Source organism: Paenibacillus sp. J5C2022, assembly GCF_025567625.1.
GTDB lineage: Bacteria > Bacillota > Bacilli > Paenibacillales > Paenibacillaceae > Pristimantibacillus.
Map to the genome: position 1 here is coordinate 1 of NZ_JAOQJC010000057.1, position 42,814 is coordinate 42,814.

The window sequence follows — 42,814 nt, forward strand, 5'->3', positions numbered from 1 at the left end:
CGGAAGTTTGTTTTCATCACGCGAATCATCGGGCACCTCCCGTAGCAATATATGTTCTCTCTCATTTTACCAAACATATGTTCCTAAGACAAGTGTGAGAGACCCCTTTCCTAGTGACGACACGAATGAGAATCCGCTTCAATGCTGTGCAAGTACGTTCACGGAGGTCGTCGATTCATCCCCCGCCTACACTCTCACTTGGTGAGCAATGTTGTTTAGAGGCGGGGGACTTCTCGTCGTTTCAGGTTAAATCCATTTGTTAGCGATAAAGAGCGGATCTATCGGTCCGCTCCCTCCCATCCGCCCAGCCTATCGCTCATTTTGCTCACATAGACCCCGACCGAGGTTTTTTTCGAACGCTATCGCTCATTTTAGTTACATAGCTGCCTTCTATCGAGCAACCGACCTCCCATACGCCAGCCTATCGCTCATTTTGCTCACATGGACCCCGACCGTGGGCTTTTTTCGAGCGCTATCGCTCATTTTGTTTACATAGCTGCCTTCTATCGAGCAACCGACCTCCCATACGCCAGCCTATCGCTCATTTTGCTCACATGGACCCCGACCGTGGGCTTTTTTCGAGCGCTATCGCTCATTTTAGTTACATAGCTACCTTCAACCGAGCAACCGACCTCCCTTACGCCAGCCTATCGCTCATTTTGCTCACATGGACGCCGACTGCGGGCTTTTTTCGAGCGCTATCGCTCATTTTCGTTACATAGCTACCTTCTACCGAGCAACCGACCTCTCTTACGCCAGCCTATCGCTCATTTTTCTCACATGGACGCCGACTGCGGGCTTTTTTCGAGCGCTATCGCTCATTTTCGTTACATAGCTACTTTCAACCATACAGCTGACCACCATTCGCCAACCCTCCTCTCATTTCACGCATTCGTCGTACCGCTCCATGATTTCCTCAGGACTGGCGTGGCCGACTCCGCCCAGCTTCTTGACAGATACGGCGGCGCCAAGATGAGCGAATGCGACCGCTTCCGCTCCCGATGCACCTACTCCGAGCGCAGACATCAAGGATGCGCCGAAGCAATCACCCGCTCCCACCACATCCAGCGGCGGCTTCACCGGCAATGTAGGGACGGCCGTCGCCGTGCCTTCCTCTATCCAGATCGCTCCCCTGCTTCCCATCGTCAGGCAGCAAGGGGCGCTTACTTGAGAAGACAATCGCCGGCCGATCTCCATCCACTCCTCGAGTGGCGCATTCTCATCCGGCATAACCATGCCTACGCTTCTCGGAGCTTCAACCTCGTTCGGCTTCACAATGCAGCCGGAGAAGGAGCCGATATGCTCCCTGCTGTCGGCTACAACCAGCTTGCCCCGCTCCGCCCAATGCGACAACCGCCTGCGAACGGCATCGCCGACGACGCCGCCGACCAGTTGATCCGTCACTCCGATGACGTCCACTTGCGCAGCCATCGCATCCACCGCATCGATGACTTGACCGACAATCGACTCCGGCCAACTGCTCGCATGGATAAAGTCGATGCGAGGCGCTTCCTGAACCGTATCCTGCAAGCCATGCAGAATAGGCTTGCAGTATGCCGGAGTGCTGCCCTCCTTGCTTAGCACGACGTGTTCGCATGAGATGCCGCTCTCCTCCAGCTTCTCCCGCAAAATCCTTCCCCGCCAGTCATCGGCAATAATACTGCATAATTTCACTTCCGAGCAACCAAGCTTCTTCAAGTTGACTGCCGTATTGGCCGCAGCCCCGGGAGTAAAGGATTCTCCTACGACGGGCAGCGTGTAATGCGGCGTCTCTCTCGACAGTTCGCTGCGGGTCATATCGATCTGCCAATAAATATCCAGGCAGCTGTCACCGATAATGCCCGCTTTCAGCCCTTGGATGCCCGCCAATATCGCCATGACCTTCTCCCGGGAAAGCGGGCCGGCCTCTATGCTGCCGCCAATCTCTTTGTTAGTCTCTATCACAAGCATTACTCCTTCCTCATTGGGACAAACTGCTGCCGCTAACGCCAACCGACTTTGAACGTCTTCACTTCGTACGGGCCGAACAGAGCCTGGAATTCCTTCTCCGCGAACGCCATCTCCGCCCCGTTGCGCTCAAGCATGTTAACCTCCTGCAGCGAGCCGATCGGGAACCAGCTGCCGAAGGACGCTATGCCCTTCTGTCCCGCCGCTTCGTAACAGCGCAGAATCCAATGCTCATCGTCCTCCGACTTCTTGAACGTATCGATGACAATATTGGGGCTGGCGCAATGGATGAAGCTTGCTTCACGCTGCAGCCCATCCGCCGCCGCTTCATCCGGCAGCTTGACAGCGGCAACCGGCGCATTCAGCCGTTGCGCTTGCTGCAGCGTACCGCCCTCGAACCAGTCGCCCCCGTGCGACATGATGGAATACGTGAACATATGCTCACCCAGATCCGCATAGGGATCGGGCGCGATACCGGACTTGATCAGCGTAATGCGCATCACATTGTCCAACACATCGTGTCCGTATTTGCAATCGTTCATCAGACTGACGCCGAAGCCCCGCTCCGACAAATCCACCCAGCTCTGTGCACACGTCTCGAACCGAGCATAATCCCAGCTCGTATTCCAGTGGGTAGGCCGCTTCACATTGCCGAACTGGATCTCGTACGTCGCCTCCGCAGCACGTACATCTACCGGAAAAGCAACCTTCAGCAGTTGCTGGCGCTCCCGCCAGTTCACATGAGTCGCGAAGTCGATTCGGGGCAAATTCGCATACAGCGTCATATCCTGCTTCAACGCCGTCTCCCCGTAGCGCCATTGGAATCGGACGACTGCGCGTTGCCGATTGCGCTCGATTACCTCGACCGATTGCAAATCGTCGATATGAACGACCTTTTCCTTATAGAACAGGTCGATCTCCCATACTTCATGCTCTGCCGGTTTATCCTCATGCACATCGAACCGATTGGCCGCACAGCCTTCGGCGATGACCTCCCGCTTCCGGAGCTTGTCGTATAGCCGCGTCAATTGGCCTGCCTCATTCCAGCGAATGTCATAGAACGGTGTGGATGCTCCTCCCTCGGTCAGCACAATCGCTCCATCCCCTTCTAATCCTCCATCATCATCCTCCTCGGAAGCATAGCTGACCGTTGCATACCCGTTAGCCGGTATGCCTCGTACATGGAGCAGCAAGCTATCGCCCCCCTCCCGGCTAATCCGCTCCGCCTCCAGTAGCCGGCCGCGGCCATCTCTCCACCGCTTGCCCGCGTACTCCTTCGACCATGGCAGCTCGATCGACTCGTCTCTCTCCCAGCCAAGCGAATTGAAGAGAAGCCAGCCCGGCTCCGCCCCCTTGATGACAGAAGAGGCGAGCAAGCTCAATCCTTCCTCCAGCACTCCCTTAACCAGCGCTTCCGCTTCGGCATATTCCTGCCGGCAATCGTCGTACACCTCCGTGATGGACGAGCCAGGCAGGATGTCGTGGAATTGATTGCGGAGGACGATCGTCCATGCCTCGTGCAGCCTGCTCTGCGGGTAGGATGCGGCCGTGACGGCGGAGCAGCCCACCGATGCAATCATCTCCGCGCTGCGCAGCGATTGCTCCAGCCGCCGGTTCATTCGCTTGTTGTATGCTTGCGATGTGTAGGTGCCGCGATGAAGCTCCAAATACAGCTCGCCTTCCCAGCGATGCACGTATCGATCGGTCTCGTTGACCGTATGGATCAGCTCCTCGAAGTATTCATCCGCTCTGCCGGTCGTCACCGTCGGCAGTCCCGGCATATGCTCCAGTCTTCTGCGCATTTCCAGCATATCGCGGGTCGGTCCGCCGCCTCCGTCTCCCCAGCCGTATGCCAACAGCAGATCGTCGTTGATTTCTTTGTCTCGATAAGCATTCCATATGCCGGTCACCGTCTCAGGCAGCACCTCGCCGTTGTAGGTGTAGAAATTTTTGAACACATTGTCCGCTTTGAAGTTATGGGCGTCCGGCGTCGTAATGAAGTGCGTCAGCACCTCGCTGCCGTCTATCCCGCGCCATATGAACGTGTCATGGGGCATTTTATTGTACACATTCCAGCTGATTTTGGTCGTCATGAACGTATCGATCTCGCACTTCTTCAAAATTTGCGGCAGCGCCCAGCTGTAGCCGAACACATCCGGCAGCCACAAATAACGGCAGGCCGCGCCGAACTTTGCTTCGAAATAGCGGGTGCCGTACAGCAACTGGCGGACCAGCGATTCGCCCGACGGAACGTTGCAATCGGACTCCAGCCACATCGCTCCTCCCGCTTCCCAGCGCCCTTCCTGCACGCGCTGCCTGATTCCTTCGAAGATGTCCGGGTAGTCCCGCTCCAGATCGGCATACAGCTGCGGCTGCGACTGCAGGAACACATATTCCGGGAACTGCTCCATTAACCGGAGAACGGTGGAGAATGTGCGCGCAGCCTTCTCGCGTGTATGCCGAAGCCGCCACAGCCAGGCCACGTCGATATGGCTATGGCCGATGCAGCGCACCTTCACGGCATGATGCTTCGGGAGCTTGCCCAGCTCTTCCTTCAGCTGGCTGCACGCTTGCCCGACACTACAATAGAAGGCCTCGTCGCCCGGCTTCCTCCAGTTCAACAGCAGGAAAGCGCGGTCAAGCGCTTTCAATATTTGCTGGCGCTCCCAGCTGTTCTTGTCGAGCACAAGCACCGTACGATATGCCGCCTCCGCCGTAAAATACAGATCATCCGCCGCTTCGTGAACCACAGTCAATTCCGAACGCTTCAACTGCTGGACAAGGGGAATTCTGTCGTTCGTCCAGCCGTAAATGCCGCTCCACACTTTAAATAGAAGATTCACCCTCCGCCCCGTCAGCTCCTGCGGCAGCAGCACCTCCTGATGATTGCTGTCCACTCCCTGGTAAGGCTGGCCGTTCAAATAGAGCAGGGACTCGAATCCCGTCGTGTTCCCGCCGCCCGTCTTACCGATATCGAACAGCCCGACCGCCTTCCTGCCCGCCCATGCTTCGGGAATTGCGCATTCCGCTTGCAGCCACACCGTCTTGTCCCAGCCCTCCCATCGGTCTCCAACCGAGATATTCGACCATATCGCATCGGCTGGCGGCATTGCCCCGATATCCGCCTCTTCATCCTCCCAGAAGCGATAAGTGTCAATCGGAATGGAATAAGTCCGGTCATAGCGGTATCGTCTCAGCTCATCGATGCGCTTCCTCAATTTCTCCTCGGTCAAAAACATAACTACTCTCCTCCCTTATTGAACACCAAGACGGTCTCAAATGCTTTAATGGCCAAAGAAATGCTGCTCCACCACCACGCATAACGTATGGTAGACAGGCAGATGGCGCTCCTGTACATCCGGTGTGGAATCCCATGGCACCCTGATCGCGATATCGCACAGCTCCGCCATTCTCCCTCCGCTTCTGCCCGTCAGGCCAATCGTCGTCAAACCCTGCACCTTCGCCGTCTGCAGAGCGCGAATGACATTGGCAGAGTTGCCCGACGTGCTGATCCCGAGCAGCACATCCCCTTTCCCGCCGTAGCCGAACACTTGCTGCGCATAGATCATGTCCGGCGCTACATCGTTGCCGAATGCGCTTGTGAGAGAGGCCGATCCGGACAACGATATGGCGGGCAGCGCCCCCTGCAAATGTTCCGCCAAATACTCACCCTCATCCGGATACATGGCTGCGAATCGTTCCCGCGCTTCGGACGACAGAGGCCGCCGGCTCATAAAGCCCTTCATTAATTCTCCCACGATATGGTCGCTGTCCGCCGAGCTGCCGCCATTGCCGCACGCCAGCAGCTTGCCGCCGCCGCTGTAGCATGCGATAAGCGCCTCAGCCGCACGCTCGATATCCCCTTTGCAGACGGCGAGCTCGGGATATTTGTCAATCAATCGTTTCACAATATCGTTCTCTTTCATCTGGCAGTCCCGCCTTTCCCAGCATAATAAAGCTCTTGCCGGTTAAATTTATTTATTCATTAAGTAATATAAACAAGGCATTCCCCTATAGAGGAAAATGCCGCCCGTCGCCCGATAAGGCGATCAGCTGTTTATGCTCCTTCATTGGAGCGGAGCCCTTCCAGCACGTCAAGCGGACGCTCCATCAAGCTTCCGAATACTAGCGAAGCTGCGCCCACTGCGCTCTGCGAGGCGCCGAAGGAAGCCGACTCGATGCGTACCCGGTGCTGGAAGAACGGATATACGCTTGCTTTGACATGATTTTGGATGCGGGGCAGATAGCCCTGCAGATAAGGATACAGCTTGCCGCCCAATATGAGGAGATCGGGATCGTACACATTGAACAAGGTGGTCAATGTGGACTCCATCACTTTAAGCGTCGACTCCAGGCAGCGCTCCGCTCTCGGCTCGCCTTCCTTCACCGCAGTGAAGAAGTCGTCAATCGTCTTATGCTCTGCACCAGCTCCATGCGCCCAGCGGCGCAATATGCCGGGAATGGAGCCTACCGTCTCCCAACAGCCCGTATTGCCGCATTCGCACAACTCACCGTCAGGCATCACCGTAATATGGCCCACCTGCCCGTACAATCCGTTGGAGCCCTGCAGCACCTCTCCATCCGAGACAATGCCGCCGCCAATGCCTTGCCCCATCGTCACGTATACGAAGTTCGGCTCCTTCCGGCCATAACCGAACCATCTCTCCGCCAGCGCCGACGTGCGGGCGTCGTCATTCATAAGAATGTCCATACCCAGCCGTGCTTCCAGCTCACGCTTGACGGGGTAGTACTCCCAGCTTGCGAAGTTGGGGGGGACGAGCAGCGTACCTTCCTGCAGGTTCATCGGTCCCGGTATGCTTAGTCCCGCCCCCAGTATATCCGATTGCTGCAATCCCATGTCCGCTGTCATCCCTTTAAGGGAGGCCGATACGGCGAATAATACCTGCTCCGGCGTATCCGATGCGGAGAGGGGATGCTCAGTCGAGCGCAGCGTCTGGCCGGTCAGATCGGTGATAACCACTTCATAAGACGTCCTGCCGATATCGATTCCGATCATTTTCAAACGTTGCGGGTTCAGCCTCAGATTGACCCTTCTGCGTCCGACATGGCCTGTAGAGAGCTCCTCTTCCCGCAGCAGCCCCACCTTGATGAGATCTTGGGTAAGGTTGGTGATCGTCCCCGACGTCAGTCCCGTCTTCTCGACCAGTTCGATTCGCGACACCGGCTCCATGCTCCATATGCACTTCAACACTTGCGATAAATTGCTTTGCTTCACTTGTCTCAAATAACCTGATTTCGCGTTCATATTCACTCCATATTCCTTTATCCGTATTTACCAACCATCATACTATAACTATCGGCTATTTACTATGATCATTAAGAAAACCTTTATCGAAAGCCATTTAATGCTGATTGCCCGCGTTTTTATCAAAGCCATTCAATGATGATCGTCCGCTTTTTTATCAAAGCTATTCAATGATGAGTGGTCGAATGTTTTGCAAAGCACACTAATTTCGCAAGCATATAGCAGGAATTGTTGGAATAAATCACCCTGACGGTAGACAGGCTTACCGTTTGTTCTTCGGAAGTTTTCGTTCAACGCTTCCCTTCGACGTTCTGTTCGACGTTCAACGCTTTCCTTCGACGTTTCCGTTCGACGTTCAACGCTTCCCTTCGACGTTTCTGTTCGACGTTCAACGCTTCCCTTCGACGTTTTTGTTCGACGTTCAACGCTTCCCTTCGACGTTTTTGTTCGACGTTCAACGCTTCCCTTCGACGTTTTTGTTCGACGTTCAACGCTTCCATTCAACGCTCTTACGGTTGCCATCGAGCTTATTGCGTCCCCAAATCCCACTTTTTTGCTGTAACGGTCGCTATGGAGCTTATTTCATGTAATGACGTCCGATACCTCACTTTCCCGGCTCCATAAGCGCCAGGACGACCGTAAGCCTGCAAATTTGCCCTGTCTGAGCCAATTAAGCTCCGTCGCAACCGTTACAGACAGACATACCAACCGTCCAATCCTTATATCCGCTGCTTCACCATAAGGGTGACAAGTAAGAAAGACAAGTACGAAAGACAAGTAAGAAAGACAAGTACGAAAGACAAGTAAGAAAGACAAGTACGAAAGACAAGTAAAAAAGCAGAAGAATGCAGAAAATGTTTGACCAATCCGACGCCGCGCCTTATAATCAAATTCAAATTGGCAGAGTTAATTTTCTTAATGATTATATTTATTCAACGACGATCTGGCTCATTCCTGTTCGATCATTCATTCCAAGGAGGAGATGACATGGCATCCATCCCGATGGACAACGGACATGGCAAGGATGATATGGTGCATGTACAGACCAATATCGACGACATGAACCCCGAGCTGTGCCCCTATGTGGCGGAGAAGCTGATGGCTGCGGGCGCCCACGATGTCTACTGGATTCCCATTATTATGAAGAAGGGGCGTCCGGGTCTGCTATTGAACGTTCTGGTCCGCAACAGCCTTCTCGAAGCCATTGAAACCGTCATTTTCGAGGAAACGACGACATTGGGACTTCGATACATGAAGACGGATTGCAAGGGACTTGAACGTTACTTCGAGCAAGTCGACACACCTTGGGGGGCCATCACGGTCAAGATCGCCATGCATAACGGCAAAGTGGTGCAGTTCTCCCCGGAATATGCGGACTGTGAAGCGGCCGCGCGCAGAAGCGGCATCCCGTTGAAGGACGTCTACGAAGCCGCCCGCAGGGGCTACGTCGCGGAATAAGCCTGTAGTGCCCCGAACCCCGGACATGCCCCGTGCTACGGATTTAGCATGCGCCCGAGCGCGGCGATCGTCTCCCTGTGCAGCCCTTCAAAGTGATAACCCTTCCCGCCCAGGCTTGTCGGGCGGTGAATAATATTTTTCCTGGGCCGGTAATAGTAATCCCAATCCTCGTAGCCTACCTTCGCATGGTAGTCTCCCAGACGCACAATATCGAAGTTCGCCGTCATAATGCGGCTGACGGTATGCCCCAGATTCCTGGAGATGGACAACGCCTTCAGGAACACCTCCGGCCCGGTGACGGTGGAGCCGAAGTTAAGGAATGCTCCGCCGTCCAGACCGGACACGGTATGTGCATAGATGCGGAAATCCCTGCCGCTTGCGCCGCCCTGAATGCCGTAATCGACATCGGGATGCTGCTGTATAGCGTCGGTTCCCAGCGTAATGTGGACCGTACATGGGATGCCCTGCTCCAGGCAAGCGAAGATCAGACTATACGCCTTATACGGATACAGCTCTCCCCTGTCCTCCATGTCCTTCATCAAGCTCTCGCCATAGCCCAGTCCCTGCGCGTAACCCCGCTTCAGGCAATCGTGCATTCGCTCCCCCGGCTCCTTCCACATGCCCAGCCGGCCACGCTGCAGCGAGTCGGAATCGTCCTCCTCCGTATGCCCGAACGCAGCCAGCTCGTAGTCCTGGAAAGCGGCCGCGCCGTTCAGCGCGAGATGGGTAATATAACCGCGCCGTATGAGAGAGATCAGCGCCGAATTCATACCGCTGCCTACGACATTGCCGCCCAGATTGACGAGTATGGAACGTCCCTCTTGCCTGGACCGCTCCAATGCGGACAGGCATTCTCGAAAGGCCGGATCGGCCTCGCCGCTCCAGCCCTTCTCCTGCAGCTCGTCAAGCTTCCCGATTCCGCTCGCATGCAGACGGTCGGGCCTTGACGATACGGGATACAGCAGGTGCTCGTTCCTGTGAGGCGGCAGGGGCTTGCCGGGCGGTACGAATTCGGCTTCGAGCTCTTGCTTCCGCTGCAGCACCCGCCTGAACAGCTGCGGGATCGTCCGGTCGTGCAGCCCGTGGAACAGCAGCCCTTCCCCACCCAGCTTCTGCAGACGATCGATCATATTGCGGCGCGGCCGATAATAATATTCCGATTGTTCCTCGCTTGGCGCCGTATCCGCCCATACCGGCACGATATCGAAGTTGGCCGCCGTAATGTCTCGCATGGGCAATCCCTTGTTGCGGCACAGACTCAATGCCTTCAGGAAAATTTCCGGCCCGGATATCGCGGAACCGAAGTTGAGGAAGACGCCGCCGTCCGCTAACCCCGCAATGGAGCTGCACATCGAATCGAAATCACGGCCGCTTGTGGCGCCGAGCGCTTCGAAATCAACGATGGGGTGCTGGTGGATAATATCCGTGCCGATGGAGATATGGCAAGTGTACGGAACGCCCGCCAGCTGGCATTGCACGAACACGCAGTCTTCGTAATGGGGGAAGCGCTGCGGATTCCGTTCCAGATAGCGGTATAGGCTCTCCCCATAGCCCCACCCTCGAGTCACCCCGTGCTGCACCGCTTCGTTCATGTACTTCCCCGTCTCCTCCCACATGCCGAAGGAGCCGTCTTCGATGGAAGCCGCCACATCCTCCGACGTCTCCCCCAGGAAGGCCAGCTCGAAATCGTGAATGCTCGTAGCCCCGTTGCCGGAGACATGCGTCAAGATGCCGTGCCTCACCATCTCGATGACGTAACGCGACATCCCGTTCTTGATGACATGCGCCCCCATTGACCAGATGACAGGCTTTCCTGCCGCTCTCGCTTCCACAATCCGGTCGACCAGCCCGGCGAAAGCCGACTCTTCATTGCCTTGCACCGGCCAGGGTGAAATCTCATCCGTGTATGGCTGAGCCATATTGGCGATCGTCACCAAATTTTTGCGCGTGAACACAGAGTTCGTCTTCACACTCTGGAAAGAAAGCCTGGCATGCGTTTTCATGACTGTGCCTCCTTCACTTGAATTTCCAGCCAGGAGCTTATGGCGCCGTGCGGCTCCAGTTGCAGTGCCTGACCGCTCGCCGCCGCCTCCGCCAGCGTAAGCTTCGGGAGCACGTTGAACATTTCCAGCCCGATATTGTATTCGCATGCGAAGAAAGGCGCATCCCGGTCGGCGGCGAAGTTCTGCCAGTACCATACGTAAGGCCATACAGCGTTATCCCAGCGTACTTCAAGTCCCAGTCCGCTCTGTTCCCTCTGATGGACGCTGTATCGCCCCTCCGGCGCGCGAATCGCAAGCAGCTCGCGCTTCGTACCGGCAGGTGCCATCCGCGACAGGTCAACGAATTCCCCGTCTTGCTCCGCCTCGGGCCACGGCCATCGGCTGCCTGTAACGGGATGGATCACCTCGGCTCCCGGCGGGAAAGCGACTTCGGCTCCCGGCTGCAAGAAGGGGGCGCCGTAGGCGAGATGATATCCCCAGTTCGTCTCCAAGGCGACAGGCGCTTCATTGGTTACAGTCTCGTCTATTCTGACCGTCGCCTCGCCGCTTCGGAGCGCAATCACCTTGCGAATATGCAGCGGAAGCGAGCGCAGCTGATGTGTAAGCGCGATCCGCACTTCCTCCGCCTCGTCCTGAATAACGCTCATCTCCCAAGGTGCGACAGCCGCCTCGCCCCGATGAACGAGCGCACCGCGATACTCATGCGTATAGCTGACTTCCGGAATCATCTCCTGCCAGCCGCCGGGATAGGTCATCTGATAATCGGGATACAGCGCATGCGGGGGCTGGAAGCCAAGCCTCGACTGCCAGATGAAGTCCGTATCGCTAGGCTTGTGCAGCCATCTTGCCGGCTCGCCTCCGCGATCAAGAAGGAGCCATATTTGAAGCTTCTCATTCTCCAGTACCACTGCCCGATGCCGCTTGAACGTCATATCCGAGACGATGCGACAGCCGTAATTCCTCTCTCTCAACTGGCTCACCTCTCCCTCTTTACAGCTCCAGCCTGCCCAGCCACTCCTCCATATTCTGAAAATCGCCCGCTATCCAATCCGCGCCGGCCGCTTGCAGCCGGGTCAGCTTAACGGGATTGACGCCTTCCCGCCGCCTCTCGTCACTGGCCAGTCCCAGCGCCAGCGCTCCCCGCTGCCGGGCAAGCCCGATCTCCACCTTGCCGTCGCCGATAACGGCCAGCTGTCGTGCAGACAGTCCACTATTGTCCATCAGCTCCGCCAGCACCTTCTCCTTGGAGCACTCCGCCTTGCCTACCGGCGCTCCCGCGATCGTTCGAAAGAAGCCCGCAACGCCAAGCGCTTCGGCTTCCCTCAGCACATCGGGATGATCGGTGCCGCTGGCGATCAGCATCGCGACGCCCCGCTCCTGAAGCGCTTTCAGAAAGGGCAGCGCCCCTTTCATCAAATAGTTCTCGCGCCGCTCCGCACCCTTCTCTATCAAATTAAGCCGCTTCTCCACCCTCTCCAGCAGCCGTCGATTGTACTCCGCTTTATAGGACCACTCGTCCAGCACCTTCCCGTTCCATCCTTTGCGGCGCACCGTCTCCGACAGCCAGCGCATCTGATAGACCGTCTGAATGCCGGCGGACTCATTGATGTAGTCCTCAATTTCACGATCAAGGGCAGCATCTTCTTCCGGCTCCAGCTGCGCGGCTCCCCTAATGCACTCCTTCATGAAAGGGGCCATTACTTCCTCCCAGCCGGATCGCAGCGTAGACAGTGTTCCATCAAAGTCGAACAACACGCTCGTTAGCTCCTTCATTTTGCCCTCCTTATTATCTTATTGATTAAATTTATTTCAGTATAGCTGCAATCTCCGTACTTGTAAAGATTATAATCGCGGCGAAAACCGGAAATCATTCTGCCGATTTCATTTGACAACTTGGAAATTCCTGCTACTATGGAGTTATTAATCTTACTGATTGAGATAATAACTGCCAACATCTTTCAAAATCGTGCGGCGGACTGCTAAATGGATTTTTTGTCATGAAATAAAGCTGAAACCGTCGTTGCATTCGCTCCAAATGGAATTCGTGCAGTTAAATCAGGCCAAATCGCACAATATTCCCATTATCGGCCGAATTAACAGCATGGAATCCAGTTATTTGCGACAAGCAGGGGCAGATCGAGCACAGTAATGACATGGAATCCAGTTATTTGCGACAAGCAGGGGCAGATCGAGCACAGTAATGACATGGAATCCAGTTATTTACGGCAAGCAGGAGCAACTCGAGCACGATAATGACATGGAATCCAGTTATTGGCAGTCAGACAAGTTGAATCTACGAATGCTGCTTCGGGTCATACGCCACGCTCTGCCATCCGGAAATTAGTCATACGTCACGCTCTATCGTTCCGGAAATTAGAGGAATTATGCTACTAAGACCAATAGGAGGCTGATATGCAATGGATACAATTATCGGCGGCATTGACATTGGGGGAACCAAATGCGCTGTCGTAATCGGAAAGGTGCGACAGGGCGAAGTGAGCATTATCGACAAAGTTATGTACCCCACTATGCCGTCGCCCGAAGATGCGGTTGCCGACTTCATTCGGCGCCTGCGCCTGATCATGGAGCGCCATCGCATAACGAAGCTGGATGCGGTGGGCATCAGCTGCGGCGGGCCGCTGGACAGCAAGCGCGGCTTAGTCCTCTCCCCTCCCAACCTGCCGCATTGGGACCGCATCGATGTCATCTCCCCGATCAGCAGCGCCTTCGGAGCTCCCGTCGCCCTGCAGAACGATGCCAACGCTTGCGCGCTCGCAGAATGGAAGTGGGGAGCCGGCCGCGGCGCGGACAATATGATATTCCTTACGTTCGGAACCGGCATGGGGGCGGGCCTTATTCTAGGCGGGCAGCTCTATTCCGGCACGAATGATATGGCCGGCGAAGTGGGGCATATCCGCCTTGCTCCCGACGGACCTATAGGCTATGGGAAGAACGGCTCCTTCGAAGGCTTCTGCAGCGGGGGCGGCATCGCCAATCTGGCGCGGACGATGGCCCGGGACAGGCTGGCGGCGGGAGAGGCTCCGCTATTCTGCCCTCATCTCGGTCAGCTCGATGGCATCACCGCGAAGTCGGTAAGCGAAGCCGCACAGCAAGGCGATCCGCTCGCACTCGACATTTATCGTATTGTGGGGACGAAGCTGGGCAACGGGCTGGCTATGCTGATCGATCTGCTGAATCCGGAGATCATCGTCATCGGCAGCATCTATGCCAGACAGCGCGCTCTGCTGGAGCCGCTCGTCATGGAGCAGCTGCGGCGGGAGGCGCTGCCGCAAGCCTTGGCCAGCTGCAGAATTGTGCCGGCCGGGCTGGGAGAGCAAGTCGGCGACTATGCCAGCTTATCCGTAGCACACCCATAATCCTCCAGTTTTACGGTTGACAGCGCTTGTCTATGGCTATATACTGTCCATATTCGCGTCACTGCAGTTCTATCGCTCGTTTAATTTACTTAATCTTTAAACAAAAGAAAAAGGGGGCTTTCTTATCACAATTGCTGTCGTTGCCACTGTATCATCCAGTTTAATTGTAAGCGCTGTCAGTAGGGAGTCATTATTTCAAGCTTGCGAGGTGATCCTTTGAACACACAAGTTTCCTTGAAGCCTAACCCGAAGTACAAGCCAAGCCCTGTGAAGTCCATTATCAAAAATCGCTGGCTGTATTTTATGCTGTTGCCCGGTGTTTTATTTTTTATCGTATTCAAGTACATTCCCATGTACGGCATCATCATCGCTTTCCAGAACTATCAGCCGTTTCTCGGGATTGGCGGCAGCGAGTGGGTAGGATTATACCATTTCGAAAGATTGTTCACAGAGCCTTCCTTCTTCCAGCTCTTCCGCAACACACTCATCTTGGCCGTGTACCAGCTTGTCTTCTTCTTCCCGCTGCCGATCGTCATGGCGCTTATGCTGAATGAGATACGGATTGCCGCTTACAAGCGAATCATGCAGACGATGATCTATGTGCCCCATTTCATCTCCTGGGTCGTTATCATCGGTATTGTCTACGTGCTGTTCGGCACGCAGAACGGCGTCATTAACGGAATCATTGGCGAATTGGGCGGCGAGAAGATCAACTTCCTGCTAAGCACCGACTGGCTAAGACCGCTTCTGGTCATGCAGTGGATATGGAAGGAGGCGGGCTGGGGCACGATCATTTATTTGGCGGCGCTTGCCGGCGTCGATCAGCAGCAATACGAATCCGCCGTTATCGACGGCGCGAACCGCTTCCGACAGATGTGGCATATTACCTTGCCGTCCATACGCAGCACCATCGTCATACTGCTCATTCTCCATATGGGAAGCTTCCTGGATAACGGCTTCGAGCAAATCTTCCTTATGCTGAACGATTTGAACCGCGAAGTCGGGGAAGTATTCGATACCTACGTCTACACTTCGGGAATAGCCAAGGGCGCCTACAGCTACGGAACGGCTGTTGGACTATTCAAATCAGTCGTCGGTCTCATTCTCGTCGGCATTTCCAATCATTTGGCCAAAAAATTTGGAGAAGAAGGCATTTTCTAAATTGGGAGGTGTGAATCCATGAGATACAAATACCGTGCTTCACTGCTGGAGAAGCTTTTCGATGGCTCCAATTATCTGTTTCTTACCGTCTTTTCCATCATGACCGTACTCCCCTTTCTCTACGTCGTCGCCGCATCGTTCACGGCACCCGAGGAAGTGCTGTCCCGCGACTTTATTCTTATCCCTCATTCCTTTTCGATAGACGCCTACAAATATATTTTGTCTGCCGACACAGTGCTGAAGAGCATCTTCGTCACGATATACGTCACCATCGTCGGGACATTGTGCAATCTGGTGTTCACGACTCTGATGGCGTATCCTCTCGCAAGGAAGGATCTGCTGGGGCGGCGCACCATGATGTTCCTGATCCTGTTCACGATGCTGTTCAGCGGCGGAATGATTCCGACCTTCCTGATCGTGAAGGAAGTCGGATTGCTCAACTCGCTTTGGTCGCTAATTATTCCTGGCGCCATCAGCGCTTTCAACTTGATCGTCATGAAGAACTTCTTTCAGAATCTTCCCGAGGGCATTGAGGAATCTGCGAAGATAGACGGCTGCAACGATCTGCTTATTCTGATTCGCATCGTGCTTCCCTTGTCCATGCCGGCCATCGCCACCTTCGGCCTGTTCTACGCAGTCGGGCATTGGAACAGTTACTTCGGCGCCGTCCTCTACTTGAGCGATCCCGATAAATGGCCGCTGCAAGTACTGCTCAGGAAGGTCGTTATATTAGCGCAAGGAGGTGTGGGAGATTCCGATTTGTTCAACGAAAGCTTCGTGCCGCCGTCGTTAACCGTCAAGTATGCCATTATCGTCATCTCGACGGTGCCGATTCTTCTCGTTTATCCGTTCTTGCAGAAGCACTTTACGAAAGGGGTACTGCTTGGTTCTGTCAAAGGATAAGGCAGGGTGCAAGCGGCAAAGCAAAGAAAAGGGAGGCAATCCAATGAATCTTCGGAACAAAAAGTGGAAGCTCGTATCCACTCTATTATCGGGAGCGTTATTGTTGTCCGTCGTCTCAGGCTGCTCGGGCGACGGGAAAGACGGATCGAATGCCGGCAAGAAGGTATCCATCACGGTGTCCAATTACGATATTGAGACACTGAAGGACGACAGTCCCTACATTAAGAGGCTGCGCGAGCTCTCCGGATACGATATCGACTTCACATGGGTACCGGTGGACAAGTACAAGGAGCGTCTCTCCACCTCGATCGCCGGCGAAAACCTGACGGACATCGTCGTCGGCAGCTCGACGGACGGTCCCATCTATAACGCCATCAAGTCGGGATTGTTCTGGGAGGTCGGTCCTTACTTGAAGGAATTCCCCAACCTGGCCGGCTTGAACGAGCAGGTATTGAACAATACCAAGGTCGACGGCAAAATCTACGGCGTCTACCGGGCTCGTCCGCTATCGCGCGAAGGCATCATATTCCGCAAGGACTGGCTCGACAATCTGGGATTGGAAGCGCCGGACACGTACGATGAGTTCATCGATCTGCTTTACGCATTCACCAACGACGATCCCGACGGGAACGGCAAGGACGATACGTACGGCATCTTCGCCGGGGGCGGCAACGTCAGAGCGTTCTTAACGATGCATGGCGTCGCGCAAAAATGGCATCTGGAAGAGGACGGAACGATTAATGTCTGGTTCTTGACAGAGCCGTTCAAAGATGTCGTCCGGCTGTTCAAGAAGATGTACGACGACGGTGTCATCCCTACCGATTATCTGCTGCTGAAGGAACCCGAGGAGATGAACAAGAGCCATATCGGCATTAAAACCGGAGCGCTTGACGATGTGGACAAGCTGTTCAAGGAGCTGCCGAAGCTGACCCCGACTGCGGTGCTCGATGTGATGCAATATCCGAAAGGTCCGGACGGCGTGCGCCGAGCGAAGGGAACGAGCGGGTTCAACGGCATGTACATGATTCCGAAGACGAGTGTCAAAACCGAAGAACGCTTGAAGGAAGTGCTGGGCTTCCTCGATATGCTGTGGAGTCCGGACGGACAGAACCTGTTCAATTGGGGGCTGGAGGACGTCAACTATAAAGTGGAAGACGGAAAGGCTATCGTCACGAATCCCGACTTCGGGAAAAATGCGCAGGATATATTCCAGATCAGAAGCGACGATGGAAAAAAAGCGCTGCCAGGCGCCGAGGATGCCGTAAATTCCAAAGTGAAGAAGCTGCAAACGGAAAGCGAATCGTTCGCAATCTTCGATCCGACGACGAATATCGATTCGGAGACATATAATGAGAGAGGCAAGCAATTGGAAAAAGACGTGGAAGCGGCCATGAACAAATACATTACCGGAGAAATTGCGGAAGACGAGCTGGACAAAGCGATTCAAAGCTGGAAAGAGCTGGGCGGCGATCAAATTCTGAAGGAATTCAACGAAGCTTATCAAAAACAAAATAGCAACTGAATAGCCGAAGGCAAGCGGAAAGCGGCGGAGTAGAGCATCGGCTCTGCTCCCCGTTTTCCTGCTTCTATTATGTATCGGAAGGGTGGGACGACTATGGCAGAGAGAAGGCTTCGCCTAACGGAGAAATATATGCACTTCCCGATCGAGGAAGGCCAACCGGAAGTGCAGATGACAATGAAGGGTGAGAACATGCTTCGCCAGTTCACGATTAGGCTCGCTGACGGAGCCGCGGATTACTGGATGTCCGTAGACATCGGCTCCTTACGGAACCAGGAGGTAACCGTATCGGTCAATGAATGCAAGCAGGAGCAGCTGGGGGCATTGGAGCAAGGCGGCAGTATAAAACATGCCGAACAGTTGTATCGGGAGCATTCCCGTCCGCAGCTTCATTTCAGCGCGAGACGCGGATGGTTGAACGATCCGAACGGTCTGGTCTATGCTGACGGACTCTATCATTTATTCTACCAGCATAATCCCTATGACCGGAATTGGGGCAACATGCATTGGGGGCATGCGGTGAGCAGAGATCTGCTGCATTGGCAAGAGCAAGAGATTGCTCTCTATCCCGATAAGATGGGGACGATGTTCTCCGGATCGGCGGTAGTGGATTGGCATAATACGAGCGGCTTGCAGGAGGGAGAAGCTTCTCCTCTTGTTATGCTTTATACGGCTGCCGGCGGAACATCTGCCTTATCAGAGGGCAAGCAGCATACGCAATGCCTCGCCTATCGCAATGCGCAAGGCGGGTGGAGCAAATACGAGGGCAATCCCGTTGTGCCGCACATGGCGGATGGCAATCGCGACCCCAAGGTCATATGGCATGAACCTACCCGCCGCTGGGTCATGGCGCTTTATCTGGAAGGGAACGATTACGGCATCCTCGTCTCGCCGGATTTGAAGCAATGGCATATGACCTGCAGATTGACGATGCCCGGCATGGATGAATGCCCGGATCTGTTCCCGCTGCCTGTCGATGGCGATGCAGCTCGCGCCAAGTGGGTGTTCTGGGCATGCAAGAGGGGCGGCTACCAACTAGGCGACTTCGACGGCGAGATATTCACCCCGGAGAGCGACGTGATGTACACTGTGCCGGAAGGGGCGAACAGCTATGCCGCACAGACCTGGAGCGATATTCCCGCTTCCGACGGAAGAGTCATACAGACGTCTTGGGCGCGCGGAACCTCCTGGCCCGGAATGCCGTTCACCGGCTACATGACGTTCCCATGCGAGCTGGCACTCGTGACGACTGACGATGGGATTCGGATGGCACTCACTCCTATCCGAGAGATTCGCCTCATCAGGCAAGGCGTAACCAGCTTCGGTCCCCGAAGATTGACCGGCTCCCACGCTCCTCTCGAGCATGGAATGGAGCTGCTGGACATTGAGCTGGAATGGAAGCCGGATGAGCGCAGCAAGCTGACGATTGAATCCAACGGCTCCTCCATCGTATACGATGCGGATGCGGAACAAGTGACTTGCGGTCAGGCCGTGTCGCCGCTTCGCAAGAGACCGGATGGCACAGTTAAGCTGCGCATCATTGCCGACCGCACTTCTCTGGAGACATTCGGCAACGACGGCCTGCTCTATATGCCGGTAAGCATTCCTCCCAAGCCGGAAGCGCAAGGACTGCGTATATTCGCCGGCGAGGGAGCCGGAGAGCTGTTGTCGCTCGAGATTCATGAACTGGAGAGCATCTGGGCTGCTCCATAGCATATGGAGAATCGGCAGGCAACCGTCACTTCTCCCGCATACTGGGGTTGAACCGCAAGCTCTGCAGATGCCTCCCGGCAACTGCAGAGCTTCTCTCGATCTGAAAGCCGAATGCAGGCTTCAATCTCTCGGCTGGACCGCTTCCCACTCCAGCATATTCGTCTCCACCACCGGAAGCTGCTCATCGTACGGAATGCGGAACGTCTTAATTTCGCAGGGACGGAAGTCCGCTTCAATTGTTCTGTTCCACTTCGGCAGCTTGATCACAGCCCTGCACGCTTCCTTAATGGTCTCGCAGCAGCGAAGAATCCAGGCCTCCCCTTCCTCCGCTTTCTTCCATGCGATGACCACGATGTTGCTCCGGTCTACCGCAATATAAGAATTCTCCTGGGGCAGCGAGCCGATATGGTAAGTCTCCGTCACCGTTGCCGGCGGCTGATTCAGCTCCATCGCCCGTCTAACCGTCTCTGAGCTTTCCCATTCTCCTTCATGCGGCAGCAGCGAATAAGCGAACCGTTGAATGCCCTGATCGATGAATGTGTACTCTCCGTCCGGCTCAGGCACTTTCGGCTCGTGATGGGCATAGATCGGACTGCGGAGTACGGTAAATCCGATGACCTCGTTATGCATGCTGAAGCTGTACTTGCTGTCGTTGAGAATGCTGATGCCGTAAGGCTTGTCGATTCGCGGTATGTATCCGGAATAGTTGATCCACGACTGTCCCGGTTCCTCCTCGCCGTTCGCCTCCCGGGATATATGACCGTACGGAATTTCATAAGTTGGCCGGTAGCAGGACAATGCGACGGGGAACATCAGCTTCAGCATGCTGAATCTCTCTCTCCAGTCGACCGTTGCTCTCACATGAATGACATCGAGTTCCCGGTACATCGTAAAATCCTGAACCAGCTTGGAGCTTCCGTATTCGCTTACAACGCGAATCGTCGCGCTCACCGGGCCATGCTCCAGCAATCGGATGCTCTTCGCCTTGAATTGCCCCGCTTCCTTATCGAAGCGGTGGACGAAATGGCTCCACGTATCGGAATCATCCGCAATGACAACCGGCCTTGCCGCCTCTCCCTTGAACAGGTTGACGCTCAGCTTCTTATCCCACAGCCCCGAGATATAGCCGGTCGAAGGATCGAACTCCAGACGATAGCGGCTATTCTCCATGCCGTGATGATGAGCCTTCAGCTCCTTGCCGCCCGTATCTGCCCCCCTGGCAATGACTGCATGCTCACGCTTTCGATAGACGCGGTACACCCGATAGCCCATCGAAGGCAGCTCATCTACAAAGCTGAGCTTGTAACGCTTGTTGATGCCGGACGTGGTAGAACTTGGGGAGGATGCCTGCAGCGGCAATTCCCTTCCGGCAGGATCGACGATGACAGGCTCCTCCAACCCGCCTACTTCCGCCTCCACCAGCATCGGATGCGACCATGCATGCGGGTTGAACACGACGAGCGGCTTCATCTGTTCCTCTTGCGGAATATCTATATTCCAGGAGACGGATTGCATCGCATAGTTCAATGCACGGTCCGCAATCGCCATCGCCTCGCCATATTCGTTCCTGGCATCGTCGTACGCTTCCTCAATGCTTGTACCGGCCAATATATCGTGGAATTGATTGAACAATACATTCTTCCATGCCCGGCCGAAGCTGTCGGGATATGGCTGGCCGGTTGCCCGCTCCGCAAGGGAAGAGAGCTTCTCGGCAAGGATCAGCTTGTTCTCCGCTTGCCGGTTCCATTGCTTTATGCCGGAATGGACCGCATAGCAACCGCTGGCATGATGCTGCAAGTCATCATGCACGACGGGAAGCTCCATTCCGTTCCGCTCAATGGCCTCGAAGTAGGCATTCGGCGAACTGAACACAAGCTCGGGAATATCCGGCTGTCCGTTCAGCTCCAGAATATTTTTTAAATTCTCGATAGTCGGCCCCCCTCCATGATTGCCGACCCCGTAGAACATCATCAGCTCGTTCAGAGGATCATTGAGATGACCCGATATGCGGCGAATTTTCGTCTCCAGAGACTTTCCCCATGTTCCATACTCATACATAAGGCGGAAGGCAGTAACGCGCGATCCGTCATCGGATTCCCACTGGAATAGCGGTCCCGGAAGCGACTTCTCGTGCGGCATCGGGCGCATGAATACATAAGCGTCCATGCCGCTTCCGCGAAGCAGCTGCGGCAGCATCCCATGATGGCCAAAGCTGTCCACGTTATAGCCGACTTTAGCGGTTACGCCGAATTTTTCCTTGAAGTATCGCTGCCCGACAAGCGCTTGCCTGACGAAGGATTCGCCCCCCGGAATGTTGCAGTCCGGCTGAACCCACCAGCCGCCCACAATGACCCAGCGCCCTTCGGCAACCCGTTCTTTGATTTCCTGGAACATAGCCGGATCGTTATGCTCGACCCATTCGAACATCGCTGCTGAACTGCAAGTGAATATAAAATCCTCGAACTCCTTCATGCGGTCAAGTGCGGAGCGGAACGTTGCCTTGACCTCCTGAAAGCCTTCTTGCCATCTCCATAACCAAACCGGGTCAATGTGAGCGTTTCCAATCATATGGAGTTTCTTTTTCATTCATTCTCCCTCCTCGGACTGTTGTTGCTGCGATGATCGTTTTTTCAAGCCATTCACCATTCCATTTTCTCATTCATTAAGCTTATTGGCGAGCCTACCAACCTTCACATCCTCCTTTTTAAGCAAATTATAGGCGCTTGTCTCCCCACTGTCAACGATTCTCTTCCCAAGAAACAGTTGATTTTGCTCCAGTTTGCTTTATAATAAGGTGTGAATAATTTAATGAATAAGTTAACGTTGGAACAAGGGGGACTGCACGAATGAGCTTATGCAAGAGCTCTCTCACACTGGGGAAATACCCCATGAAGGAGCGAAAGTTCTATACGGTCAAGGACGGATTGCCGCACGACGAAGCGTTGAGCATTGCCGTCTCGGAACAAGGCGTCCCGTGGGCATCCACCGCAGGAGGACTGGTCCGATTCGATGGGGAACGCTTCGTGGACGCGTCCCCGCCGGATGCGGATGGCGGGACGGTATTCCATCTGCTGTTCCGCGACAGCATTGACCGGCTATGGGCGGCAAGCGAGTCCGCACTCTACTGTCTCTGCGAGGGCAGTTGGGCAATCAGCTCTATACCCGGCAGTGTACTTGCCTTGGACGAGGACAACCAGGGCACATTGTGGGCGAGCACCTCGGAGGCGCTGTATGCCTTGAGAGGGGCGGAATGGACTCGCATTGCCCGCATGTCCAACGCCGCCACATCGTTAGCCGCTTTCGGCGACGGCCATGTATTCGCAGGAACGGCGGACGGACTGCTGGCACTGGACGGCAAGCGCCCCCATTGGTTCCATATATCCTCTGCCGCCAGCGGACTTGTAAGCGATAACATTCGTGCAATGACCGTCGACGCATGGGGGCACATCTGGGCGGCGACAGATAAGGGCGTCGCCGTCTACGATCATCGTCAGCATTGGTTCGTGCTCGACGACAGACACGGCCTGCCCTGTTGCGACTGCACGGATATCCGTCTGGGGAATGACGGCAGCGTGTATATTGGCACCTCAGGCGGACTTGTGCATCTTCTGGAAGGACGTATGAAATTCTACGGCTACAAGAGGTGGCTTCCCGATCAGAAGGTGCGCAGTATCGCGCTCTCCCCCGTCGACGGGACAGTCTGGGTCGCCACACCTGCGGGTATTAGCCGGATATCGACCAGAAGCATGACTTTGGAGGAGAAGGCCGTTCACTTCAATGAACAGGTGGAGCATTACCATACGCGCAGGGGTTATGTGACGATTCGCTTGCTGTCAGAGGAAGGCAATCTCGGAAGCGGAGAGGTCGAAATATCCGACAACGACGGTCTCTGGACCGCCAATTACGCAGCGGCGCAGTCATTCCGTTACGCCGTTACCGGAGAGGAGGAAGCGAAGCGGCTGGCCTGGCGTTCCATTGAAGCTATGCTTAAGCTCACCGGCATTACCGATATTCCGGGCTTCACGGCCAGAGCTATCCGTCACCGCACGGAGAGCCAGTTCGGCAACGGTCGCGCAGAGTGGCATCTAACGGAAGACGGGGAGTGGGAATGGAAGGGAGAGACGTCAAGCGATGAGATGGTCGGCCACTTCTATGCCTACTCGCTCTATTACGACCTTGCGGCTGACGAAGCTCAGAAGGAAGAGATCCGTCGGGCGGTCAAGGGCATTGCCGACCATATACTGGGCAACGGTTATCAGTTGATCGATAAGGATGGCGAAAGAACGACATGGGCTGTATGGGGGCCGGATCAATTAAACCGGGAAGACAAGTGGCGGGAACAGCGCGGTGTGAACTCGCTCGAACTGTTGTCCCATCTGAAAGCCGCTGCCTATATGACTGGCGAGGCTGCCTACGAAGAGGCATACTGCGAGCTGATTAAAGAGCATCATTACGCTATGAATACGATGCGTCAGAAAATAGAGCAGCGCTTGTCGCACATCGACGACAACCTTGCATTCCTCAGCTATGTTCCTCTCCTGCGCTACGAGCGGGACCCTCAGCTTCGCAGCATGTATCTTATGGGGCTGGAGCATCACTGGCAGCATGAGCGGGCCGAGCGAACGCCGCTATGGAACATTATTTACGGAGCGCTTACGGGAAGAGCCTGCGAGCTTGAAGCGGCCGTTCAGAGCATGGCCGAGCTCCCGCTGGATCTCATTCACTGGCCGGTCGTCAACAGCCACCGCTGCGACTTGAAGTGGGATGAGGAGTTGGAACGGAGCGGTTACAAGCAGCTTAAGGAGCCGCTCCCGTATGACGAGAAGCCGTTGTCCAAATACGATTCCAATCCGTACCTGGCGGACCGCGGCAACGGCATGAGAGCCGAAGACGGCACCTTGTTCCTGCATCCCTACTGGATGGCCAGATATTTCGGTCTCATTAAGGAGGAATAGCGATATGAGCTTCATGATGTATGTCGTCAGGCATGGACAGCCTGCCAAGGAAGAAGACGGGTACACGGTCAAGCAGGACCCGCAGCTAAGCGATCTGGGATTGGAGCAAGCCGATTGCGTCGCCGAACAATTCGAGAGATGGGGCGGACTTGACGCAATCTACTCCAGTTCCCTGCTGCGAGCGATGCAGACGGCACAGCCGATCTATCACAGGCTGCAAGTGCCATGGCATGTCTGGCCTTCGCTCTGCGAGACCGGAAGACGGGAATGGCCGCTTATGCGGAAGCTTCAAGGCGAAGGCGGCTATGAGACGCATCTGGCAGCGGAGACGATGAAGAGGCATGGACTGAATGAGCATTACCCTTCCCTCACCCGGCTCCAGCTGCAGTATCCCGGCATTCGTATCGAGCAGCCTTATCCATGGCCTGAAGCCTGGTACCCCGAGCTTGCCGCAGAGACCAGAGAACGCTGTTACGACCGGGCGGAACGAAGCATTGCCGCTATATGCGAGAGCCATATGGGAACGGAAGCCCGTGTAGCTGTCGTATGCCACGGCGCTTTCGGCTCGGTACTGATGAACGCTTTGCTGAGCGGAACGCCCTGCGACCATATCCGATTCCATCAAGCGCATGCCGCAATATCCCTTGTGGAAGTCGCGGATAACGGCACAGCCGCCCTGCACTTCCTTAATCATGTCAATCATATGCCGCTGGACAAAATAACGGAAGGCAGCCGTTAAAGCTGTTAAGCGGAAAATCAACCTGCTGCATAGCAGAAATGAATGAGGTGGGTATATGCAAGCCGACTCTTTTAAAGGAATCTATGCTTTGCTGTTAACTCCGTTCCAGGAAGACGGATTGATAGATTGGCCGGGCTATGAACGCTATGTCGATTGGCAGCTGTCGCACCGGCCGCATCACTTATTCGCAGTCTGCGGCAGCTCGGAGATGCGCATGCTGGACTTGCAAGAGAGACTGAAGCTTGCGGAGAGAGCCATCGCACGGGCAGGAGACACTCCGGTAGTCGCAACCGCCAATGTCGAATCCAGCCTCGATGCGCAGAAGGAGGAACTTCGTCGCATGGAGCAAACCGGCGTCTCCGCGCTTGTATTGACGACGCAAGGACTCGGTGACGAGGACGAGCGATTAATAGAATATGTGGAGACAATGGCTGCTTTAACCTCCCTCCCCATCATCCTGTACGAGCTTCCGGGAGCCGGCCCCCGCTGTATTCGCCCGTCCGTATATAAGCACTTCGTGGACGCAGGCACGATCGTCGGCGTTAAGGACACGACTTGCACGATAGAAGGCATAACCGGGAAAATAAAGGAAGCTCCATCCAGTCAAGTGCTTCAGGCGAACATCCCCTTTGTTCTGGATGCTCTGCGTGCCGGTGCCGGCGGCGTCATGTCCACGCTCAGCACGGCTTGCACGCCCTTGCTGTTGAAGCTATGGGAGGAAGTAATTCGGAACGATGGTGCCGCGGACGATACCCACGGCTTGCTTGTCGGATTGAACAGTGTGCTGGGCTCCTGCTTCCCATCCACCGCTAAATATTGGGTTTCGTTAACCGGCATCCCTATCCGCCCCTTGACCAGACAAGGGAATACGCTGGAGCCCGCGCATGCCAGAGCCGTGAGAGCTTGGTACGACTGGGCGGTCCGGCAAGGAATCATATTATAACGAGGAGGAATTTGCTATGAAGAAGTATGCCATTATTGGAACGGGCGGCAGAGCGAGAAACTTCTATGAATCTCTGGTCAATGACTTTAAAGGACGTGCGGAGCTGGTAGCCTTCTGCGACATTAATCAGACACGCATGGACTTCTCCAACCACATTCTGCGTGAGCAGCATGACCATCCCGGCGTCCCGACTTACCGCAGCCATCAATTCGACGATATGATCAAGGAACAGCGGCCGGATGTCGTCATCGTAACCACGATTGACCGCACGCATCACCGCTATATCATTCGAGCTATGGAGATGGGCTGTGATGTCATTACCGAGAAGCCGATGACGGTAGATGCCGAGAAGTGCCAGGCGATTGTCGATGCCGTACACCGGACAGGCCGCCAGGTGAAGGTGGCGTTCAATTACAGATACGCACCGCACAATACCAAAATCCGCGAGATCATCATGGACGGGGTTATCGGCGAAGTGTACTCGATTCATTTCCAATGGATGCTGAACACGAAGCATGGCGGCGATTACTTCCGCAGATGGCACCGCGACAAGCGCAACAGCGGCGGCCTGCTTGTCCATAAAGCGACGCATCACTTCGATCTGGTCAACTTCTGGCTAGGCTCTGAACCGAAGACGGTTATGGCGATGGGCGATCTGCGGTTCTACGGTCGCGAGAACGCGGAGGAAAGGGGCGTAACGGCGTTCTATCAACGGTCACATGGCAGCGAAGCGGCGATGAGCGATCCTTTCGGCCTGGACATGGCCTCTAACCCGACGCTAAAGGCGATGTATCTGGATGCCGAGCATGAGGACGGCTACCAGCGCGATCAGAGCGTATTCGGCGATGGCATTAGCATCGAGGATACGATGGCCTTGCTGGTGCGTTACAAGAATAAGGCCATCCTGAACTATTCCTTGAATGCTTATGCGCCATGGGAAGGCTTCATGATCTCCTTCAACGGAAGCAAGGGCAGATTAGAGGTGAAGCTGAATGAGCAGACGTATGTCAATGCCGGAGGAAGCAAGGAACTGGAAGGCGCTGTCGAGACGAAGGAGCTGATGGTGTTCCCTATGTTCGGCCGTCCGTATGAAGTGGAAGTAGAGAATTTGAAGGGAGGCCACGGCGGCGGCGACCCGCTTCTGATGGAAGATCTGATCGGCGAGCCAAGAGAAGACCGGTTCAAACGAGCCGCTTCCCATGTGGACGGCGCTAAATCCATTCTTATCGGCATAGCAGGGAATATCTCCATGCAGACCGGCCTGCCCGTAGAGCTGGATCGGCTGGTCAAGCTTTAAGCGGCTCCATTCAAACTCACGACGCGGCTTAACGATGCAATGGCGGTTCGTGCAGTCATGTACGCCCGCACCGCCATTGCACAAGGAAAAAAGAGCCTTCCTCAACGGAAAGGCTCTTCAATATTCTTTATTCCATGCTTTCAATGACGTGCCCAACAGATTACCAACCGAACAAAGCATCGATGAACGGCTTCGTATGGCCGCCGGGATACATGACATAGAGCAGCGTATAGACGGCCACTCCTGTAATCGCCGTAATGAACCATATGACGGAAGTGATCCGGCCCAGCTTGCGATGCTTGGCGAACTTCTTCTTATAGCCCAGCGTCAGCGTCGTAATGCCGAATACGGCTGCAACGGTAGCCAGCGTAATATGAAAGAATAGAAAGACCAAGTAATACGGCTTCAAGCTATCAGGTCCGCCCCATGTCGTATTGCCGACAAATATAGTGCGAGATGCGTAAATAATAAAGAAGATAACTGCCGCAACCGCCGCATAGAACATCACCTTCTGATGCTGCTCCAGCTTGCGCTGGACGGCCAACCGCCAGCCAATGGCGACCAGAATCGCACTAAGCACAATGAAAAATGTGCTTATCGTCGGCATAAGCGTAAATTCGTCCACTTCCTCCACTCCCCAATCCTAAGTTAACGATATCACTTCCCGAATCTTGCTACACCGCACCCGGGTTAGGAAGATCATCTTCCTTATGCTCCCGCTTGAACCATTGCTTGAAGATGTAAGCCAATATAATGCCGAACATCACTTCCTGCACCAGCTTCATGACGATGCCGCCCATCTGCTGATCCTCCAGGACGCCGAACGGATTGAAGAAGTCCGGTCCGCCATATTGCTCCAGCAAGAAGCTGGTGTCGCCGGGAATGCAATAGCCCATAGCATCCGCCCACACGGCAGGGTCGTTATACGTCGCATACAGCGGATCGGGCGTGAAAATAATAAGCGCACAAGCCGGAGTTAGCAATACGCCGCTCGCAAATACATAAGCCATCCGCTTCACATCGGTCAGTCTTGCCCATTCCCTGACCGGGGGAGCAATCTGCCACCACATCATAAATGCGGTAATGAATAGCAGAATATAATAGAGTCGATGCACGAGGAAATTCGTCATGACATAATCATGCACGAGCGGCACATGATAGAGCGAGAATAACATATTGAACAGAACAAGCGTCACGACAGGATGCATGAGAAAGCGAAGCTTGCCCCAGAAGCTGGCTGAGAACATTTTCTTCCAGATGAATTCCGGTACAGCCAGCAATACCATAGGCGGAACAATCAAGTAGGAGATCGACATATTCACCATATGGAAGGTGAACATGAGATGCCCCAATATATTGACGGGACCGCCGTGCGCAATATAGACAAGCAGAGCGGCGCTGATGAACGACAGCTTCTGCAAGGCGCTGGCCCCTCTCTCGCCCGGGTAGTGCTTCTCTCTCCACGGACCGACCAGATACAAATACAAGATGACCAGTCCGATCATTGCAAATAGGAACATGGGCGTCCACACTGCTCGAAAACTAAATAATTCTAAGCCAAACATGCCAGGTGGCTCCTTTCTCATCCATCCAGTAGTACAAAAGAAGAGGGACCCGCTACAAGGGACCCTCCTCTGTTCAGTTCATGCTAACGTATTACCACCAAACCCAGTACTCGGCCATAATGACACATGTAAAGACGATGACGACGCCGGACATAATGCCTATAATCGCGAATGCGTGTCCGCGGTCCTTCATATGCATCCAGAACGCCAGCTGCACGAACACCTGCAGAATGGCCGTGGCGACCAGGATAATGTAGATAAAGTCTTTGTTAATGCCCCCGCCCATAACGGTTGCGAAAGCGACAAGCGTTAAAAGAATGGAGAAGATAAAAGCGATAATATGCTTTTTGGGACCTTCTACCTTGTGACGTTTCGTCTGTTCAGGTGCAGAATGATTGCTTGCCATCCTGTTAGCCCACCTTTCCCATCAAGTAAACGACTGTGAAAATGAATACCCATACGACGTCGATAAAGTGCCAGTACAACCCGGCAACATATGCCTTAGGCGCAGTGACAACGGTAAGGCCCTTCTTCTTCAGCTGAATAATAATGGATGTTATCCATAAAATGCCGAACAATACGTGGGCGCCGTGGAAGCCTACAAGCGTATAGAAGGATGAGCTGAACGCACTTGTCGTAAAACCGTGTCCTTCATGCACATAATGATAAAACTCGTAAATTTCCAATACCAGAAAGCCAAGACCAAGCACTACGGTAACGATCAACCAGTTAATTAAGGCTTTGACATTGTGCTGATGCAGCGCCTGCGTCGCGAATACACTCGTCAAGCTGGACGTCAACAGGATGCCCGTTGCCAGAGCAACAAGGCCAAGATCGAACAGATGCTGCGGCGAAGGCCCGTCAAGCACTTGATGACGCAGCGCAAGAAACGCGGCGAACAGCGTTCCGAACAAGACGGTCTCGCCGCCCAGGAACAGCCAGAAGCCCAATACTTTATTGCGTCCCTCGAGGGTCGCCTTTTCCGGCTCATGAGGCAGCGCGCCTTCTACGTGTGAATGTGCACTCATGCTTTGCCCCCCATATCTTTAAGGATTTCTTCTTCTTCAATGTGGAAGCCATGATCGTCGATAACGGACCGCAGCAGCATACAGAACAACGTGATAGCCAATCCTGCTCCACCTACAATCAAGCCAATCTTGATGCCGCCAACGTAACCCCAATCCTTGGCATACATGAAGCCAAAGCCTGCAATGAACAAGCCGACGCTCATAATAAACGGAAGGATGGAAGGACTCGGCATATGAATCGGACCGATCGGCTCGGCAGGCGTCATGCTGCTATGCCCATCTTCCTTCTCTTTCCAGTAAGCGTCATAACCGCGTACAAGCGGCGTTTGCGCGAAGTTGTACTCCGGTGGAGGAGAAGGAATCGTCCACTCCAGCGTACGACCGTCTTCCCACGGATCGTTAGGCGCATTCTTCGGCTTGAAGGATGTGATAAGTACGTTGAGCAGGAATACGATCGTGCCGACACCCATCAGAAGAGCGCCAATCGTACTGATCAGGTTCATCTCATTAAAGCCCATGCCGTCGAGATATTGCCATATACGGCGCGGCATCCCCATCAGCCCGAGGAAATGCTGCACGAAGAAGGTCAGATGGAATCCGATAAAGAATGTCCAGAATGTCAGCTTGCCCAGACCTTCATTAAGCATGCGACCGAACATCTTCGGCCACCAGAAGTGCAGCCCTGCGAACAGGCCAAGCACCAATCCACCTACGATGACATAGTGGAAGTGGGCAACGACGAAGTACGTATCGTGATATTGGAAGTCCGCAGGAGCTGCGGCCAACATGACGCCCGTTACGCCGCCCATAACGAAAGTCGGGATAAAGCCCACCGCGAACATGTTCGCCGTAGTAAACTTAATGGAACCGCCCCACATCGTAAACAGCCAGTTGAAAATCTTGATGCCCGTCGGAACCGCAATCAGCATCGTCGCAATGGAGAACAGCGCATTCGCCACGGGTCCAAGGCCTGTCGTAAACATGTGGTGAGCCCACACCATGAAGCCCAGGAAGCCGATCAGTATCGTTGCGAATACCATGGAGCTGTATCCGAACAAGCGCTTGCGCGAGAACGTGCTGACCACTTCAGAAATAATGCCGAATGCCGGCAGGATAAGAATATAAACCTCAGGATGCCCGAAAATCCAGAAGATATGCTCCCACAGAACGGCGTTGCCGCCTGCGGACGGATCGAAGAAATTGGCATCGAATATCCGGTCGAACATCAATGCCGCCAGACCTACCGTCAAGGCAGGGAAAGCGAACAAGATAAGAGCGGATGTAATGAACGCCGTCCAGGTAAACAGCGGCATGCGCATGAATGTCATGCCCGGAGCGCGCATGTTAATGATCGTAACCAGGAAGTTGATGCCGCCCACAAGTGTACCGATACCGGCTATCTGCAGACCTAGCACGTAATAGTCCATACCGTGATGGCCGCTGTACGTCGTGCCGGCCAGCGGGGCATATGCCGTCCAGCCCGCATCAGGCACATGGCCTGTCAGCCAGCTGATGTTCAGCAGCAAGCCGCCGAACAGGAACGTCCAGAAGCCAAGCGCGTTGACGAATGGGAATGCGACGTCGCGCGCGCCAATCTGAAGCGGTACAACCGCATTCATCAAGGCGAACAGCAGCGGCATCGCCGCAAGGAAGATCATTGTCGTGCCGTGCATCGTAATAAGCTCGTTGAATGTATTCGCGCTAACGAAGTCGTTTTGCGGCATCCAGAGCTGAATCCGGATCAGAATCGCTTCCAGACCGCCGATCAGGAAGAAGAATCCTCCCGCAATCAAATACAATATACCAATTTTCTTATGGTCAACCGTTGTCAGCCAGTCCATCAGGCCTGTATAACGTTTGACCGCATGCGCATTTGCATGAGCCAAGGTAGGTACCTCCTTCAATCACTGATGATGTTAGTTTTATTCATAATCAAGCGTCATCTGGGAGAGATATTCCGCAATCCCTTCAAGCTCTTTATCCGTCAAATCATAGGCATTGGCCATCTTGTTGCCTGGCTTGTGCTTTTCCGGATTTTTGATCCATTTGTAGAGATTGTTGTATAGAGTATCCTCGTGCTTGTACTTCTGTTCACCAGCTTCAACATTGATTAGAATGCCACCTACACTTTCGCGGCTCGCAATACCGGTCAAGTTCGGATACAAGTCCATTCCGGAATCGCCGATTGCATGGCAAGTCAGACACTTGCTCTGGAAAGCCTCAGCGACGGCAGGGTCGCTTGGAAGCGCTACAGGTTCTTGAATGGCTGCAGTCCAGCGATCGAATGATGACGGATTCACCGCTTTAACCTTGAAGTCCATCAATCCGTGCGAAGGTCCGCACAGCTCGGCGCACTTCCCTTGGTAAACGCCTTCCTTAGGAGCAGAGAAGTACATATGGTTTGTGTTGCTGCCTGGATTTGTGTCAATCTTGCCCGCAAGCGCAGGAATCCAGAAGGAATGCAGCACGTCTGCCGTTTTCGTCTCAACCGCGATCGTCTTGCCTGTCGGAATGACCAGCTCCTGAGCCGTCTTGATGCCTAGCTCCGGATATTCGAACTCCCACCAGTATTGGTGCGACGTTACGATAACCTTGACCGCATCGGGATCATTGCTGTAATCCTTGGACAGATTGAATACGGATTGAACTGTAGGAACAGCGAGAATAACAAGCAGGATGATTGGAATGACGGTCCAAATAATCTCCAGTTTGTGGTTTCCTTCAACCTGTTCCGGAATGGTCTTATCGCCTTTGCGTCTCCGATAACGGATAATTATGTACAAAGACAGTGCAAAAACGACGACAACCACGAACGACATGATGGTAATGGAAAGCTTCATCAAGCCGAGCTGCTCTTCCGCTACCGGCCCCTGAGGGTTCAATGCCGACAGGTCTTCCCTTCCGCACGCCGATAGTACGAGCACCATAATGGCCATTAGCGGCGCAAGCCGTTTTACAAATTGCCACCGTTTCATCATTCATCAACCCCACTTTTGACGTTTTCGCAGCTGCCTGTATCCGTGGCAAAGCGGCTCGCTGCGTGTTTCACAGATGTTGTTTCAACCCCTGCAACTTAAATCACTTTATTAAATATAAAGTTGAACCCCTTTTTTGTCAATGTTCCACAGAGAGTTCACAAATTGTTCTCAAAGCTGTCAAAAAGGCGATTTTATGCGCTTTTCAAGCCTTGTCGCCGCCTTCCATTCTCACCTTCTTCCGCCTGTCCGGAACACCCTGCACTACCCTACATTGTGCACCAAAACCATGGGCAATTATGTATGCTTGGCACAGTGTATATTTCACCTCGCTGAACAGAAACTATCCTTATCCATTCCTAATGGGGGTTGATGCATATGTTAAGACGCTGGATGACGACGTGGCTGGCTGCCGTCTTCTTGCTCACCGTTGCCGCGGGATGCAATTACGAGCAGCTGGCTCAGCAGAGCGACACCGATTACGGAAGCAGGCAGCCGGGCGATCCCAAAATGATGGGAGCGAAAGCTTATGGTCCAATGACCGGCAATCCGAACCAGCATCACAATGCCTTCTTCGAGTACAGCTCCATGCTGTCGCGCAAGGTGAATACCTTGAACGGCATCGCAGGCTCGATCGTCATGCTGACGGAAAAGAATGCCTACGTGGCTATCGTTCTGGATTGGACCTCCGTCGGCACGATGAACAAGCGCGGCACGGAAGAACAAAACAACACGGGCACGACGGAGGGCGTATACAATGCGGATAACGGAAGTCCATTCGGCAACCCGCGACGAGTCGTATCGCCATACAATTCGTATTTCACTGTCGAAGATCATAGCGATCTGTCCGAGGAGCTGAAGCAGACGGTAGCTTCACGCGTCAGAGAATTTACTCCTTACGTGCAGGAAGTGCATATTTCCGCCAACATGGAGCTTGTCAATTATTTTAATGAATTCGCCAAGGAAGCCTGGGCCGGTCGCTCGCTGCTGCCCTGGATCGAGCAATTCAATACCGTAGTGCAATATCATTTCGGCGGCGGCGCCGTCCGGCCGGAAGCGATCTCCCAGCCTGCCGAGCCTAATTCGCGAAGGCCCGAACATTTGAAATAATGGTAATTTCACACCGGCTGCCCCATTGTATTTCTTCTATATATAAGGAAGATTTTTCGCAGAGCTTGAGGAAAGGTGCCTCGTTGCCGGTTGCAGGGGCACCTTTCTTCTGCTTGAATTATTTGTTGCCGGAATTCGGGTTGAGCTTGGCAATACCGGATTGCAATGTATCAATCGCATGCTGGTACAACCGTCTATCATTCTCATTCCTTGAGAATCTCTCCAGCCTTCGCAATTCCGATTCCAGCTGACGGGTCAAGCTCTGGATGCGATCGGCTGGCTTCGAGCCGTTCTCGCTTGGCAGTATCCGTCCGTCATGCAGGTGGAATAGTATACTGTCGTCGGCTTCGAGTTGCGCTACGTACACATCCTCGGGCTTCAACTTATAGCGTTTCAACTGCCCTTTCAGCCATTCGTTGTCCTTCCCGCTATTCCGTAAAGCCGCATCCAGCACCTGTCCGTCCATAATCAACGTCTGCGGCTCCCGTTCATCCGACATTTGCCAACCGAGCATATCCGGCGTAAGGGGCTGATACTGCTTCTTCAGCATCACATTGATTTCACCGCTCGACTCCATCACAGCGAACTCCACATCAGCCACCCTGTACACATCTTTACTGCGCAATTGCGCCATCAGCTCATCCATTGTCAATCGTTCTTTCTTCATCATGTCTTTCTGCAGCTGTCCTTCACGTATCAAGACTCTGCCTTTGCCGTCAATCCAATTGCTTGCCTTCTTGCTCTTCAGCGTCCACCATTCAATTCCGACGGCAACCCCAACCCATACGATCAAGGAGACGAGTCCTAAGTACCATAGGTTATCGACATCAAGCGATACATATCCCGCGATGTTACCGATGGAAATGCCCGTAATGTACTCGAATAGAGACAGCTCCGATATTTGACGCTTGCCCAGCAACTTGGTTAATACGAATAGCACAGCGACTGCCATTAATGTACGAAGCACAATTTCAAGCCAGTTCGGCATAGCCATCCCTCCTCCCTCTTATCGTTTCCAATAAACAGAAAGTCATTCGCTATTGCATTTCATATGGAGAAGTGGTATTATGAAAAGTATTGTATATTTAATCCTCAATTATCCCCAGTGAAATTCGAAGGACACCCTCTAGTTTCAATTTCTATGTTTCAACTATTGCATACTAGCTGATTTATTCCCATTCACACTGGCGCGGTCATCGGAGCCGCAAGGACGAAAGAGAGGCAGGGCTTTCGTTGTATTGGAAGTTGTTAGGTCTTAGTCGGGGATGTCACCGCCCTCCCGTTATGTTTCACCCGGCGGTGCGATTAAATATATGGCCTCAGCATGAGGCGTCAATAAGGGCTGCCCATGACAACCGAAGTTGCCGTGGTGCAGCCCTGTCCAATTTATATATCCACTCATGGGAGCCTCTGCTTTATGCGATATCGTAGCCTTGCTCCTCAATCGTCTCCTTGATCTTATCCAGCGACTGCTTGGAGCTGTCGTACTCTACCTTTACTTTCTTGCCTGCAAGATCGACTTCACCGTTCACACCAATGTCCGCCAATGCCTGCTGAATAGAATTGACGCAATGTCCGCAACTCATGCCTTCCACATGCAATACTTCTGTTGTCATATGAATTCCTCCTTTTATATATACCTATATGGGGTATCTTTCTTTGCGTATTCATCATACCATACCCCCAAGGGGTATGTAAAGTTGTATTGCTATAAAGCTATAATGCTGCCCTTCGCCTCAAATATTGTCTACCCATCCCCTTTTTATTATGATACGATCCAGATAACTTTAATATAGCGCATACATAAGACAGTTATAATGTTACTCGACAATACCGATGGAGAGGAAGAATCACATGACTACACCAACACCTATTATATTCGCGCACCGTGGAGCCAGCGGGTATTGCCCGGAAAATACGATGGCGGCGTTCCGCCGAGCATTGGAGCTTGGAGCCACCGGCATCGAAACGGATGTACAACGGACTGCGGACGGACAGCTTGTGCTTATTCATGACGAAAGCTTGAAGCGGACTACGGGCAATGACGAGCTTGTAAAGGATGTCGCTTACGAAGAAATCGTGAAGCTGGATGCGGGCAACTGGTATGGATCAGTTGCAGCGTATGCCGGAGAGTCCATCCCATTGCTGGAAGACCTGCTGGAGTTGACGAAGGACACGGATACGATCATTAATCTGGAACTGAAGAACGGCGTCATTCCTTATGAAGGGATGGAACAGCAGGTCATAGATGCCGTCAGAAAGCATGGCATGAGCGACAGAATCGTCATCTCGAGCTTCAACCATTATTCCTTGGCGTTGTGTAACAGGCTTGCTCCCGACATTCGTACCGGCGTTCTGTATATGGAAGGGTTATATGAACCGTGGAAGTATGCCGCGGCGATCGGAGCGGACGCGCTGCACGCTTACCATTATGCCGTCTTGCCGGAATGGGTGGCGGAAGCGCGCGAGCATGGCGTGCACTATCATCCTTTTACCGTGAATGATGAGGCGGGGATGAAGAGGATGCTCGCTTGCGAAGTATCCGGCATTATTACGGATTATCCGGACAGATTGCTGAATCTGATTGAGGAGAAGGGAGCTCTCTAAGGTGAAAAAAACTTGGCTGCTTGGTCTTGGTTTTTTCAGCATCAGCATTACATGGGCATTATACAATGCCTTCGTCCCGTTGTTTCTTGACAACTTTATAGTCCAGGTCGGCTTCATTGGATTTCTGATGACGATCGACAACTATTTCGCGATGTTCCTGCAGCCGATCATCGGGCGGCGGAGCGACAGGCTCCGAACCCGATTCGGCAAGCGCATGCCTTTCTTGCTTGTGGGCATGCCGCTGGCTGCCTTGTTCGGCGCCCTAATCCCTTGGTATACAGGATTGCTTTCGCTAGTTACCTTTATGATCCTCATGAACTTGTCTATGAGTCTGTACCGCTCTCCCACGGTTGCGCTCATGCCGGACATCACCAAGCTGGAGCACCGTACGAAGGCGAACGGCATCATCAACTTCATGGGCGGAGTCGGCTCTATTCTGGCCTTCGCGGGAGGATCATATCTGTACAAGCAGCATAGCTCCCTCCCATTTCTCGCTTCTTCCGTCATCACGATCATTTGTCTGATCATGCTGCTTTACTTCATTAAAGAACGGCGCGATGCGATTCCTCTTGTAGCGACAGACGATGATGCGGCTAAGGAGTCATCTTACAAGGCGGAATGGACTGTGCCGACCATGCTGCTGCTTGGCGCTATTTTTTTCTGGTTTTTCTCCTATCAAGGAGTTGAAGCCCTATTCACGCTATATGGGACGAAGAAGCTCGGGTTAACGGACGATCAAGCCGCATTCTCGCTCGCATTTTTCTCATTGGCTTTCGTCATCGGTGCGATTCCGAGCGGCCTGCTGGGAAGACGCTTCGGCAAGAAGCGCGTCATTATGGCAGGCGTCATTGGTCTGACGATCATCTTCGCCTCCATTTCCTTTGTCGATTCCCTGCTCGGCTTGCGCATTATGCTGCTTATCGGCGGCGTGTTCTGGGCTTGCATCAACATTAATTCCTATCCGTTCATTGTTGCACTGGGCAAGGACAGCAGCATTGGAACGAGAACAGGCATTTATTATATCGCCTCATCTTTAGCTGCGGTCGTCTCTCCCCCCTTGATGGGAGTCCTGATCGACGTATTCGATTACGGCGTATTGTTCTATGCAGCAACAGCCGGTATGGTGCTTGCCCTGCTCTGCTTGGTGTTCGTGAAGGAACAGCAGCCGCTAGCGCAGCATCAGTGAATGCTCTTCTTGCTGAAGTTGCCGCCCATCACATCGGATACATGTTCCACTGCGATGAAGGCACCCGCATCAATGGATTGGACGATGCCCTTGAGCTTAGCCAGTTCAAGACGCGACACCACGCAATAGATCACTTGCGTCTCGTCGCCGCTGTAGCCGCCGCGCGCCTGCAATAGCGTCGTGCCGCGGCCCAGCCGGTCCATAATCGTCTGCGAGATCTCATCATGCTCCTTGGAGATGATTGTCACGGACTTGGATTCATCGAGGCCCTCCACGACAATGTCAATCACCTTGATAACGATATAGTAGGTGAACATGGAGTACATGGCGGAGGTCCAGTCCGCGAATACGAATCCGGAAATAATGAAGATGACAACGTTGAACAACATGATAACTTGGCCCACGGCCACTCTAAGCTTCTTGGAGATGAGAATCGATACGATCTCGATGCCGTCAAGCGAACCGCCGTAGCGAATGACCAATCCGACACCGGTACCAAGTATCAATCCGCCGAACAGGACGGCAAGCAGCTTGTCTTCCGGGAAAGCCGCCACATGATGCAGCGCCGCTGTCGTTGCCGACATGACGGCGATGCCATACAGCGTCGAGATGGCGAACGTCTTGCCAAGCTGCTTGTAGCCGAGAAGCAGGAAGGGCAGGTTGAGGATGAACAGGTATACGCTGAGCGGCAGAGGCGTCAGATAAGCCAGCATGATGGAGATGCCCGCTACACCCCCGTCAATGATCTCGAATGGCACGAGGAACAGCTCCAGCGCCACGCCCATCAATACCGAGCCAATTGTGATGAAAATAATCCGTTTCAAAACTTCAAGCTTGGACAGCTTTTTGTGCTCTTTCTTCACGTTCGTGTTTGCGTTTGCCTTTACGTTTACGGCCAAATGGGGCCACCTCCGAAATGTCAAAATTCTACTAGGTTATTCTATTATATGAAACCGCTGCCCTGCAAATCGTCCCGCTTCAGAAAAAAAGGATTTCGCACGAAGCTCCATATCAGCCTCGCGCGAAATCCCCCATCCCCCTCTCATCTTATGCCGTCGAAGCAGCCGCTGCTTCTCCTCTTTGCAGCTGATACATTTTGTAATAACGTCCCTTGTGTGCCATAAGCGTCTCATGATTGCCCCTCTCCACAATTTCCCCTTTATGCAAGACCAGAATCTGATCCGCATCCCGAATCGTGGACAGCCGGTGAGCGATCACAAGCGTCGTTCTTCCTTCGCTGACGACTCCCAAGGCACGCTGGATTAATCCTTCCGTCTCGCTGTCGATGCTCGCCGTCGCTTCATCCAATATAAGAATGGCCGGATCGAATGCAAGTGCCCTGGCGAAGGAGATAAGCTGACGCTGTCCCGCCGACAATGTGCTTCCCCGCTCTACGACGGGCTCCTTGTAACCGCCCGGGAGCTTCTCCACGAACGATGAGGCTCCCACCTTATGAAGCGCCTCCTTCACCCCATCCATCGTAATGGACTCATTATGAAGACTGACATTAAAGGCGATGTCTCCCGCGAACAGGAAAGGATCTTGCAGCACGATACCCATCGAGGAGCGCAGCTCCTGCTCAGACATCCCAGATATATCTCTCCCGTCTATGCTGATCGTTCCACTGTCCGGCTTGTAGAAGCCAAGCAGCAGATTCATGATGGAGCTCTTGCCTGAGCCGGTATGACCTACCAGTGCGATTGTCTCTCCTCGTTGAACATCGAACGTGATGCCCTTCAATACGGGTTCCCCCTGCTTATAGGAGAAGGTCACGTTGCGGAAGCTGACATCGCCTCTCGGCCGCTCCCGCTTAGGCTCCTCCTCAACTTCGGTGCCGGGCTCATCCAATATGCCGAATACCTTCTCTGCCGATACATATGCCCGCTGCGCATTCGTGATCTGGTCGAAGAAGCCAATAATAGGTTGGAACAAGCGGCCCAAATAATCGATGAATGCATACAGAACCCCGAACTGGATGACGCCTTGCAGCGCTTCATTGCCGAAGTACCAGAGAACGCCAGCCGTTACCAAAGCGCCGATCATCCCGACAATGTTACGTGAGGACAAGGAGAATACGCGGAACTGCTTAACCTGATTCCTGTACCGGTCCTCGTTCAGCCGTTCGAATTCCTCCTCCGTACGTCGCTCCCGCCGGAATGCCTGAATGACCGGCATGACGTTGATCGTCTCGTTGATCATGGCGTTCATATCGCTCAATCGTGCGCGCATGATGGTAATATAGCGTTTGGAGTACTTCAGATGCACCTTAATGATGAGCGCGAACAACGGCGGAAGCAGCAGGCAGAGCAGCGCCAGCTTCACGTCCAGAATGAACAACGCCACGTAGATGCCGGCAATCTGAACGAAGCTTACGACGAACGTGGCCATGAAGCTCATGAACAGATCGCGGATCGCTTCCGTATCGTTCGCAATACGGGAGACGATTGCCCCGATAGGCGTATTGTCAAAGAAGCGCAGCGGGATGCGCTGAATATGACGCATCAGATCCATTCGCATATTCTTGATAATCTGCAGTGCGGTCGACTGCAGCATGTAAGCTTGCACATAATGCAGTATTCCGCCTATTAGCAGCAATCCCATGTACAAGCCGAGAAGACGAAGAACCGGCGCCAGTGCAGCATCGGGTTCCGTCAAGTAGTTGTCAATGATCGTCTTGACGATGAGCGGTCCGGACAGCTCTGCTCCCACCGCGCAGCACAGTATCGTCAAAGCGGCCAATATTCGGTATTTGTATTGCAGCGCATAGCGGACTAGCCGCCGCACAGTTCCTTTCGTTTCACTATTTTCTCGCACGACGCCGCCCCCTATTCTTCCAGACTGGCTTCCATCTGCTGCCGATCCCATTGCTGCTTGTACCAGCCGTCTTGCTTCATTAGATCTTCGTGTGTTCCCTGCTCCACGATGGCTCCGTCATCCAGCACGATAATTTGGTTCGCATGGCTTACCGCCGACAAGCGGTGGGTCGTTATAAGCGTAGTCTTCCCCTTGCGCTCGCTGCGCATATGTCCCAATATGCGTGTCTCCGTCCGTGCATCTACCGCAGACAAGGAATCGTCAAGCAGCAGTATCTCGGAGTTCATCAGCAGCGCTCTGGCGATAGCCAATCGTTGCTTCTGTCCGCCTGACAGCATAACGCCATTCTCTCCTACTATCGTATCCAGCCCATCCGGCATGGAGGCTATATCCGTCGTGAAGGAAGCCATCTCTATCGCATGCTTAATCTCCTCTTCCGATGCCTCCGGCTTGCCTAGCGCAATATTGTCGCGGATGGACTTCGACAGCAGCATGTGCTCCTGAGGCACATACGCGATCCAGGATCGGAGTGCATCCAGCGACAGCTTCTCAATCGCGACGTCAGAGACATATAACGAGGAAGGCGTTATTGGATATTGGCGCAGCAGCTGCTTCAGCAAGGTGCTCTTGCCGCTGCCGGTCTTCCCTACGACTCCCAATGTCTCGCCGCGTTCCATGCGCAAGCTGACATTCGTCAAGCTGGGAGACTCTGCGCCGGGATAAGTGAAGCTCAGCGCCTGCAGCTCGATAGACGTCGGCAGCTCCACCTTGACCGGTTGTTCCGGTTCCTTCACATCGGGCTGCTGCTGGAATGCGCCGTCCAACCGGTCGGCGGAAGCACTGCCGCGCTGCAGCACGTTGATGAACTCGCCGAAGGAGATCATCGGCCAGATAAGCATGCCGAGATAAATGTTGAAAGTAATGAGCTGTCCCAGCATAATTTCCCCGTCCAGCACCATCGACGATCCGTAACCGATGCTGATCGCGTAACTTACGCCGACTATGACGGATATGAGCGGATGGAACATGGCATTGACCAGCGCCACCCGTTTATTTTTGTTCATAACCTCGCTCGTTACATCATCGAAGGCTCTCAGATCCTCCTTCTCTTGCACATAGGAGCGGATTACCCGGATGCCGGATATGGATTCCAGCGCATGGTCGTTCATGCGGCCGAACGCGGCTTGAGCTGCCATGAATCTGACCCGCATCTGCCTGCCAAGCTTGCCGATTGCGAAGACGAGCAGAGGCAGAGGGATTAATGCCGCGAGCATGAGCTTGTAGCTGACGAACAGGATCATCATCGTTATGACGACGGACGCGCCTACAATCGTATTAACGAGTGTCATGACGCCGTATCCCGCAGTTTGCCCGATTGCCGGTACGTCATTGGTCGCAAGCGCCATTAATTGACCTGTACTGTTACGCTGGAAGAAGGAAGGTTTCATTCTGGTGAGATGGACCAACAGCCGACCGCGCAGCAGCTTCTCGATGAGGACGGAATTGCCGAACAGCGTAGTAATCCATATGTAGATGAGAATATAGGATATGAGCGCCAATCCGATGAGCAGCAGCGCCGTCTCGGACAACGCCTGGAACGTCAGTTCCCCGGTATCGATTCGGTTGATCGTATCCCCGATAAGTCTGGGCGGCAAGGTCGACATCAGGCTGACAGCAGCCATCAGGCTGATCGCTACCGCATAGCTGAGCCACCTTTCCTTGAAAAACCATCGGAGACGTGTTACAAACGACATGGCTTTCCCTACTTTCCGGATAGGATGATTGTTTAATATTACCGCTATTGCCCCTCTCCATCAACTAAATTTTCTTCATCCAGCCGTTGCTGGCCATTGTTGACCGCTCTGCCATGTGCAGCGTAAAAAGCCCCACGATGTGAGGCTTTTGGGGCGGGAGCAAGCCGGTACAATATTGAACGGCGGGACGAAGCGCCTTATGCGCGCATTTTGGTTGGTGCGCCTTTTCGTACGAACTGCACCTGTCACTCCCATCGTTGGCCTTTTTGTATGTTTTTTCATACAAACCGCACCTGGTTCCTCCCATCGTTGGCCATTTTGTATGTTTTTTCGTACAAATCGCACCTGGTCCCTCCCATTGTTGGCCTTTTTGTATGTTTTTTCGTACAAACCGCACCTGTCACTCCCATCGTTGGCCTTTTTGTATGTTTTTTCATACAAACCGCACCTGGTTCCTCCCATCGTTGGCCATTTTGTATGTTTTTTCGTACAAA

The 42,814-nt window shown here is 53.8% G+C and carries 33 protein-coding genes; 13 read left to right on the forward strand and 20 right to left on the reverse strand.

The genetic code is table 11. The annotated features are described in order from the left end of the window. Positions 1–879: 879 nt before the first annotated feature. The 5 genes from M6D81_RS28775 to M6D81_RS28795 form a co-directional block, all read right to left on the reverse strand. On the reverse strand, positions 880–1,944 hold the full coding sequence (locus M6D81_RS28775; protein WP_262680789.1) for a bifunctional heptose 7-phosphate kinase/heptose 1-phosphate adenyltransferase: 1,065 nt from the start codon (positions 1,942–1,944) through the stop codon (positions 880–882). 38 nt (positions 1,945–1,982) lie between these two features. Continuing rightward, positions 1,983–5,186: an alpha-mannosidase gene (locus M6D81_RS28780; protein ID WP_262680791.1), complete on the reverse strand. Its 3,204-nt coding sequence runs from the start codon at positions 5,184–5,186 to the stop codon at positions 1,983–1,985. A gap of 45 nt (positions 5,187–5,231) precedes the next feature. Beyond that, a complete protein-coding gene (locus M6D81_RS28785) occupies positions 5,232–5,873 on the reverse strand; it encodes a D-sedoheptulose-7-phosphate isomerase (RefSeq protein WP_262680793.1) in 642 nt (213 codons plus the stop codon). A 131-nt stretch (positions 5,874–6,004) separates the two neighbouring features. After that, positions 6,005–7,213: an ROK family transcriptional regulator gene (locus tag M6D81_RS28790; protein ID WP_262680794.1), complete on the reverse strand. Its 1,209-nt coding sequence runs from the start codon at positions 7,211–7,213 to the stop codon at positions 6,005–6,007. Positions 7,214–7,503: 290 nt separating this feature from the next. Then, positions 7,504–7,713, reverse strand: coding sequence for a hypothetical protein (locus tag M6D81_RS28795; RefSeq protein WP_262680796.1), 210 nt, complete (start codon positions 7,711–7,713; stop codon positions 7,504–7,506). Positions 7,714–8,200: 487 nt separating this feature from the next. On the opposite strand from M6D81_RS28795, the gene larC2 reads away from it, so the two are divergent. Next, entirely contained in the window at positions 8,201–8,671 is a 471-nt protein-coding gene (gene larC2, locus M6D81_RS28800) for a nickel pincer cofactor biosynthesis protein LarC2 (protein ID WP_262680798.1), read from the forward strand. A 35-nt stretch (positions 8,672–8,706) separates the two neighbouring features. On the opposite strand, the gene M6D81_RS28805 is transcribed toward larC2, so the two are convergent. The 3 genes from M6D81_RS28805 to M6D81_RS28815 are packed head-to-tail and all read right to left on the reverse strand — an operon-like array spanning position 8,707 to position 12,447. After that, entirely contained in the window at positions 8,707–10,674 is a 1,968-nt protein-coding gene (locus M6D81_RS28805) for a GSU2086 family protein (protein WP_262680800.1), read from the reverse strand. Then, positions 10,671–11,645, reverse strand: coding sequence for a DUF4432 family protein (locus M6D81_RS28810; protein ID WP_262680802.1), 975 nt, complete (start codon positions 11,643–11,645; stop codon positions 10,671–10,673). Before M6D81_RS28810 ends, M6D81_RS28805 begins: the two co-directional genes overlap by 4 nt. A 19-nt stretch (positions 11,646–11,664) precedes the next feature. Next, positions 11,665–12,447: an HAD family hydrolase gene (locus tag M6D81_RS28815; protein WP_262680804.1), complete on the reverse strand. Its 783-nt coding sequence runs from the start codon at positions 12,445–12,447 to the stop codon at positions 11,665–11,667. Positions 12,448–13,091: 644 nt separating this feature from the next. On the opposite strand from M6D81_RS28815, the gene M6D81_RS28820 reads away from it, so the two are divergent. The 5 genes from M6D81_RS28820 (at position 13,092) to M6D81_RS28840 (ending at position 19,347) form a co-directional block, all read left to right on the forward strand. Further along, positions 13,092–14,051 carry an ROK family protein gene (locus M6D81_RS28820; protein WP_262680805.1) on the forward strand — a complete coding sequence of 320 codons (960 nt, stop codon included), beginning with the start codon at positions 13,092–13,094 and terminating at the stop codon, positions 14,049–14,051. A gap of 216 nt (positions 14,052–14,267) precedes the next feature. Next, a complete protein-coding gene (locus M6D81_RS28825) occupies positions 14,268–15,212 on the forward strand; it encodes an ABC transporter permease (protein ID WP_262680807.1) in 945 nt (314 codons plus the stop codon). Between the two features lie 18 nt (positions 15,213–15,230). After that, positions 15,231–16,115: a carbohydrate ABC transporter permease gene (locus M6D81_RS28830; protein WP_262680809.1), complete on the forward strand. Its 885-nt coding sequence runs from the start codon at positions 15,231–15,233 to the stop codon at positions 16,113–16,115. Positions 16,116–16,158: 43 nt separating this feature from the next. Next, positions 16,159–17,637, forward strand: coding sequence for an extracellular solute-binding protein (locus tag M6D81_RS28835; protein WP_262680810.1), 1,479 nt, complete (start codon positions 16,159–16,161; stop codon positions 17,635–17,637). A 93-nt stretch (positions 17,638–17,730) separates the two neighbouring features. Next, positions 17,731–19,347, forward strand: coding sequence for a glycoside hydrolase family 32 protein (locus M6D81_RS28840; protein WP_262680812.1), 1,617 nt, complete (start codon positions 17,731–17,733; stop codon positions 19,345–19,347). Positions 19,348–19,467: 120 nt separating this feature from the next. Here the strand turns inward: M6D81_RS28840 and M6D81_RS28845 are convergent, their stop codons facing one another. Beyond that, entirely contained in the window at positions 19,468–21,933 is a 2,466-nt protein-coding gene (locus tag M6D81_RS28845; RefSeq protein ID WP_262680814.1) for an alpha-mannosidase, read from the reverse strand. 260 nt (positions 21,934–22,193) lie between these two features. Between M6D81_RS28845 and M6D81_RS28850 the strand changes: the two genes are divergently transcribed. Genes M6D81_RS28850 through M6D81_RS28865 form a run of 4 tightly spaced genes read left to right on the forward strand, consistent with a single transcriptional unit; the run spans position 22,194 to position 27,281 of the window. Then, positions 22,194–24,302 (forward strand): ligand-binding sensor domain-containing protein, encoded by a 2,109-nt coding sequence (locus M6D81_RS28850; protein ID WP_262680816.1) that lies wholly within the window; start codon positions 22,194–22,196, stop codon positions 24,300–24,302. 4 nt (positions 24,303–24,306) lie between these two features. Continuing rightward, positions 24,307–25,041: a histidine phosphatase family protein gene (locus tag M6D81_RS28855; protein ID WP_262680817.1), complete on the forward strand. Its 735-nt coding sequence runs from the start codon at positions 24,307–24,309 to the stop codon at positions 25,039–25,041. 55 nt (positions 25,042–25,096) lie between these two features. Further along, entirely contained in the window at positions 25,097–25,984 is an 888-nt protein-coding gene (locus tag M6D81_RS28860; RefSeq protein ID WP_262680818.1) for a dihydrodipicolinate synthase family protein, read from the forward strand. A gap of 16 nt (positions 25,985–26,000) precedes the next feature. Next, complete coding sequence (locus M6D81_RS28865) at positions 26,001–27,281, forward strand: Gfo/Idh/MocA family protein (protein ID WP_262680819.1); 1,281 nt, start codon at positions 26,001–26,003, stop codon at positions 27,279–27,281. Between the two features lie 160 nt (positions 27,282–27,441). On the opposite strand, the gene M6D81_RS28870 is transcribed toward M6D81_RS28865, so the two are convergent. From M6D81_RS28870 to coxB, 6 genes are all read right to left on the reverse strand, one after another. Next, positions 27,442–27,906 carry a DUF420 domain-containing protein gene (locus M6D81_RS28870; protein WP_262680820.1) on the reverse strand — a complete coding sequence of 155 codons (465 nt, stop codon included), beginning with the start codon at positions 27,904–27,906 and terminating at the stop codon, positions 27,442–27,444. A gap of 49 nt (positions 27,907–27,955) precedes the next feature. After that, positions 27,956–28,846, reverse strand: coding sequence for a cytochrome c oxidase assembly factor CtaG (gene ctaG, locus M6D81_RS28875; protein WP_262680821.1), 891 nt, complete (start codon positions 28,844–28,846; stop codon positions 27,956–27,958). A 91-nt stretch (positions 28,847–28,937) separates the two neighbouring features. After that, positions 28,938–29,252 (reverse strand): cytochrome C oxidase subunit IV family protein, encoded by a 315-nt coding sequence (locus M6D81_RS28880; protein ID WP_262680823.1) that lies wholly within the window; start codon positions 29,250–29,252, stop codon positions 28,938–28,940. A 4-nt stretch (positions 29,253–29,256) separates the two neighbouring features. Continuing rightward, complete coding sequence (locus M6D81_RS28885; protein WP_262680825.1) at positions 29,257–29,874, reverse strand: cytochrome (ubi)quinol oxidase subunit III; 618 nt, start codon at positions 29,872–29,874, stop codon at positions 29,257–29,259. After that, positions 29,871–31,715: a cytochrome c oxidase subunit I gene (gene ctaD, locus M6D81_RS28890; RefSeq protein WP_262680840.1), complete on the reverse strand. Its 1,845-nt coding sequence runs from the start codon at positions 31,713–31,715 to the stop codon at positions 29,871–29,873. Before ctaD ends, M6D81_RS28885 begins: the two co-directional genes overlap by 4 nt. Positions 31,716–31,796: 81 nt before the next feature. Next, positions 31,797–32,852 (reverse strand): cytochrome c oxidase subunit II, encoded by a 1,056-nt coding sequence (gene coxB / locus M6D81_RS28895; RefSeq protein ID WP_262680827.1) that lies wholly within the window; start codon positions 32,850–32,852, stop codon positions 31,797–31,799. A gap of 375 nt (positions 32,853–33,227) precedes the next feature. Here coxB and M6D81_RS28900 point away from each other — a divergent pair, with 375 nt between their 5' ends. Next, a complete protein-coding gene (locus M6D81_RS28900; RefSeq protein WP_262680829.1) occupies positions 33,228–33,959 on the forward strand; it encodes a hypothetical protein in 732 nt (243 codons plus the stop codon). Positions 33,960–34,077: 118 nt separating this feature from the next. Here the strand turns inward: M6D81_RS28900 and M6D81_RS28905 are convergent, their stop codons facing one another. Next, positions 34,078–34,947 carry a DUF421 domain-containing protein gene (locus tag M6D81_RS28905; protein WP_262680831.1) on the reverse strand — a complete coding sequence of 290 codons (870 nt, stop codon included), beginning with the start codon at positions 34,945–34,947 and terminating at the stop codon, positions 34,078–34,080. A gap of 427 nt (positions 34,948–35,374) precedes the next feature. Continuing rightward, positions 35,375–35,575, reverse strand: a complete 201-nt coding sequence (locus M6D81_RS28910) for a cation transporter (RefSeq protein ID WP_262680833.1) — start codon at positions 35,573–35,575, stop codon at positions 35,375–35,377. Positions 35,576–35,813: 238 nt separating this feature from the next. On the opposite strand from M6D81_RS28910, the gene M6D81_RS28915 reads away from it, so the two are divergent. Next, positions 35,814–36,566 (forward strand): glycerophosphodiester phosphodiesterase, encoded by a 753-nt coding sequence (locus tag M6D81_RS28915; RefSeq protein WP_262680834.1) that lies wholly within the window; start codon positions 35,814–35,816, stop codon positions 36,564–36,566. 1 nt (position 36,567) lies between these two features. After that, a complete protein-coding gene (locus M6D81_RS28920; protein WP_262680835.1) occupies positions 36,568–37,752 on the forward strand; it encodes an SLC45 family MFS transporter in 1,185 nt (394 codons plus the stop codon). Here M6D81_RS28920 and M6D81_RS28925 read toward each other — a convergent pair. The 3 genes from M6D81_RS28925 to M6D81_RS28935 form a co-directional block, all read right to left on the reverse strand. Then, entirely contained in the window at positions 37,746–38,615 is an 870-nt protein-coding gene (locus tag M6D81_RS28925; protein ID WP_262680841.1) for a YitT family protein, read from the reverse strand. The genes M6D81_RS28920 and M6D81_RS28925 overlap by 7 nt on opposite strands. A gap of 184 nt (positions 38,616–38,799) precedes the next feature. After that, positions 38,800–40,566 (reverse strand): ABC transporter ATP-binding protein, encoded by a 1,767-nt coding sequence (locus M6D81_RS28930; protein ID WP_486187841.1) that lies wholly within the window; start codon positions 40,564–40,566, stop codon positions 38,800–38,802. Between the two features lie 11 nt (positions 40,567–40,577). Beyond that, complete coding sequence (locus tag M6D81_RS28935) at positions 40,578–42,320, reverse strand: ABC transporter ATP-binding protein (RefSeq protein ID WP_262680838.1); 1,743 nt, start codon at positions 42,318–42,320, stop codon at positions 40,578–40,580. Positions 42,321–42,814: the final 494 nt, after the last annotated feature.

Coding starts and splice junctions, on each gene's coding strand:
- M6D81_RS28780 (WP_262680791.1), bottom strand. CDS start 5,186: ATGTTTTTGACCGAGGAGAAATTGAGGAAGCGCATCGATGAGCTGAGA.
- M6D81_RS28785 (WP_262680793.1), bottom strand. CDS start 5,873: ATGAAAGAGAACGATATTGTGAAACGATTGATTGACAAATATCCCGAG.
- M6D81_RS28790 (WP_262680794.1), bottom strand. CDS start 7,213: ATGAACGCGAAATCAGGTTATTTGAGACAAGTGAAGCAAAGCAATTTA.
- M6D81_RS28795 (WP_262680796.1), bottom strand. CDS start 7,713: ATGGAAGCGTTGAACGTCGAACAAAAACGTCGAAGGGAAGCGTTGAAC.
- larC2 (WP_262680798.1), top strand. CDS start 8,201: ATGGCATCCATCCCGATGGACAACGGACATGGCAAGGATGATATGGTG.
- M6D81_RS28805 (WP_262680800.1), bottom strand. CDS start 10,674: ATGAAAACGCATGCCAGGCTTTCTTTCCAGAGTGTGAAGACGAACTCT.
- M6D81_RS28815 (WP_262680804.1), bottom strand. CDS start 12,447: ATGAAGGAGCTAACGAGCGTGTTGTTCGACTTTGATGGAACACTGTCT.
- M6D81_RS28820 (WP_262680805.1), top strand. CDS start 13,092: ATGGATACAATTATCGGCGGCATTGACATTGGGGGAACCAAATGCGCT.
- M6D81_RS28830 (WP_262680809.1), top strand. CDS start 15,231: ATGAGATACAAATACCGTGCTTCACTGCTGGAGAAGCTTTTCGATGGC.
- M6D81_RS28835 (WP_262680810.1), top strand. CDS start 16,159: ATGAATCTTCGGAACAAAAAGTGGAAGCTCGTATCCACTCTATTATCG.
- M6D81_RS28840 (WP_262680812.1), top strand. CDS start 17,731: ATGGCAGAGAGAAGGCTTCGCCTAACGGAGAAATATATGCACTTCCCG.
- M6D81_RS28845 (WP_262680814.1), bottom strand. CDS start 21,933: ATGAAAAAGAAACTCCATATGATTGGAAACGCTCACATTGACCCGGTT.
- M6D81_RS28850 (WP_262680816.1), top strand. CDS start 22,194: ATGAGCTTATGCAAGAGCTCTCTCACACTGGGGAAATACCCCATGAAG.
- M6D81_RS28855 (WP_262680817.1), top strand. CDS start 24,307: ATGAGCTTCATGATGTATGTCGTCAGGCATGGACAGCCTGCCAAGGAA.
- M6D81_RS28860 (WP_262680818.1), top strand. CDS start 25,097: ATGCAAGCCGACTCTTTTAAAGGAATCTATGCTTTGCTGTTAACTCCG.
- M6D81_RS28865 (WP_262680819.1), top strand. CDS start 26,001: ATGAAGAAGTATGCCATTATTGGAACGGGCGGCAGAGCGAGAAACTTC.
- ctaG (WP_262680821.1), bottom strand. CDS start 28,846: ATGTTTGGCTTAGAATTATTTAGTTTTCGAGCAGTGTGGACGCCCATG.
- M6D81_RS28880 (WP_262680823.1), bottom strand. CDS start 29,252: ATGGCAAGCAATCATTCTGCACCTGAACAGACGAAACGTCACAAGGTA.
- M6D81_RS28885 (WP_262680825.1), bottom strand. CDS start 29,874: ATGAGTGCACATTCACACGTAGAAGGCGCGCTGCCTCATGAGCCGGAA.
- ctaD (WP_262680840.1), bottom strand. CDS start 31,715: ATGGACTGGCTGACAACGGTTGACCATAAGAAAATTGGTATATTGTAT.
- coxB (WP_262680827.1), bottom strand. CDS start 32,852: ATGATGAAACGGTGGCAATTTGTAAAACGGCTTGCGCCGCTAATGGCC.
- M6D81_RS28900 (WP_262680829.1), top strand. CDS start 33,228: ATGTTAAGACGCTGGATGACGACGTGGCTGGCTGCCGTCTTCTTGCTC.
- M6D81_RS28905 (WP_262680831.1), bottom strand. CDS start 34,947: ATGCCGAACTGGCTTGAAATTGTGCTTCGTACATTAATGGCAGTCGCT.
- M6D81_RS28910 (WP_262680833.1), bottom strand. CDS start 35,575: ATGACAACAGAAGTATTGCATGTGGAAGGCATGAGTTGCGGACATTGC.
- M6D81_RS28915 (WP_262680834.1), top strand. CDS start 35,814: ATGACTACACCAACACCTATTATATTCGCGCACCGTGGAGCCAGCGGG.
- M6D81_RS28935 (WP_262680838.1), bottom strand. CDS start 42,320: ATGTCGTTTGTAACACGTCTCCGATGGTTTTTCAAGGAAAGGTGGCTC.